This window comes from Escherichia sp. HH41S, assembly GCF_009820115.1.
In the GTDB taxonomy this organism is placed as follows: domain Bacteria; phylum Pseudomonadota; class Gammaproteobacteria; order Enterobacterales; family Enterobacteriaceae; genus Escherichia; species Escherichia coli_F.
Map to the genome: position 1 here is coordinate 1 of NZ_VNXE01000053.1, position 57,087 is coordinate 57,087.

The window sequence follows — 57,087 nt, forward strand, 5'->3', positions numbered from 1 at the left end:
GCCGTTGTTCCGTGTCAGTGGTGGCGCATTATAGGGAGTTATTCCGGCCTGACAAGAGGAAATTTAAAATAATTTTCTGACCGCGCATTTTTTATTCTTTATGCTTATTTCAGCGTCGGTTTGTCGGTTAAATGGGCGATTTCTCGGGCGAAATTCGCCACCTGCTGCCAATCGGTATAGACAACTTCTTTGTGCGTATCCGTTTCACCGCCTGACATCTTCATAATCAGCTTGATCATAAAGCGATCGTACCAGCGGTAACGTGGATAACGCAGCGCCCCGGCAATGACCGCGCAGCGATCGGGACGCCATTGTGAACTCATCAGAAACTTGCGCGCGTAGCTGTTGGTCTGTGGAGTACGCTTCTCCGGTTTACGCGCCACCAGGTTTACGGAGTAAAAGGCGCTCGGCATCGAATTCAGCCGCGTCGCATGCTTTTTGACAAATTCCTGGAACGCAGAGTGGTAGTGACCATAGCGAATAGAAGCACCAATGACCACACGGTCGTAGTTTTCCCACTGGGGTTCTTCAATGCGGTGCACATTGGCGACATCCGCCTGGATCCCCAGTTCTTTCAGTTCCGAAGCCAGGTAGGAGGCAATCTCGCGCGTTTGTCCGTCCCTTGTTGAGAAAAGAATTAATGTTTTCACGTATTACTCCATCATTCACGCCAGAAAGTCGGGGTAAAGAGCACCAGCAATGTAAAGACCTCGAGACGACCAAACAGCATGTTGGCAATCAGGATCCATTTAGCCACCGGGTTCATACTGGTAAAGTTATCAGCAACCACGCCAAGCCCTGGTCCCAGGTTATTCAATGTCGCAACAACCGAGGCAAAGGCAGAAAAGTCATCCACACCCGTGGCGATAATCGCCAGCATACTGACAATAAACACCAATGCATAGGCGGAGAAAAATCCCCAAACGGCTTCGAGGATACGTTCCGGCAGTGCGCGATTCCCCAGCTTAATGCTATACACGGCGTTCGGGTGCACCAGTCGTTTCAGCTCACGGTTCCCCTGCTTAAACAGCAGCAGAATGCGGATCACTTTCAGGCCACCGCCCGTAGACCCGGCGCAACCGCCAATAAATGCTGAACATAAAAGCAGTACCGGCAAAAAGAGCGGCCAGCGGGCAATGCTATCTGTCGTAAATCCGGCGGTCGTCGCCATCGACACCACCTGAAAAAACGCCTGGTTAATTGTCATCAGCGCCGAACTGTAGACATTATGAAACCACAGCACGAGGGTACAAATAACCACCAGCGTAAACTGTACGCCGATAAACATGCGAAATTCCGGATCGCGCCAATAAACCTTCAGACTACGCCCACTTAACAGCGAAAAGTGCAGACCGTAGTTACAGCCGGAGATCAGCAGGAAGATAGCAATGATAGTGTTAATAGTCGGGCTGTCGAAATAACCGATACTGGCATCATGTGTCGAGAAGCCGCCAATAGCGATAGTCGCAAAGCTATGGCCGATGGCATCAAAGGCATCCATTCCGGCAAACCACAACGCCAGCGCACAGGCGACGGTCAGCAAGACATAAATCAACCACAGGGTTTTCGCCGTTTCCGCAATTCGCGGGCGCATTTTGTTATCTTTCAGCGGGCCGGGCATTTCTGCGCGATAGAGCTGCATCCCACCCACGCCGAGGATAGGCAGTATCGCAACCGCCAACACGATGATCCCCATCCCGCCAAACCATTGCAGCATCTGGCGATAAAAGAGGATGGCGTGAGGGAGCGAATCCAGCCCCACCAGCGTAGTGGCTCCCGTGGTGGTCAGGCCAGAGAAAGATTCAAAAAACGCATCGGTAATCGTGAGGTTTGGGCTTTCCGAGAAGATAAAAGGGAGCGCACCGACGCTACCCAGCACGGTCCAGAACAGCACCACTATCAGAAACCCTTCACGGGATTTCAGTTCGCCCTTCTCTTTGCGGTTCGGCCACCACAGCATAGAGCCAATGGCGAGGGCGACAAAAAAGGTCTGGGTAAAAGCGCGGCCCGCTCCATCCCGGTAGATGAGTGCTACCAGCCCAGGGATAATCATGGTCCCTGAAAATAAGATGACCAGTAGTCCAACAATTCGGGTAATGGCGCGAAAATGCATCTCTGCCGCTTCCTTAGTTCTGCAAAATGAAGTGGGGATTATTCTTCAATCGCTAACAATTGCAATGAACCACGGCTAAAATCCGCCAGTTTTGCGGAAAATTCAGCCACTTTCGCCGCCGGAAGCGCCACCCGCAGCAGAACGAATGCCTGATAATCACTGTTGATAATTTTGCCGCCACACTGCCCCAGCAACGCTTCAATGCCGGTCAACTGACTATATTCACATTGCAAAGTATATTCGGTTAATGGCGTCTTGCGTTGGGTCGTTAGCTGGCGCAGCGCCTGATTCACGCCGCCGCCATACGCTTTCACTAACCCACCGGTGCCCAGCAATATGCCGCCGTAGTAGCGCACCACCACAGCGGTAATTTCCCCGACGCCGCTGCCCATTAGTTGGGCGAGCATCGGTTTACCTGCCGTTCCCGCCGGCTCCCCGTCGTCAGAGAAACCCAGCTGTTGAGAATCATCCGGCGCACCCGCCACCCACGCCACGCAATGGTGGCGGGCATCGGGGTGTTCTGCCCGCACCGATTCAACAAACGCTTTTGCCGCCTCAACGCCATCGGTATGCGCCAACAGCGTAATGAAGCGGCTCTTTTTGATCTCTTCAACGACCGTGACCGGTGCCGCAGGAATTAACCAGCTTTCCATCACGCCAGTTTCAGATCCCGGGTCATGTTTTCCACGTTGTTTTCGTGGATCACCACGTTGTCTTCGATACGAATGCCGCCGAACGGTTTCAGTGCTTCAATTTTCTGCCAGTTGAAGTGTTTGCTGAACTGCCCTTCACGCCACGGTGCCAGAAGCGATTCGATGAAGTAGATACCCGGTTCGATGGTTAAGACCATGCCCGGCTGGAGAATACGGGTGCAGCGCAGGTACGGATATTTTGCCGGTGCCGCGAGGTGCGTACCGCTATCATCCTGCATAAAACCGGCCACGTCATGCACCTGCAGGCCCAGCGTATGGCCGATACCGTGCGGCATAAACGGTCCGGTAAGATCATTTTCGACCATCGCCTCTTCACTCATATCGGTGATGATTTGATGTTTACGCAGCAGTTTGGCGATACGCTGATGGAACTGGATGTGGTAATCCACATAGCTGACGCCTGCTTTCATGGTAGCGATCAGCGCCAGTTGTTCATCATTTACGTCTTTCACCAGCTGTGCGTAGTCGTTGTCGCTTTTTGCCGACCAGGTACGGGTCAAGTCAGCCGCATAGCCGTTATATTCTGCCCCGGCATCCAGCAGGAAGCTGCGCATCTCTTCCGGAGCCTGATGGTCCAGTTTGGTGTAATGCAGTACCGCAGCGTGTTCGTTGAGCGCCACAATGTTGCTGTAAGGCACGTCGGTATCACGATGACCGGTCGCGGTCAGATAGGCAATGTTGATATCGAACTCGCTCATGCCAGAACGGAACGCTTCTTCTGCCGCGCGATGACCGTTGACCGCCATTTTCTGCGCTTCACGCATACAGGCCAGTTCGTACTCGGTTTTGAAGGAGCGATAGTAATGCAGGTAGTCGATCACCCCTTTCGGGTTGATATTGCTGGCCTCAATGCCCAGTTGCAGCGCTCGTTCCGGCACCGGGCCGATATACCCGATATTGCCGCGCGCAGCAGGCAACAGACTACCAATACCATCGGCTTTCGGCAGCGCGATCACTTCTACATCTTCAGTCCAGAAGGAGGTCGGCAGTGGTTCGACGTTGTGCCAGTAATCAACCGGCAGATAAAACCACAGTTTCGGCTTGTTCACGCCATCTACCAGCAGCCAGCAGTTTGGCACCTGAGTTACCGGCACCCACGCTTTGAATTGCGGGTTCACTTTAAACGGATAGGGATGATCGTCGAGAAAAACGTTGAACAGTTCGCCGGAGTGAATAAGTAACGCATCCAGCTTGAAGCGCGCCAGCGCATCGCGAGTCCGTTCCTGTAAGGTAGCTATATGATTTTTATAGAGCGAGGCCAGTGATTCCATTTTATACCCTTCTGTTTTTTGACCTTAAGTCTCCGCATCTTAGCACAACGTTAATACAGAGCGTGATTTCTGCCGAGCGTGATCAGATTGGCATTTCTTTAATCTTTTATTTGCATATTTTTAACACAAAATACACACTTCGTTTCATCTGGTACGACCAGATCACCTTGCGGATTCAGGAGACTGACATGCTTTACAAAGGCGACACCCTGTACCTTGACTGGCTGGAAGATGGCATTGCCGAACTGGTATTTGATGCCCCAGGTTCAGTTAATAAACTCGACACTGCGACCGTCGCCAGCCTCGGCGAGGCCATCGGCGTGCTGGAACAGCAATCAGATTTAAAAGGGCTGCTGCTGCGTTCGAATAAAGCAGCCTTTATCGTCGGTGCTGATATCACCGAATTCTTGTCCCTGTTCCTCGTTCCTGAAGAACAGTTAAGCCAGTGGCTGCATTTTGCCAATAGCGTGTTTAATCGCCTGGAAGATCTGCCGGTGCCGACCATTGCTGCCGTCAACGGCTATGCGCTGGGCGGTGGCTGCGAATGTGTGCTGGCGACCGATTATCGTCTGGCGACGCCAGATCTGCGCATCGGTCTGCCGGAAACCAAACTGGGCATTATGCCGGGCTTTGGCGGTTCTGTACGTATGCCACGTATGCTCGGTGCTGATAGTGCGCTGGAAATCATTGCCGCCGGTAAAGATGTCGGCGCGGATCAGGCGCTGAAAATCGGTCTGGTGGATGGCGTAGTCAAAGCAGAAAAACTGGTTGAAGGCGCGAAGGCGATTTTACGTCAGGCCATTAACGGCGACCTCGACTGGAAAGCGAAACGTCAGCCGAAGCTGGAACCGCTAAAACTGAGCAAGATTGAAGCCACCATGAGCTTCACCATCGCTAAAGGAATGGTCGCACAAACAGCAGGGAAACATTACCCCGCACCCATCACCGCAGTAAAAACCATTGAAGCGGCTGCCCGTTTTGGTCGTGAAGAAGCATTAAATCTGGAAAACAAAAGTTTTGTCCCGCTGGCGCATACCAACGAAGCTCGCGCACTGGTCGGCATTTTCCTTAACGATCAATATGTAAAAGGTAAAGCGAAGAAACTCACCAAAGATGTTGAAACCCCGAAACAGGCCGCTGTGCTGGGCGCAGGCATTATGGGCGGCGGCATCGCTTACCAGTCTGCGTGGAAAGGCGTTCCGGTTGTCATGAAAGATATCAATGACAAGTCGTTAACCCTCGGTATGACTGAAGCCGCAAAATTGCTGAACAAGCAGCTTGAGCGCGGCAAGATCGACGGTCTGAAACTGGCTGGCGTGATCTCCACGATTCATCCAACGCTCGACTACGCCGGGTTTGATCGCGTGGACGTTGTGGTAGAAGCGGTTGTCGAAAACCCGAAAGTGAAAAAAGCCGTGCTGGCAGAAACCGAGCAGAAAGTACGCCCGGATACCGTGCTGGCTTCCAATACTTCAACCATTCCTATCAGCGAACTGGCCAACGCGCTGGAACGCCCGGAAAACTTCTGCGGGATGCATTTCTTTAACCCAGTGCACCGGATGCCGTTGGTGGAAATTATTCGCGGTGAGAAAAGCTCCGACGAAACCATCGCGAAAGTTGTCGCATGGGCGAGCAAGATGGGTAAAACGCCGATTGTGGTTAACGACTGCCCCGGCTTCTTTGTTAACCGCGTGCTGTTCCCCTACTTCGCCGGATTCAGCCAGTTACTGCGCGACGGCGCGGATTTCCGCAAGATCGACAAAGTGATGGAAAAACAGTTTGGCTGGCCGATGGGTCCGGCATACCTGCTGGATGTCGTGGGCATTGATACCGCGCATCACGCCCAGGCAGTGATGGCAGCAGGTTTCCCGCAGCGGATGCAGAAAGATTATCGCGATGCCATCGACGCACTGTTTGATGCCAACCGTTTTGGTCAGAAGAACGGCCTTGGTTTCTGGCGTTATAAAGAAGACAGCAAAGGTAAGCCGAAGAAAGAAGAAGATGCCGCCGTTGACGACCTGCTGGCAGAAGTCAGCCAGCCGAAGCGCGATTTCAGCGAAGAAGAGATTATCGCCCGCATGATGATCCCGATGGTCAACGAAGTGGTGCGTTGTCTGGAGGAAGGCATTATCGCCACTCCGGCAGAAGCCGATATGGCACTGGTCTACGGCCTGGGCTTCCCTCCGTTCCACGGCGGCGCGTTCCGCTGGCTGGACACCCTCGGCAGCGCGAAATACCTCGATATGGCACAGCAATATCAGCACCTCGGCCCGCTGTATGAAGTGCCAGAAGGTCTGCGTAATAAAGCGCGTCATAACGAACCGTACTATCCCCCGGTTGAGCCAGCCCGTCCGGTTGGCGACCTGAAAACGGCTTAAGGAGTCACAATGGAACAGGTTGTCATTGTCGATGCAATTCGTACCCCGATGGGCCGTTCGAAGGGCGGTGCTTTTCGTAACGTGCGTGCGGAAGATCTCTCCGCTCATTTAATGCGTAGCCTGCTGGCGCGTAACCCGGCGCTGGAAGCAGCGGCCCTCGATGATATTTACTGGGGTTGTGTGCAGCAGACGCTGGAGCAGGGTTTTAATATCGCTCGTAACGCGGCGCTGTTGGCAGAAGTGCCGCATTCTGTCCCGGCGATCACCGTCAATCGCTTGTGCGGTTCATCCATGCAGGCACTGCATGACGCAGCACGGATGATTATGACTGGCGATGCACAGGCATGTCTGGTCGGTGGCGTGGAGCATATGGGCCATGTGCCGATGAGTCACGGCGTCGATTTTCACCCCGGCCTGAGCCGCAATGTCGCCAAAGCGGCGGGCATGATGGGCTTAACGGCAGAAATGCTGGCGCGTATGCACGGTATCAGCCGTGAAATGCAGGATGCCTTTGCCGCGCGATCACACGCCCGCGCCTGGGCCGCCACGCAGTCGGGCGCATTTAAAAATGAAATCATCCCGACCGGTGGTCACGATGCCGACGGCGTCCTGAAGCAGTTTAATTACGACGAGGTGATTCGGCCGGAAACCACCGTGGAAGCCCTCGCCACGCTGCGTCCGGCGTTCGATCCAGTCAGCGGCACGGTAACGGCGGGTACGTCTTCCGCTCTCTCCGATGGCGCTGCAGCCATGCTGGTGATGAGTGAAAGCCGCGCCCGAGAATTAGGTCTTAAGCCACGCGCCCGCGTGCGTTCGATGGCGGTCGTTGGTTGTGACCCGTCGATTATGGGTTACGGCCCGGTTCCAGCCTCGAAGCTGGCGCTGAAAAAAGCGGGGCTTTCTGCCAGCGATATCGGCGTGTTTGAAATGAATGAAGCTTTTGCCGCGCAGATCCTGCCATGTATTAAAGATCTGGGGCTAATGGAGCAGATTGACGAGAAGATCAACCTCAACGGTGGCGCGATCGCGCTAGGTCATCCGCTGGGTTGTTCCGGTGCGCGTATCAGCACCACGCTGCTGAATCTAATGGAGCGCAAAGACGTCCAGTTTGGTCTGGCGACGATGTGCATTGGTCTGGGTCAGGGTATTGCAACGGTGTTTGAGCGGGTTTAACCACTTGCCGGATGCGGCGTGAATGCCTTATCCGGTCTACCGACCCGGCACTAATGTAGGCCTGATAAGACGCGCCAGCGTCGCATCAGGCATCGATTGCCGGATGCGGCGTAAACGCCTTATCCGGCCTACCGACCCGGCACCAATGTAGGCCTGATAAGACGCACCAGCGCGTGCATTGATTGCCGGATGCGACATAGATCTAAATGCCACTGTATAAAGTTTTAGTTGCCGTTCTTCCCGCCTGTCAGGGGCGGGTTTTTTATATCTCAGATAAACGCAAACGCATCGCCAAACAGGCGGTCTTCCCGCGCATTACGCTCACTGCAAAACAGGTCACGGGCGATTTTCGCCATCTCAAAACGCCCGGCAATGTAGATATCATGCTCTGCCAGCGTGCCGTGATCCTGCAATACCGCCGTTAACACGGTGCCAGTACGCCCACGCCAACCCGCTTCCGGTTGTTCAACCACCGGCACCACTTGCAGACCAGGATGCTTCAGCGAAAGCGCCTCAAGCTCGCAGAGATCATAAAGATGCTGCTCTTCACGCCCCCCCCAGTAAATGGTGATATCACGGTTTGGGTTACGCGCCAGCGCCGTCAGCAAGATTGAGCGCGCATAAGAGAAGCCTGTACCGCCCGCAATCAAAATCATCGGACGCTCTTCATCATCGCGCAGCCACGCTTCTCCGTGGGGAATATCGACCACGATTTGATGATCTTTGAGAATACGGTCCATAACGGCTTTCGCGTAAAGGTTAATTTCAGAAGCGCCAATATGCAGCTCGATGAAACCTTTTTCATCCGGCGTCGAGGCCATTGAAAACGGACGTTTGTCGCGCTCATCCATCACTACCATCAAATACTGACCAGCACGAAAAGAAAAGGCCGCGTCTGGCACGATGCGGACACGATATACGGTATCCGTGATAGCTTCTACCGAGGTCACTTTACAGCTTAAGGTTGTCATGCGCTTTCTCTGTCGGATCGATAAATAGGGCAAAACAAACGCGCATCAGGCGCTTTTACCGTTGTTAAAAATAGCCAGTTCATCCCAGATGGCGTCAATATGCGCGACAACATCTGGATCTTTTTTGATGGGACGTCCCCATTCACGCTGGGTTTCCCCCGGCCATTTATTCGTGGCATCCAGCCCCATTTTTGAACCTAGCCCGGAGACAGGCGAGGCAAAATCCAGATAATCAATAGGCGTATTTTCTACCAGAACAGTATCCCGCGCCGGGTCCATACGGGTGGTAATCGCCCAAATCACATCGTTCCAGTCGCGTGCGTTGACGTCATCATCGCAAACGATCACAAATTTAGTGTACATAAACTGGCGTAAGAACGACCAGACGCCCATCATGACGCGCTTCGCGTGTCCGGCGTACTGTTTTTTGATCGTCACTACCGCCAGGCGATAAGAGCAGCCTTCCGGCGGCAGGTAAAAATCGACAATTTCCGGGAACTGTTTTTGCAGAATCGGCACAAACACTTCGTTCAGTGCGACACCCAGCACCGCAGGTTCATCCGGCGGACGCCCGGTATAGGTGGAATGATAAATCGCATCTTCACGCTGGGTAATATGCGTCACAGTAAATACCGGGAAACTATCGACTTCGTTATAGTAACCGGTGTGGTCGCCATACGGCCCTTCCGGCGCAGTTTCGCCTTGTTCGATATACCCTTCCAGCACAATCTCCGCACTGGCGGGCACTTCAAGGTCATTGGAAATACACTTCACCACTTCGGTCTTGGTGCCGCGCAGCAATCCGGCAAACGCATACTCCGAAAGCGTATCCGGAACGGGAGTAACTGCACCGAGAATCGTGGCGGGATCAGCACCCAGCGCCACAGAAACCGGGAAACGTTCGCCCGGATGCGCCGCACACCACTCCTGATAATCCAGCGCGCCGCCGCGATGCGACAGCCAGCGCATAATCAGTTTGTTTTTACCAATTAGCTGCTGGCGATAAATACCCAGATTCTGCCGTTCTTTATTCGGGCCGCGCGTTACGGTCAGCCCCCAGGTAATCAGCGGCGCGGCATCTTCCGGCCAGCAGGTCATAATGGGAATGCGGTTAAGATCGACGTCATCGCCAGAGACGATTTTTTGTTGGCAGGGCGCACCACGCAGTCGCTTTGTCGGCATGTTCAATACTTGTTTAAACTGCGGCAGTTTATCAAACAGGTCGCGGAAACCTTTTGGCGGCTCCGGCTCTTTCAGAAACGCCAATAATTTACCAACTTCACGCAGCGCCGAAACATCTTCCTGCCCCATGCCCATCGCCACGCGCTTTGGCGTACCGAACAGGTTGCACAGCACCGGCATTGAGTAGCCTTTAGGGTTTTCGAACAACAACGCAGGCCCACCGGCACGCAAAGTGCGGTCAGCAATTTCAGTGATTTCCAGATGCGGATCCACCGGGAGCGTGATACGTTTTAGCTCACCCTGCTGTTCAAGCAGCGTCAGGAAGTCGCGTAAATCGTTATATTTCATGGCATCCATTGTAGCCTCTTAATCTGCGCCCATTATACGGCGTTCATCTTTGCGATGCTGTAAATTTGTTAAATTAGCGTGAACTCTGACGGTATAACGCAAACCGGGGAATATAATTAACTTAGCGTAAAGCTTTTGCTATCCTTGCGCCCCGATTAAACGGATAAGAGTCATTATGCAATCCTGGTATTTACTGTACTGCAAGCGCGGGCAACTTCAACGTGCCCAGGAACACCTCGAAAGACAGGCTGTGAATTGCCTGGCACCGATGATCACCCTGGAAAAAATCGTGCGTGGCAAACGTACTGCAGTCAGTGAACCATTGTTCCCCAACTACCTGTTTGTGGAATTTGATCCAGAAGTCATTCATACCACGACTATCAACGCGACCCGCGGTGTTAGCCACTTCGTGCGCTTTGGCGCGTCGCCAGCGATAGTCCCATCAGCGGTGATTCATCAGCTGTCGGTGTATAAACCGAAAGACATTGTTGATCCGGCAACCCCTTATCCGGGTGATAAGGTAATTATTACCGAAGGCGCATTCGAAGGTTTCCAGGCCATTTTCACCGAACCCGACGGCGAGGCACGTTCCATGCTATTGCTTAATCTTATTAATAAAGAGATCAAGCACAGCGTGAAGAACACCGAGTTCCGCAAACTCTAAAACGCAACCCCAAACAGTGTTTTGACATTGGCATCCGTGGTGGCAGCCAGCCATGCGGCATCTTCCCCACGCCAGTGCGCAATACGTTGCAAAATATGGGGCAGATAGGCTGGCTCGTTGCGCCGGGATGATGGCTTCGGCGTGAGATCTCGCGGGAGCAGATACGGCGCATCAGTTTCGATCAGCAATTTCTCCGCCGGAATCAACGGCAAGATTTCCCGCAGTTCTAGTCCACGTCGTTCATCGCAAACCCAACCGGTAATGCCGATATAAATTCCACGCGCCGCGCACGCCTGCATCTCTTCACGTGTACCGGTAAAGCAATGAAGAACTGCACCAGGCAGTTTATCCAGCCACGGCTCCAGCAAGGTTATAAACCGATCGTGGGCATCGCGACAGTGCATAAATACTGGCATGTTTAATTCTGCAGCAATGCGTAGCTGAGCAACAAAAGCACGTTCCTGCTCTTCTGGTGTAGAAAAGTTGCGGTTAAAGTCGAGGCCACACTCACCAATCGCCACCACTTCTGGCTGCGAGGCCAGTTCAATGATCGCTTCTTCGGTCGCTGCTTGCCACTGGCTGCTGTCATGAGGATGCACGCCCGCCGTTGACCAACAGGATGAATACTGACGCGCCAGTTTTTGTGCCTGCTGGCTTTCGTGCAGGTTAGTGCCAGTGATGAGCAGCCCATCAACTCCTGCGTCAAAAGCGCGTGCTACAACATCATCACGGTCTTTCGCAAATTGCGAACTGGTCAAATTAACGCCGATATCAAACATCCTGTACTCCATATGACAACCGCCCTGACGGGCGGTTGAATTTATTCTTCAGTTTTTTCGCTTTCTGCTTCAGCGTCGTTTTCCTCTTCCCGGTTTCGACCCTTACCAACGTAAAAGCGTGAGAAGAAGACACCAATTTCAAACAAGCAGTACATCGGGATCGCCAGCAGCGTTTGCGAGAAGACATCCGGCGGCGTCAGCAACATCCCGACGACGAATGCGCCAACCAGCACATACGGACGTTTTTTGCGTAAGTCTTCTGGCGAGGTAATCCCCATCCAGCACAGCAACACAATTGCCACCGGCACTTCAAAGGAGACACCAAACGCCATAAACAGCGCCATAACGAAGCTTAAATAGCTGGCGATGTCGGTGGATACCTGTACCCCTTCCGGCGCGGTATTGGCAAGGAAGCCAAATGCCAGCGGAAAGACCACAAAGTAGGCGAACGCCATGCCGATATAAAACAACAGAGAGCTGGAAACCAGCAGCGGCACCACCAGGCGACGTTCGTGCTTATACAATGCTGGGGCGATAAACGCCCACACCTGATAGAGAATCACCGGCGCTGACAGAATCAGCGACACCATAAAGGTCAGCTTGATCGGCGTAAAGAACGGTGAGGCCACGTCGGTGGCGATCATCGTTGAACCTTGCGGCAACTGCTTGATCAATGGCGCGGATACCAGGTGATAGATGTCATTGGCGAAATAGACCAGACACAGGAATATCACGATCACCGCGATAATGCAGTTCAGCAGACGCTTACGCAGCTCAATCAGATGCGTGATAAGCGGTTGAGTATCTTCTACAGACATGTTTACGGTTTATCACTCGACGAAGGGGAAGGTGCAGCGGTTTTCGGTTCAGCGTCCGCAGCAGGTTTTACCACCGGCTCTGGCGTGGTTTCTGGCTTCTGTTCCGGCGAACTGGCCTGCGTTTGTGCAGCGGCAGGCGTTACGCCTTCATGCGCAGCTTCATTATCTTTCACCACCGGGTTATGGATGGTGTGCGCTTCATCGCTCGCCTTTTCAGGATCGTTTGCAACGTAGGAACGCTTCATCGACTCCGCGGCCTGGCGTAGTTCATCCATCGACGCTTTCAGTTCGGGCGTCAGGTTAGTGAGGCTCGCCTTTTCAACCTTTTTCAGGCTGTCCTGAAACTCCTGGAGTTTTAACTCCTGGGTCAGTTCGTTCTGCACCGTTGTCGCCAGTGAACGCAACGCGCGAATCCAGCCAGCTACCGTTTTTACCGCCACAGGCAGTCGTTGCGGCCCCAGAACGACGAGGCCGATGATGAACACCAATAGCAGTTCGCTAAAACCGATATCAAACACGGATTACACCTGCTCTTTATCGTGGCGCTTCGCGTCTTCTGTTTTAGCCTGTTCCTGATTCGTATCCGCCTGCTTATCGGCGATAGTTTTCGCAGTAAAATCAGCATCCTGACTGGTTTTATCCTGCTTTGGTTCATCATCGCTCATTGCTTTTTTAAAGCCTTTGATCGACGCACCAAGATCGGAACCGATGGAGCCGAGCTTTTTGGTGCCAAAAAGCAGTACAACGATGACGGCAATAATCAATAACTGCCAAATACTGATACCACCCATACATGTTCCTCTGTGGTAGATGATGATTAAACAAGGCCGCATTATACGTTACACGGGCCGCCTTGAGCGATGAAAAAATCAGCGTGTTTTGCGCCAACCGACAAACCAGGCGATCAGACCACCTGCCATTAACCAGCCGGGCATCAACCCCCATTCAGGGCGGCTGACCAACAAGAATGTGCCGCTTAATACTAACGTAGCGCCAATTCCGAGAAAATAACGCGATTGTCCCTGACGTACATGATTTGACTGAAGCTCGCGGGCAATCTTATCAACACTGTGCTGTAAATACTTGCCCTGGCGCAAACTGTCGTAAACCAGTTCAGGGAGTTCTGGCATTTTTTCGACCCAGAACGGCGCTTTTTCTTTAAATGCTCTCACCAGCGCAGGAATACCGACCTGATCTTTAATCCACGACTCCAGGAAAGGCTTCGCCGTTTTCCATAAATCGAGCTGCGGATAAAGCTGGCGACCTACCCCTTCGACGTAGAGCAGGGTTTTCTGGAGTAACACCAGTTGCGGCTGCACTTCCATATTGAAGCGACGCGCCGTATTAAACAGATTTAACAGTACATGTCCAAACGAAATTTCGGCCAGCGGTTTCTCAAAGATAGGTTCACAGACCGTACGAATGGCAAATTCGAACTCTTCAACGTTGGTATCTGGCGGCACCCAGCCTGAATCGACGTGTAGCTCTGCCACTTTGCGATAATCGCGATTAAAGAAGGCGATAAAGTTTTCCGCCAGATAGCGTTTATCTTCTTTGTTTAGCGAGCCAACAATCCCGCAATCAATGCCGATATATTTCGGGTTTTCTGGGTGTTCATAGCTTACAAAGATGTTGCCAGGGTGCATATCGGCATGGAAAAAGCTGTCACGAAAGACCTGAGTGAAGAACACCTGCACGCCGCGTTCTGCCAGCAATTTCATGTTAGTGCCGTTTTTCTCCAGCGCTGCGACATCTGAAACCGGAATGCCGTAAATGCGCTCCATCACCATCATCCCTTCACTACAATAGTCAGGGTAAACTTCCGGGATGTAGAGCATTGGGCTGTCTTCAAAATTGCGCCGAAGCTGAATGGCGTTGGCAGATTCCCGCAGCAAATTCAGTTCATCAATCAATGTCTTTTCGTACTCGCGCACCACTTCGGTTGGGCGCAGACGGCGACCATCCGGCAGCAAACGCGGCACCCAGCGAGCCAGACGGTAGATAAGTTTCAGATCCGCTTTAATCACCGGCAAAATATCCGGGCGGATAACTTTAATCACCACCTCTTTGCCATTCGATTTCAATCGTGCGGTATGAACCTGAGCAATAGAAGCCGACGCCAGCGGCTTGATTTCAAAATCGTCAAACCACGCTTCTACCGGCAAACCGCCCATTGCAGCTTCAATCTGTTGCTTCGCAAGCTTGCCATCAAACGGAGCAACTTTGTCCTGCAATAACGCCAGCTGATCGGCAATATGCGGAGGAAAAAGGTCGCGGCGGGTAGACAGCATCTGCCCGAACTTGATCCACACTGGCCCCAGTTCTTGCAGAGCCAGTCGTAGTCGCTCACCTAAAGGTTTGTCTTTATGCCGATTTGGCATCCAGAATAATGAGTATCGCCATAGTCGTAACGGCAGGGTGATACGCATTTTAGGGATCAGTTCATCAAGTCCGTAGCTTAAAAAAGTGCGAATGATGAAATATAGGCGCCGTACTTCACCTGGCGTCATTTAGCCTCCAGTTTTTCCAGCCGTTTGGTCAGGGAATCCACGGCACGTTCAACGGCTGCCGTTTCTTCCGCAAACCAGGCTACTTCAAGTGGACCTGGCGCCATACGCCACTCTTCGGTAATGGCTTCCGCCACGTAACGTTGCTGGCGTTTAATGCCGTGATGCAAGAACTTCGCGCCTCCGCGCAAGGCTTTGCTGATACCTTCAGCGGCGATATCACCAGTATAAGGCGCCAGCAATTCTGCTGGGTCAAACTCGGCCAGATCTGCCAGTGCAACGAAGTTCTGCACCACCTGAATATCGCCCTGTACTTCCAGCTCACCGCTGCGAATTAACGCGGCAAGCTGCTGGCGATCGCGAAGTTTCGGCAACACGCTGGCGTAGGCGATAACGGTACAGTCAGCATCGCCCGCCCATTCACCCAGCACATCAACCTGGCGTTCGCTGAACACCAGAATCAATGACGTCGAAAAGCCTTTTACCTCCACGCGCAAAACTTTACCCAGCAGACGCGAGCGGGCCGTTTTCAGCGCGGGTGAACGATACAGGAAGGTGTTGAGCAGACTTTCAATTCCTGCCGTCACTAAAGGTTTAAAAGGCATTTCCGGTCTCCTGTCAGAACTTATAACCACGATGCAGCGCCACAACCCCTGCCGTCAGGTTGTAATAGTCGACACTTTCGAATCCAGCATCCTGCATCATAGCTTTCAGGGTGTCCTGATCGGGATGCATGCGGATAGATTCAGCAAGATAACGGTAGCTGTCAGCGTCGTTCGCGACCAGTGAGCCAATACGCGGCAGCACATGGAAGGAGTAAGCGTCATAGGCCTTACTTAACGGCTCGATAATCGGCTTCGAGAACTCAAGCACCAGCAGTCGGCCGCCAGGTTTCAGAACGCGATACATTGAACGCAGAGCTTTATCTTTGTCAGTGACGTTACGCAGACCAAACGAAATGGTGATGCAATCAAAGGTGTTATCCGGGAACGGCAGCGCCTCAGCGTTCGCCTGAACATACTCAACGTTGCCAATCACACCAATATTACGCAGCTTCTCGCGGCCCATTTTGAGCATGGATTCATTGATATCAGCAAGGACCACTTTGCCAGTTTCACCCACCAGGCGGGAGAATTTCGCTGTCAGGTCGCCAGTACCGCCTGCCAGATCCAGCACGGTCTGCCCGCGGCGTACGCCACTGCAATCAATCGTGAAGCGTTTCCACAAACGATGTATGCCAAAAGACATCAAATCATTCATGACATCGTATTTCGATGCCACGGAATGGAAAACGTGGGCGACCATATCCGCTTTTTGTTCCTTCGCGACGGTCTGAAAACCAAAGTGCGTCGTTTCTTGTGACTTATCCACCATCTCAATGCCTGCTCATCAAAAAATTGTTCCAGAAGTGTAACAGATTGGGCGTCGATGCCCTAGATTTCTACCCGGCTTAACTACCCCCAATGGGCTAGCGCGACTGCTGATTATATTCATCATCGCGTTGATAAGCTTCATCATTCGGCTGCTCCGGTACCGACCGCAGTCGATACTCTTCATCCTGGCTCACCGCTTGTTCAGCCAAATCCGGATTAATCTCGCGTTTAATTTCTACTCCTAAACCGCGAAACGCTTCTGCTTGCGCCAGCACATTTCCGCGACCTGAAGAGAGTTTTTTCATTGCCTGACGATAGTTGTCCTGTGCTTTGTCCAGACTTTGACCAATCGCGGACATATCATCGACAAACAAGCGCATTTTGTCGTACAACTTGCTGGCGCGATCGGCTATTTTCTGGGCGTTACGACTTTGATGCTCATAGCGCCAGAGGTTGGCGATAGTGCGCAGCGCCACCAGCAGCGTGGTCGGGCTAACCAGCATGATATTGTTTTTCAACGCTTCGGTGATCAGCTCCGGCTGGCGGTCAAGCGCCAGTAAAAAAGCGGGTTCAACGGGAATAAACATCAGCACGTAATCCAGGGTTCGCAGCCCCGGCAGCTGTTGATAATCTTTGCGTCCCAGCAAACGGATATGGTTACGCACCGACGCGATATGTTCCTGTAGCGCGCTTTCGCGGGTGTAGTCGTCTTCTGCGTTGAAATAGCGTTCATAGGCGACCAGCGTCATTTTTGCGTCGATCACCACATCTTTGCCCTGCGGCAGCCGCACGATGACATCCGGCTGCATCCGCGAGCGGGCGTCATTTTCGATGCTGACCTGGGTTTCATATTCATACCCTTCACGCAGACCGGAAGCCTCCAGCACACGCGTCAATACTACCTCGCCCCAGTTGCCCTGGGTTTTATTGTCGCCTTTCAGCGCACGCGTCAGGTTGATCGCTTCCTGGGCCATTTGCGCGTTGAGCTGCTGGAGATTGCGTATTTCGTGAGTCAGGGTATGGCGTTCTTGTGCTTCTTTACCGAAACTGTCCTGAACCTGACGACGAAAACCGTCCAGTTGTTCACGTAGTGGCGACAACAGGCTGTTCAGACTCTGACGGTTTTGCTCATCAACCCGGCGATTGCTGTGCTCGAAAATACGGTTGGCGAGGTTTTCAAACTGCTCACTGAGGCGCTGTTCGCTGTTGATCATTTGGCGAATTTTATCGTCAGCATGTTGCTGTACGGCCTCCATTCGCGTGGTAACCTCACGCAGATCCGCCTCCAGCGATGTGTTAATGCTTTGCAGACTGCGCACTTCATTATTGAGTAACTCGCACTCAGCACGCCAATGTTCGCTTTGGGTAATTTGTTGTTTTGCCGCACTTAACTCCGCGACCATCTCTTCACGTTCAGCGAATTGCTCGGCTTTTTGCTGCGCATGCTGATAACTGGCAATCAGCCAGCCAATCGCCACGCTCACCAACGCAATAACTGCGTAAACCATGATTGAGATATCCACAACGCCTCCAGCCTCATTACTTACCCGCACAAAATAGAATTGTGCTGTACAAACGTCCAGTTTGAAAGAAGTTTCCTGCGAGGCGCTACGCAAAACGATCCTTAATTTTCATTATTTTATCCCACAATATGAGACGTAGTTTATATTGTGGGATATATCACCTTTTCCCCACGTCATTATGTGGAACACTTCAGCAATATCATCAGGAGAAACGTATGGCAGATACCTCTTCAACCACCGCTGGCGCACAAACGTTATTACGCGGGCTGGCGGTTCTTAATGCTGTTTATAACGGCTGCCATGACCTGAAAAGTATCGGCGAGTTCACCGGCACGACCCGGAGCACAACCCATCGTTTAGTCACCGTTCTGGTGGAACAACGCTACCTGCGCCATGTCCCAACGCAGGGCTACCAACTGGGTGCCAAACTGATCGAATTCGGTGCCAGAGCACTGGAAAGCACCTCGCTGTACGAAGTTGCCCAGCCCGTTTTGCAACGCCTTGCCCGTTACACCCTGGACACCGTGCATCTGGGGATCGTTGAAGGCGACGAAGTGCTGTATCTGGAGAAGATCAACAGCCAGCGCGGGCTGGAAATGCGCTCACGCCCAGGCCATCGCATGCCACTGGCAATCACCGGCATCGGCAAGGCATTGATCCTCAACCGAACAGAAGAAGAGTGGCGCACGCTGTTTAAGACCTGTGGTGATGAAACAAAACTGGGCACATTTATTCAGAACATGCGTCGTTATGCCGCCAGTGGTTTTGCTTTTGATCTGGAAGAGAACGAGCCGACTATCCGTTGCGTTGCAGCGCCGGTTTACAACGCCCGGGATGAAATTGTGGCGGCTATTTCTGTCGCCAGTACCACTACGTATATGTCACTGGCGCGTCTGGAAGAACTGGCACCTTACGTCAAATCCTGTGCAGAAGAGATATCCGCTGAACTGGGCTGGGGTAAGCACGTCCACAAAAATAAATAAACCATGACTAAAGGAAACGGCTAATGTCGGGAAACACCTCATTTATTGCCCTGGACTGGGGAACGTCATCGCTTCGGGCATGGCGTTTTGGCGACTCACCCAATCCACAAGAAAAACGTGAATTCCCGTGGGGGATCATGAAATTACCCTCCCAGGCAGCAACACGTGAGGACGCTTTCCACGATACGTTTTTACGTGTCTGCGGCGACTGGCTGGCACAATCCCCATGCCCGGTTCTGGCTTGCGGCATGATCGGCAGTGCGCAAGGGTGGCAACCCGCAGCTTATTTACCTTGCCCGGTCACTCTCGAGGGTCTGGCAAAGCAGTTGACGCCTGTTATCTACCAGCAGCAGACAATGCTGCACATCATTCCCGGCGTGATTAAAGAAGGTGAAATGCCCGAAGTGATGCGTGGCGAAGAGACACAAATCTTCGGTGCTATCTCGATGGAACCGGCCCTGCAAAACGCGATCCGCCAGGGTATGCCTGTGCTGATTGGCTTACCTGGCACACATGCGAAATGGGCGGTAGTTGAAAACAACACCATTACCGATTTCCGAACCTTTATGACAGGCGAGTTATTTGATGTTTTATCCCGCCATTCGATTCTCGGTGCCACCATGCGTTCGGGAGATGAACCGCACTGGGATGCCTTCACCCATGGGCTGAAATCAGCACAAGAGCATCATCAGACCGGATTATTATCGACGCTGTTTTCGACCCGTTCGCGCCTGCTGACCAGTAATCTTACGCCGTCCTCGCAGGGGGATTACCTTTCAGGATTACTGATAGGCCATGAATTATGCGGTCTGGCATCCAGTTTGCTACGTGATTTACCCGCCACAACACCGATCGCCTTAATCGGTAGCGCCACTCTGAACAGCCGCTATTCACAAGCATTCAGCCACGTTTTTCCCGACAGACAGCTACACGCCATTCCTAATGCCACTGAACAGGGGTTATGGCGAATCGCCCACGCTGCCGGGCTACTCTCCACCAACGCCAGGGAATGTACTCATGCCATTTAATACGCTTTTGCAAAAAACCGGGTTAGTCGCCATTTTACGCGGCGTGAAACCGGATGAGATTGTCGCCATCGGTGAAAAGCTGTATGCCGCTGGATTTCGCCTGATTGAGATTCCCATGAACTCGCCGGAGCCGTTGCAAAGTATCAGTTTACTGCGCGACGCCCTGCCTAAGGACTGCCTGGTCGGAGCCGGAACTGTGCTTTCGGTGGAGCAAGTCGTCGCGGTTAAAGAGGCTGGAGGCCAGATTATCGTAATGCCGCATTGCGATACTGCGGTGATCCGTCGTGCCCGTGCGCTGGGTATGTATTGTGCGCCTGGCGTCGCTACGCCCACCGAAGCTTTTGCTGCCATTGAACATGGCGCCAATGCCATCAAGCTGTTCCCGGCTGAACAAATTACGCCTGAAGTCACCAAAGCCTGGCGTGCGGTTATTCCACAATCCGTTCCGATGTTACCGGTTGGCGGTATCACTCCAGACACAATGGCGCGTTATCTGAGCCACGGCGCAAACGGCTTTGGCCTCGGTTCTGCGCTATATCGCCCCGGCATGACGCCAGAGCAAGTCTATGAAAATGCAGTACTGTTTATGAACGCATGGAACAATTTAAATAGCAAATAACTGATAAATAAGGATATAAAAGCAATGATAAAACATCTTACCTTACCGAAAAAAATGGCTGCAATGGTACTTCTTGCCGGCGCTGCCCTCAGCACTGCGCCTGTGCAGGCGGCCTCCTGGCCAACCAAACAGATCGAGTTAGTCGTACCCTACGCGGCCGGAGGCGGTACGGATCTGGTTGCCCGTGCCTTTGCTGATGCCGCCAAAAACCTTTTGCCCGTCAGCATCGGGGTTATCAATAAACCTGGCGGTGGCGGCGCTATCGGCCTGAGTGAAATCGCCGCTGCCCGCCCTAACGGTTACAAAATGGGTTTAGGCACGGTTGAACTGACCACCCTTCCCAGTCTCGGAATGGTGCGTTTTAAAACCAGCGACTTTAAACCCATTGCCCGTCTGAATGCGGATCCTGCGGCTATCACCGTCCGTGCCGATGCACCGTGGAATAGCTATGAAGAATTTATGACTTACGCCAAAGCGAATCCCGGAAAAGTACGCATTGGTAACTCAGGCACCGGAGCAATCTGGCATCTGGCGGCAGCTGCACTGGAAGACAAAACGGGCGCGAAGTTTTCTCATGTCCCGTATGACGGCGCAGCCCCTGCCATTACAGGCCTGTTAGGCGGGCATATTGAAGCGGTTTCCGTAAGCCCAGGTGAAGTTATCAATCATGTGAAAGGCGGCAAGCTGAAGACACTGGTAGTGATGGCGGATGAACGTATGAAAACCATGCCTGACGTCCCGACGTTAAAAGAGAAAGGCGTTGATCTCTCCATCGGCACCTGGCGCGGCCTGATTGTGTCGCAAAAAACGCCGCAGGATGTGGTGGATGTTCTGGCAAAGGCAGCAAAAGAGACGGCTGAAGAGCCTGCATTCCAGGATGCACTGCAAAAGTTGAATCTCAACTATGCATGGCTTGATGGTGCCAGCTTCCAGACCCAAATCAACGAACAGGAAAAGTACTTTGACGAGTTACTAACTCGGCTGGGCTTGAAAAAATAATCCCGAGGTACGGTCGATGAACACAAAACAGTCTGTTGCTCAACTCGCCGTACCGCACCGCAAGCGCTTTTCATCCACTGTGGTGGTGGCGCTGTTACTTTGTGTGGTTGCTGGCGCGGTGATAATTAATGCCGCTGATTTTCCAGCAACTGCCATTGAAACGGATCCCGGTGCAAGTGCCTTCCCTACTTTCTATGCCTGCGCTCTGATTGTGCTCGCTGTCTTACTGGTGATACGCGATCTTTTGCTGGCAAAACCAGTCCCTTGCGCCAACGAACAGGAAAAACCGGCATTAAGGAAAACGGCAACAGGAATTGCGGCAACCGCGTTTTATATTGTGGCGATGAGCTACTGCGGTTATCTCATTACTACTCCTGTTTTCCTCATCGTCATTATGACGTTGATGGGCTACAGGCGATGGGCACTCACACCGGGTATTGCGCTGCTGTTAACGGCAATCCTCTGGTTGCTGTTTGTCGAAGCGTTACAGGTGCCATTGCCTGTCGGCACATTTTTCGAATAACAGGGGCCTGCAATGTTTGAAAGTGAACTTTTAACTCAGGGGTTTTCGACATTACTCAGTAATCCTCAGGCGCTGCTGTTTGCCACGTTTGGAGTGATGCTGGGTATTATGATTGGCGCTCTGCCTGGCCTGACAGCGACCATGGGTGTGGCGATTTTGCTGCCTTTCACCTACGGCATGGAGCCTGTTTCTGGCTTGTTGATGATTTGCGGTGTCTTTTTTGGTGGTGTGTATGGTGGTTCTATCACCGCAATTTTGCTCAAAATTCCCGGTACGCCTGCCGCCGCTGCCACCGCCATTGACGGATATGAGCTGACGAAGCAGGGAAAAGCCGGGCTGGCGTTAAGTGCCGCCACGTTCTCTTCTTTTAGCGGTGGAACGCTCAGCATTATCGTATTGATGTTTCTCTCTCCGGTACTTGCCAGTTGGGCGTTGAAATTTAGTGCCTCGGAGTCCTTCGCCCTGGCAACCTTCGGACTGAGCATTATTGCCAGTATTTCCGGTGAGTCGCTGATTAAAGGGCTGATCACCGGGATTGGCGGATTAATGATCGCAACGATAGGCCTCGATCCGATGGGCGGTTTTCCACGCTTTACGGGCGGGTTTGTGGAACTGATGAATGTGCCATTTATCCCGGTGATGATTGGTCTGTTTGCTGCTTCAGAAGCATTCCGCTCTATGGAGCAAAACCAGCAAATTCGTCAGGGGGCGAAGGTGGCTATCGGCAGTCTGTTACTGCCCTGGCAAACACTACGCCGCATCGCATTAACCATTTTGCGCTCATCAGGATTAGGGGTTTTTATCGGCATGATCCCCGGTGCGGGGGCAGATATTGCAGCTTTTGTTGCCTATAACGAAACTCGTCGTTTCAGTAAGACACCAGAAAACTTTGGTAAGGGTGAGATTAAAGCGGTGGCCTCCTGTGAAGCAGGCGCAAATGGCTGCACAGGTGGCGCGTTGTTACCTATGCTGACGCTGGGGATTCCAGGCGATGCGGTAACTGCCATCATGCTGGGCGCGTTAACGTTACAGGGAATGCAACCAGGCCCGCTGATGTTTACCGACCACGGCGATATGGTTTATACGTTATTTGTCGGCATGATCTTCTGTTACTTCATGCTGCTAGTTCTTGGACTGCTCTCTTTGAAAGTCATCGGTAACGTGGTGAAGATCCCCGGCAATATTCTCACACCGATGATCCTCGCACTTTGTGTGGTCGGGACTTATGCGCTGAACAACAGCCTGTTTGATGTTGGCATTATGCTGATTGCAGGCGTGGTGGGCTATTTCATGCAGAAAGGAGGATATCCGGCATCACCCGTAGTGCTGGCATTGATTATGGGCCCGATGGCAGAAAGTAATTTTCGCCGTGCGCTGTCGCTTTCAGGGGGTTCACTGGACTTTCTGTATACCCGACCGATAACCCTGGCATTGCTGACACTGGCAGCCTTTACGCTACTGACGCCAATAATACGCAAAATTATGCGCTTACGGCGTCAGTAATTGATATCGCTCCCCGACGTTGGGGAGTATGAGACTGATGACAAACGCTAAATTGCCTGATGCGCTGCGCTTATCAGGCCTACCACAGAAATGCAATATATTGAATTTGCATGCTTTTGTAGGCCGGATAAGGCGATCACGCCGCATCCGGTATGAACAAAGGACACGTTAACAACAATCGGAATGCTCCCCTAAGCCAGGGAGCGTTTTTTATTTCAGCAGACGACGCGCCGCTTCCACCACGATTTTCACCGCATGGCTTTCGGTTTGTTTCATCGTCTCAGCATTCGGGATCTCTTGCTGGGTACGATTGACGATAACGCCCGCCACCATACCCGCACGCAGGCCCTGGCTTGCACACATGGTCAGCAGGGTTGCAGATTCCATTTCATAGTTCATTACGCCCATCGCCTGCCACTCTTCCATAGAACCTTTAAAGTGACGGACTACACGACCAGAGTAAGTATCGTAACGTTCCTGACCTGGGTAGAAGGTATCAGAAGAAGCCGTCACACCAACGTGAGTGGTGGCACCAATTGACTTCGCCGCTTCAACCAGCGCGGTCGTACATTCGAAATCAGCCACAGCCGGGAACTCCAGCGGAGCGAAGTGCAGGCTCGCGCCATCCAGACGAACAGACGCCGTGGTAACCAGGACATCACCCACATTAATATGCGGCTGGATAGCGCCCGTTGTACCGATACGCAGGAAGGTGCGAATGCCCAGCTGTGCCAGCTCTTCAACTGCAATAGAGGTAGACGGGCCGCCGATACCGGTAGAGCAGACGATAACAGGTTTACCATCCAGCTCTGCACGCCAGGTGGTGAATTCGCGGTGAGATGCCAGCTTAACCGGCTTATCCATCAGCGCGGCGATCTTTTCCACACGATCCGGGTCGCCAGGGACGATGGCAAGCGTAGCCCCTTGTAAATCGTTTTTAGTGAGGCCGAGATGAAAAACATCAGACTTGGACATATACAACTCCTCTGTGAATCGGTTTAGTCAGAAGAAGCAAAAAGACACTTTACCGAAGGGTTTAACATTTTTTCGTGACACTCATCACCTTGATGTAAATGCGTTGCATAAATTTACCCACCAAAAGTGATGTGAATCACATAAATCACTCTTCATTCTGCATGACTGCATAAAAGATGAGCCGATTCAGGCAATGTGATTTGTTGCATGCTGACTATAGTTAACATTGCGCAACATTTTTATAAGGGTACGGAGAATACCATGGCAACAACACAACAATCTGGATTTGCACCTGCTGCATCACCTCTCGCTTCGACCATCGTTCAGACCCCGGATGACGCGATTGTAGCAGGCATCACCTCTATCCCTTCACAAGGGGATAACATGCCTGCTTACCATGCCAGACCAAAGCAGAGCGATGGCCTACTACCAGTGGTCATTGTAGTGCAGGAAATTTTTGGCGTGCATGAACATATCCGCGATATTTGTCGCCGTCTGGCACTGGAGGGGTATCTGGCTATCGCACCTGAACTTTACTTCCGCGAAGGCGATCCGAATGATTTTGCCGATATCCCTACGCTGCTTAGCGGTCTGGTAGCAAAAGTGCCTGACTCGCAGGTGCTGGCCGATCTCGATCATGTCGCCAGTTGGGCGTCACGCAACGGCGGCGATGTTCATCGCTTAATGATCACCGGATTTTGCTGGGGTGGGCGCATCACCTGGCTGTATGCTGCGCATAATCCACAACTGAAAGCAGCGGTGGCATGGTACGGCAAATTAACCGGCGATAAGACGCTGAATTCACCGAAACAACCTGTTGATATCGCAACCGATCTTAACGCGCCGGTTCTCGGCTTATATGGTGGTCAGGATAACAGCATTCCGCAGGAGAGCGTTGAAACCATGCGCCAGGCGCTGCGGGCTGCTAATGCGAAAGCAGAGATTATCGTCTACCCGGATGCCGGGCATGCATTCAACGCCGATTATCGCCCGAGCTATCATGCTGAGTCGGCGAAAGATGGCTGGCAGCGAATGCTGGAGTGGTTTAAGCAGTATGGTGTTAAAAAGTAACGCCATAGCCGCTAAATCTGATGATTAAGCTCACACAATTTCAACGATTTTTTTAATCTCAAAACCATACAGCATCAAAAAATTTGTTGCTGTATGCCACTCTTTGACTCCCTTCACATTCGTCATCACACCACCTGTTGAATGCAAAAATTTCGTTGCTGTGCGGCAAACTTTTTTCCTGTTTTATGCCGCTTTTCTCCTGAATACTCGCTCTCAGAACAACTGGATCGTTTAAACATCAGACAGGAGATTTACCATGACGCAATCCATTTTTCAGGCTCAACCCTTTGAATTACCTTTTGATCCGCGCACAACTGCACTGGTCATGATCGACATGCAGCGTGACTTTGTCGAAGCAGGGGGCTTCGGTGAGGCACTGGGCAATGATGTTTCACTGGTACGCACGGCTATCGCACCATGTACAGAGGTGCTGGCAGCCGCACGTCAAAAAGGAATTATGGTTATTCATACTCGTGAAGGCCATCGTGCAGACTTAAGCGACTGCCCGCCAGCCAAACTGACGCGCGGCGGAAAAACCTTTATTGGTGAACCAGGACCGATGGGACGCATTCTGGTCAGAGGTGAAGCGGGTCATGACATCATTCCTGAACTGTACCCAGTGACAGGCGAACCGGTGATTGATAAGCCCGGTAAAGGCGCTTTTTATCAAACCGACTTACATCTGATTTTGCAAAACCACGGTATCAAGACGCTGATAGTTTGTGGTGTAACAACCGAAGTTTGCGTAACCACCACCGTGCGCGAAGCAAATGACCGTGGCTATGAATGCATTATCCCGGAAGATTGTGTCGGCTCCTATTTCCCGGAATTCCAGAAATATGCCCTCGAGATGATCAAAGCACAAGGTGCCATTTTCGGTTGGGTGAGTGATTCCAAAGCCATTATTGCAGGTCTGGAAGGCTAACGCCGATGGTACAGGTGACGCTTTGCGCATCATCGTTGGGATATCTTTTCCCGCAAAATGAAACGCAAGATTTACGTCTGCATAGTGCTTTTAAACATGCGGTAAATCTGTATTCAGAAGCGGGAACATTCATCACTCTGTTGTGTGCGCAAACGTATCTGAATCTCCCTGATGCCGCCAGAGTCAACCTGCCTGAGAATTGGGACTGGCGAAGAGAGATTGCCCATTCAGATCCCATTCAGTTAACCCCAGGCTTGTTACAAACACCTCGCTTTTGCGTGGTGCTTCATAACACAACACTTTGGCAACCGCCATTTGTGGGGGGAATGCTGACACTTGAGGCATTCCCTTTGGTTTTCCAGCACTACCCAACGATGGCATCGCAACGGCTTTTATTTTGTCTGGAGCATAACGTTCAAAGCACATTGCACCTGCCGGATAGTCTCACGCACCAGGGATTAGCGATTATGGAACATCCAGATGCACTGGAACGCCAGGTGCCACAACTGATCGGCTTTGGTAAAGGCTTAACGCCCGATGGAGATGACTATTTGTTGGGCTATCTGGCAGCGCTCTGGTTATGGCAACTCCCTGCAACACTTGCCGATCATCAATACCGGTTGCAGCAGGCAATTGATCAACATGCGCACAACACCACGGATATCAGTCGTCATTATCTGGAGCGTGCGCTTCAGGGGCATTTTTCAGAACCGATTTGCCAGTTACTCGCACAACTGGTTGGGGGCGCATCGGAAATGACAATCGCATCCTGTGCAGAACAGGTCATGCAATTTGGCGCAACGTCAGGAGTAGATTGCCTTGCAGGAATGCTGCATGGCTTTCGAACCCTGAACACCATGAATTGATTTCAACCTTTTCTCCCGTAGCCCATTTATGGCGCTACACGGGGATGCTTTGCCCGAATTTTGCTATCGGGCGGAATAAAACAGGCGTAACAGCATGAAAGTTAAATATAAAGTTTTCAGCAATCTTTATCAGGACTCGGTTTCTCTGATGCAGATTTCCGCGCAAATCAGTAAGTTGCCCGGTATTCAACAGGCCTCGGTCGTCATGGGAACACCCAATAATCTCGAACAATTGCGCGATGCGGGTCTGGGTAACGAAATCAACGCCAGTCCCAATGATTTAGTGATTGCAGTCATGGGTGAAGAAGATATTTGCAATGAAGCACTGATACTGGCCCAGCAACGTCTGACCAGCAAACCTGATGATGAAACGGATAGTGGCATTAAAACACCGGAAAATGTCAGCCTGGAAATGGCACTGGAAGCCGAACCCGAAGCCAACCTGGCACTCATTTCTGTACCGGGAGACTACGCCGCCGCCGAAGCAATTAAAGCGTTAAACCTCGGAATGAACGTGATGATGTTCAGCGATAACGTCAGTATCGGGCAGGAAAAATCCATCAAAACACTTGCCCGAGAACGTCAGCGCATCGTAATGGGACCTGACTGTGGAACCGCCATTGTTAACGGCATTCCGTTAGGCTTCGCTAATGTGGTGAAACGCGGAGCAATTGGTGTTATTGGCGCGTCAGGCACCGGGCTACAGGAAGTGACTTGCCGAATCGACCAGCTCGGAGCGGGTATTTCTCAGGCGTTGGGAACAGGCGGGCATGATCTCAGTGAAGAGATTGGTGGAATATCGATGCTCTTCGCTTTAGATGCGCTGGCGCAAGACGATGAAACTCGCGTGATTGTGCTTATTTCAAAACCGCCTTCACCGATCGTTGCCCGGGCTATTCTGGAGCGCGCCGAGGCTTGTGGAAAACCCGTGGTGGTGAATTTCCTCGGTGCGAATCCGCATGATCTGGCACGTCCCAATATCACCGCTGCCGCCACACTTGCCAGCGCCGCAAATATCGCCGTGGCAGTACTGAATGATCAGCCACTTCCGACTGTCGAGACCGAGATTTCCTGCGACGATCTCACAATGTTACAAAACGCCTGCCAGCGTCTGCCAGCCCATCGCCAGGCGATACGCGGTGTTTTCGCCGGAGGAACCTTCTGTTACGAAGCGCAACTTATCTGCCAGCAAAAGGGATTCAGCGCCGCCTCCAATACGCCAGTTGCGGGTAATCGTACTCTGGCAAATATCTGGCAAAGCGAAGGTCACACGCTGATCGATATGGGCGACGATGATTTCACCCGTGGCAAACCGCATCCAATGATCGACCCGACTCTGCGCAATCAACGTCTGCTCAACGAACTCAACGACTCACACACTGCCGTCGTGTTATTCGACCTGGTACTTGGTTATGGCGCTTCCGCTACGCCTGCCAGCGAATTACTGGACCAACTTTCACACATCGACATGAATAACGCACCGTTGCTGATTGCGCACGTTTGCGGAACGGAAGCTGATCCGCAAATACGCAGTCAGCAGATAAGCGCACTACAAAATGCGGGCATCATCATTGCCAGCAGCAATGCACAGGCGGCGCTATGGGCCAGCGCCGTTGCGCAGACTCAGTTGCAGAAAAAGGGGCTAAACGCATGAATACCTTATTTAATCAGCCTTTGAAGGTCGTGAACGCGGGACTACACAGTTTTGCTGACAATATTCAACATGCCGGGGGAAGCGCAATTGCACTCAACTGGCAGCCACCAGCACAAGGCGATATTGACGCTGGATTGGATCTGGCATCGTTGCTACGTCATCCACTAGTAGAAAATGCCAATCAAATCGCCATGACATGTTATCTCGAAGCACAACCCGTGCTGGTGGATGTCATGCTCGCTAAAGAGGCCATTCCAGCAATGGCTGAACAAAAACGTATTTTGCACTCTGGCCCGCCGATTGCCTGGGAAGAGATGTGTGGTCCGGTAAAAGGGGCGATTATTGGTGCCATGCTGTACGAAGGTTGGGCCACCAGCCAGCAAGACGCTGAAAACCAGATAAACACAGGCGAAATCGACCTTGCCCCTTGTCATCATTATCACGCGGTTGGACCAATGGCAGGCATCATCAGCCCGTCGATGCCGTTATGGGTGGTAGAAAACAAAACCAACGGCCACCGTACTTTTAGCAATTTCAATGAAGGTCTGGGTAAGGTTCTCCGTTTTGGTGCCAATAACGATGAAGTTCTCAATCGTCTGGCCTGGATGCGCGATGAACTGGCACCGGCAATGAAAGCAGCAATCGCACAACACGGCGAGCTGGAACTCAAGCCATTAATGGCGCAGGCGCTGCATATGGGGGATGAAGTTCATAACCGCAATGCTGCCGCTACCGGTTTGCTGATTAAGCGCCTGCTCCCGGCATTGCTGGCCTGCTCTCTTCCACAGGAACATATCCAGCGCGTCGTGGCATTTATCACCAGTAACGATCACTTCTTCCTCAATCTGTCGATGGCTGCCTGTAAAGCGATGATGGATGCCGCCGCCAATGTACCGTTCAGTTCAATGGTTACGGTGATGGCGCGTAACGGGGTGAATTTTGGTATTCGGCTTTCCGGTACTGGCGATCGCTGGTTCCAGGCTCCTGCCAATGCAGTTGAAGGTCTGTTCTTCCCCGGATTTGGCGTCGACGATGCCGCTGCTGACCTGGGTGATAGCGCAATTACCGAAACCGCAGGTGTGGGTGGCTTCGCGATGGCGTCATCTCCAGCGATCGTCAAATTTGTGGGAGGCACCCCTGCCGATGCCACCAATAACAGCCGTAGGATGCAAGCAATCACCCTCGGTGGTAACCCCGCATTTACACTTCCTGCCCTCAATTTTGCCCCCACCGCAGCAGGGATTGATGCGCGTAAAGTGACCGATCGCGGCATTTTACCGGTCATCAATACGGGTATCGCCCACAAACAAGCGGGGGTCGGGCAAATTGGTGCCGGGATCACCACTGCGCCGATGGCCTGTTTTGTCGCCGCTGTACGTGCACTGTCTGAGATCGTCGCAAAGGAGAACCATCATGGTTAAGCCACTGGCTGTTGTCGCAGTTGGCGGCAATGCGCTCATTCAGGACGAGCAACGCAATAGTATTCCCGATCAATATGTTGCAGTGATGGAAAGCGTGCAGCATATCGTTGATATGGTTGAAGCCGGATGGGACCTGGTGCTTACCCACGGTAATGGCCCGCAGGTGGGCTTTATTCTGCGCCGCTCTGAACTCGCCAGTAACGAAGTTTCTCCGGTTCCACTTGATTACGCCGTGGGTGATACACAAGGTGCAATTGGCTACATGTTCCAGAAAGCGCTGCATAACGAATTGGCTCGCCGTGGCATAAACAAACCGGTAATTGCGCTGGTGACACAAACGCGAGTCTGCCCACATGACGATGCTTTCACCAGCCCCAGTAAACCGATTGGCGCGTTTCTCGATGAAGCAACGGCCCTACAACGCCAACAGCAACTCGGCTGGACGCTGATGGAGGACGCCGGGCGTGGTTGGCGGCGTACAGTTCCCTCTCCTGCGCCACTGGAAATTATTGAGCACGACACCATCGCTCACCTGGTGCGCCAAGGATATCTGGTTATTGCCTGCGGCGGTGGCGGTATTCCGGTGGTGCGAGACGGACAACAACTGAAAGGTGTGGAAGCCGTGATCGATAAAGATCTGGCCTCCGCGCTGCTCGCCAGTCAGTTAGGTGCAGATCTGCTGGTGATCCCCACCGGTGTAGAAAAAGTGGCGATTAACTTTGGTACACCACAACAACAGTGGCTCGACGCTATCAGCGTTGCCGAAGCGCAAACGCTGTTACGGGAAGGTCAGTTTGGTGTCGGCAGTATGCAGCCCAAAGTGGAAGCCATTGTTGATTTCATCAATGCCAGCCAACAACAAGGCAAACAGGCCAGCGGCCTGATTACTTCACCGCAAACCATAAAAGCAGCCCTTTCGCATCAGAGCGGCACATGGATAACCCTTTAATTCTCTGGAGAACTCAATGACTACAACACTTTTAGCCGTTAACGGAACGCTGATGCGTGGCCTGGAACTCAACCCAAATATGCAAAAAGCGGGCGGCATTTTTGTCCGTGAAGACCGAACTGACGCCCATTACAGGTTGTGGAGTATTAACGATCGTCATCCGGGAATGATTCGCGTGAATGAAGGTGGAACACACGTCGACGTAGAAATTTGGCAATTACCACTGGCCAGTTTTGCCGCTCTGTTAATGAGCGAACCCGCTGGGCTGGCAATTGGCAAAATCAAACTTGCCGATGGTAGCGAAGTGCTGGGCGTACTGGCAGAAAACTGGCTGACCGAAGGCCAACGGGAAATTACAGAACTGGGTAGCTGGCGCAAATACACCGGGCATTTTCATACTGTGTAACGCGCATTTTTAAAGGGAACATACTATGCGTAAAAAAGAAGAGAATCTGAATACAGCATCAGGATTGCGTATTGCCATGATTTTACTGGGTATTGCCGTCACACCTGTGCTGTTGTCATCCTCAAGCCTCGGCAATCAACTTTCCAGCGGCAGTTTAATTAGCGTCGTATTGTTAGGCGGCGTCATTCTGACCTTACTTTCAGCCATCACCATTAGCGTGGGAGAAAAAGCCCGCCTGCCAACGTATGGCATTGTGAAATATTCGTTTGGCGAAAAAGGGGCCATCGCCATTAACATTTTGATGGCGATAAGTCTGTTCGGCTGGATTGCCGTTACCGCCAATATGTTTGGTCATTCGGTACATGACTTACTGGCTCAACATGGACTGGAAGTTCCACTAGCACTGTTAGTGGCTGCTGGCTGTGTCATTTTTGTCGCCTCTACAGCATTTGGTTTTGCCGTTCTGGGAAAAATTGCCCAGGTTGCCGTGCCGGTTATCGCGCTGGTGCTGTGTTACATCCTCTATGTGGCAACCCATACCGAAGTGGCAGCACCAGCGGTGATTGTGGAGATGAATACGGGTGTCGCTGTTTCCACCGTTGTTGGCACCATTATTGTGCTGGTTGCCACACTGCCTGATTTCGGTAGTTTTGTGCATAACCGCAAACATGCGCTGATTGCCGCAGGCGTGACGTTTCTGGTTGCCTACCCTCTGCTCTACTGGGCGGGTGCAACGCCGAGCGCCATTAGTGGTCAGGGATCTTTACTGGGTGCGATGGCGGTATTCGGTGCGGTTCTGCCTGCGGCGCTGTTGTTGATTTTCGCCTGCGTCACCGGTAACGCGGGCAATATGTTCCAGGGCACGCTGGTGGTTTCCACACTGCTTACCCGCTTTCCCAAATGGCAGATTACCGTGGCGCTGGGTATCCTTTCCGCCATCGTAGGCAGTATGGATATTATGGCGTGGTTTATTCCGTTTCTGCTGTTCCTGGGTATCGCCACGCCACCCGTTGCCGGAATTTATATCGCTGACTTTTTCCTTTATCGCCGTAATGGCTATCAAGAGTCAGTGTTAGCCCAGGAGTCACAGATTAAAGTGCTGACATTCGCAGCATGGATCATAGGCGCAGCGGTTGGCTTTATGACCGTAAAAGGCTTATTCACCCTGACGACGATCCCTTCAGTAGACTCGATTCTGGTGGCATGTATCGCGTATGCGATTCTCAGTCGGGCAAGTCAACACCGCTAATTCCTGGGTATACTCAGGCAATGATTACGGCTGAATCTGGAGAGATTCAGCCACTTTACCACTGACCAGGGAGCCTTATGTTCATCTCAGACGAAACGCTTCGTGTTATTCATCTGGTCGCCAGACACCAGAGCATTACCACCGCAGCCGAGCAGTTAAATAAAGTCCCTTCCGCCATCAGTTACACCATCAAGAAAGCGGAAGAGAGCCTGGGCGTTGAACTGTTCATTCGTAAGGGACGCTATATTGAATTATCGCCAGCGGGAAGTTACTTCATCGAACATAGCAAAACTATTCTTGGCGACCTGGAAGCATTAAAGCGCAACACAGTGCTGATTCACGATGGTATTGAACGTGAACTGACAATTGCGGTGAACAATATTATTCCTGGTGATTTGCTGGTGGCATTTATTCGAGATTTTGAACGGCAATTCACATCAACAACACTGACGGTAGATCTTGAGGTATACAACGGCTGCTGGGATGCGCTGTACAGTAAGCGTGCTGATCTGGTCTACGGTGCTCCTCATGCAGTGCCAAGCAGTGAAGGCATCATTAGCGAACCGGTCGGACAAATGGAATGGGATTTTGTCGTCAGCCCACTCCACCCACTGGCAGCGAAGCGGCATCCATTAGAAAACAGTGAATTGCGTCATTATCCAGCGGTTTGTATCCGCGATACCTCCGTTAACTTCCCCCCGATGCAAGCCTGGCTGTTGGAAGGACAAAAACCGATTTTTGTTCCTGACTTCGCTACGGCAATCGCCTTAATAGAACAAAACGTCGGTATTGGTTATATTCCACATCATCTGGCATTGCCGTTATTGAACAGCGGTAAATTGCTTAAAAAGCCAATGCGCGAACATAAACACGCCACCAAGTTATTTCTTGCCGCTCGTTCCGATGGTATGGGCAAAGCCTGTCAGTGGTGCATAGAATATTTAAGAAATCCGCAATTAATTTTCTGCTCCTGAAAAGTCCCTTAATACCTGACACACATAACAAAATAGCTTCCAGTGTGGTGGCGTCATAACCACAATGGGCTTTTGATTGTAATACCCGAACTGCATGGATTGCTGATGACTACCGGGTTTCTGGCCCACCTTCCTGCAGATCTCCTGTTATCTGATGATTATCCCGTGAGCTATTAATGAAACTCGTTAGTTTTACCCACAATAACGCCCATCGTTATGGGATCCTCCAGGATAGCGGCGTGACGGATTTAACGCTGCATTTTCCACAATACCCAACCTTACGGTCATTTCTGGAAGTACTGGAAAATATTCCTCCTTCGACCCTGACCACACTGGAAATCAACTATCCGCTGGACGACATCACCTTTTTACCGCTGATACCCGATCCGCAAAAAATTCTTTGTGTTGGGATGAACTATCAGGAGAAGCGTCTGGAGTTTGATGAAGAAGATCCGGCACCGACGTTGTTTGTGCGTTTCCCTGATTCGCAATGTGGACATATGGGAAACATCATCAAACCCGCAGCCAGTCAGGAATTTGACTATGAAGGTGAGCTGGCACTGGTGATTGGAAAAGGTGGGCGCAATATTTCAGCAGACAATGCACTGCAACATATTGCGGGATATAGCTGCTATATGGATGGCTCTGCCCGTGACTGGCAACACGCCTGGTTTACCGCCGGGAAAAACTGGCCCTCAACCGGGGGATTCGGTCCGTGGTTGGTAACGCGTGACGAAATTAAAGATCCCAATACGCTTTGTATCAAAACGCGTCTTAATGGCGTGGAAGTTCAAAACGAAAACACGCTCAATATGATACACAGCGTTCCAGAGCTGATTGCCTATATCAGCACCTTTTGCCAGTTAGTCCCCGGCGACGTGATTTTAACGGGTTCTCCTGGCGGGGTTGGGAAGAAACGCACGCCACCGTTATTTTTAAAAGATGGCGATACCATTGAAGTGGAAATCGAATAGATCGGTTGTTTATATAACCGGATTATTGATGAGATTCCTGAAAATATCGCCGTTTGATCAATCACGGAGGCTTTCGCCTCCGTTCTTATTATCATCCCCGACGCAAATTCTGCGCCGCCTGCACCATGTTCGCCAGTGCCGCGCGGGTTTCTGGCCAGCCGCGCGTTTTCAGACCACAGTCCGGGTTGACCCACAGACGCTCTGCCGGAATGCGTTTTGCCGCTTTCTTCAGCAGGGACTCAATCCATTCCACGCTCGGTACGTTTGGCGAGTGAATGTCATAGACGCCAGGACCGATTTCATTCGGATAATCAAACTCTTCAAACGACTCCAGCAACTCCATGTCGGAACGCGAGGTTTCGATTGTGATGACGTCAGCATCCAGCGCCGCAATCGAATCCATGATGTCGTTGAACTCGCAGTAACACATGTGAGTGTGGATTTGCGTGTCATCTTTCGCTACGGCAGCGTTGATACGGAAAGCCTCCACGCCCCACTGAAGATAGGCATCCCAGTCGCTGCGACGCAGCGGTAAACCTTCGCGTAGCGCCGGTTCATCAATCTGGATGATGCCAATTCCAGCCGCTTCCAGATCGGCCACTTCATCACGCAGCGCCAGCGCAATTTGTTTGGCGATGGTTTCACGGCTGACATCTTCACGCGGGAACGACCAGCAGAGAATGGTCACCGGACCAGTCAGCATCCCTTTCACCGGTTTGTCGGTCAGCGATTGCGCATACTTCGCCCACTCCACAGTAATCGGTGCCGGGCGGCTAACGTCACCAATGACAATCGGTGGCTTCACGCAGCGGGAACCGTAGCTCTGTACCCAACCGTTTTGCGTAAAGACAAATCCGTCGAGGTGCTCGCCAAAGTATTCCACCATGTCATTACGCTCGGCCTCACCATGTACCAGCACATCCAGACCTAAACGTTCCTGCTCGACAATGGCCTGCTTGATATGTTCCGCAATGCCCGTGCGGTAGTTGTTGGCGTCGAGATTACCCTTTTTGAAATCCAGACGCAGGGTACGGATTTCTGTGGTTTGCGGGAAAGAGCCAATCGTGGTGGTCGGCCACGCGGGCAGTTTAAAACGCGCACGCTGGGCTTCAGCACGCACTTCATAGACATTCGCACGCTGACTGTCCTGGGCGGTGATCGCCGCCAGACGCTTTTCTACTGCCGGATTATGTACACGAGTAGAGTGACGACGCGCCTGAATCGGAGCGCTCCACTCTGCCAGAGCTGCCGTGTCACCACTGTTCAACGCATCGCGCAGCAGCGCCAGTTCATGGCATTTTTGCAGGGCGAAGGCAAACCAGCTTTTCACTTCCGCATCAAGACGCGTTTCCACACTCAGGTCGATAGGGCTGTGCAGCAATGAGCAGGAAGATGCCACCCACAAATCACGTTTGCCGACAATGTCCTTAATTTGCGCATATTTCTCGGTAAGATCGGCGCGCCAGACGTTACGACCATTGATAAGACCCGCAGACAGCAGCCAGTCAGAAGGCAGACGCTTGTGCAGTTCAGCAACGTCATCTTTACCATGTACGAGATCGACATGCAGCCCCTGAACAGGCAGCGCAGTAATGGTGTCGAGGTTTGGCGTTACGCCTTCAAAATAGGTGGTCAGCAGCAGTTTCACCTGGCCCTGGAGCGCGTCGTAAGCGGGTTTATAGGCGTCCAGCCACGCCTGCGGCAGTTCCAGCACCAGAGCCGGTTCGTCGATCTGTACCCACTCAATGCCACGTTTTGCCAGTTCTGCCAACACTTGCTGATAAACCGGCAGAATGTCGTTTAGCAGGCTCAGGCGATCAAACTGTTCACCTTTCACTTTACCCAGCCACAGGTAGGTAACCGGTCCCAGCAGCACGGGCTTGACCTTGTGGCCCAGCGCCAGCGCCTCGTCCACTTCCTCCAGCAGCTGCGTACAGGTCAGTTTGAACTGTTGGCCTTTAACGAACTCCGGCACCATGTAGTGATAGTTGGTGTTAAACCATTTGGTCATTTCCGCTGCCGCCGCAGGTTCGCCAGTCGGCGCACGTCCACGACCAATACGAAACAGGGTGTCGATATCTACCGAACCATCTTTGTTCTGATGACGTGGCGGAACGTTACCCAGCAGCAGACTGGTGGTCAGTACATGATCGTACCAGGCAAAATCGCCCACCGGCAGCAGGTCGATACCCGCTTGCTTTTGTTGATCCCAGTGACGGGCACGCAGTTCACGCCCTACCGCCAGCAGTTCTTCACGCGTGGAGTTCCCCGCCCAATAACTCTCTTGCGCTTTTTTCAGCTCGCGACGCAGGCCAACGCGAGGGAAACCGAGGGTGTGATTAAGAATTGTCATTATATGCCCCTTATGGAATTTTTAGTATTTAGCCGTCCAGATGTTTACACATCCATAATTGGCGGTTACTGTATATTCCTCAAGCGCAAATTATTCATGCCGAAGTGAAGGACTTTCATGATCGAAGTAAAACACCTGAAAACGCTACAAGCGTTGCGGAACTGCGGCTCACTCGCAGCCGCTGCGGCGACGTTGCATCAAACGCAATCCGCCCTGTCTCACCAGTTTAGCGATCTGGAACAACGCCTTGGCTTCCGGCTATTTGTGCGTAAAAGCCAGCCGCTTCGCTTTACACCGCAGGGAGAAATCCTGTTGCAACTGGCGAATCAGGTGCTGCCGCAAATCAGCCAGGCACTGCAAGCCTGCAATGAACCGCAGCAGACGCGCCTGCGCATTGCCATTGAGTGCCATAGCTGTATTCAGTGGCTGACGCCCGCGTTAGAAAATTTCCATAAGAACTGGCCGCAGGTGGAGATGGATTTTAAATCGGGCGTGACGTTTGACCCGCAGCCCGCGTTGCAGCAGGGTGAGCTGGATCTGGTGATGACCTCCGATATTTTGCCGCGCAGTGGCCTGCATTATTCGCCGATGTTCGATTATGAAGTGCGTCTGGTGTTGGCACCTGACCATCCACTGGCGACAAAAACGCGAATCACGCCGGAAGATCTCGCCAGCGAGACGCTATTAATTTATCCGGTGCAGCGTAGTCGACTGGATGTCTGGCGGCATTTTCTTCAGCCCGCAGGCGTTAGCCCGTCACTGAAAAGCGTCGATAACACCTTGTTGTTGATTCAGATGGTTGCTGCGCGGATGGGCATCGCTGCGCTACCGCACTGGGTGGTGGAGAGTTTTGAACGCCAGGGTCTGGTGGTCACCAAAACCCTGGGCGAAGGCTTGTGGAGCCGACTGTACGCCGCCGTGCGCGATGGCGAGCAGCGTCAGCCGATTACAGAAGCGTTTATTCGCTCAGCGCGCAATCACGCCTGCGATCATCTGCCGTTTGTGAAGAGCGCGGAGCGACCCACTTACGATGCACCCACAGTGAGGCCAGGATCACCAGCGCGCCTGTAATAAACGTTGGCCAGTGCGGCTGTTGGTGCCAGATAGCCAGGTTAACCAACAGCCCTGCCGGAACGTGCATATTATTCATAATGCCCAGCGTTCCGGCGTCCACCTGAGTCGCGCCGTAGTTCCACATAAAGTAGCCAATACCGGAAGCCACCACGCCAAGAAACACCAGAATGCCCCATTGCAGCGTGGTTTGCGGCATTTTCTGCGCATTTCCCAGCAAGAACCATGCAATCACCGCCACCAGGAACGCGCCAAGATAGAACCACGCAAAGGCGTTATGCTGTGGCATCGGACGAGTTTCCATCAGGCGTTTGTAACCCACCATGCCGATGGCAAAAGTGATATTGGAGAGTTGCACCAGCAGCAGGCCAGTCCAGAAGTGGTCGGTGACCTGATCATAGCGAATAATCCCGGCACCAATCACCGCCAACAAGGCGCTAAAAGCATAACCCCAGCGCAGACGGCGCTGACTCATGATGTCATAAATCAGCGTGATGTAGAGCGGCGTCAGTACGGTGAACAGCAACAGTTCGGAGACCGTCAGGTAGAGATAGGCGCGAAAACTCAGCATATACATCACGCCAAGCTGCATCGCGCCCACCAGCATATACAGACCGACCGTTTTCAGGCTATTGCCACGGGTACGCAGAAACGGCAGAAACACGAGTGCCGCCAGGCCAACGCGCACCAGCACTGCAAAATAGCTATCGACGTGCCCCGCAAGGTACTCGCCATAAAAGCTAAAGGAGAAGGCCCACAGAATCGTGGTGATGATAAGTAGCGCCACAATGGAAAACTCTTTGATTAACGAGTATCCATTGTAGCGAAGTATCAGGTTGACAACTGACTAAATAAAGAACGATTACGATAAATAGAGTTTACGCAGATAATGCGGCACCGCGTCTTCGGCGTTAGTACCAATCACTTCCAGCTCTGGATGCAGATCTTTCAGACGCTGGTGCGCACTGCCCATAATGCAGCCTTTACCTGCCATCGACAGCATTTCGGCGTCGTTCATCCCGTCACCAAAGGCAATACAATCTTTCAGACTATAGCCCAGTTTCTTCGCTACCGCTTCCAGGGCATGGCCTTTTGAAACGCCACCCGCCATCACTTCCAGACAAGTTAGGGTAGAGAAGCTGACGTTGACGCGATCGCCCCAACGAGCGTTGATTGCCTGCTCCAGCGGCAGCAGTTGCTCATGGGAATCGCAGGTGAAGAACACTTTGCTGACGCCTTCCGGCTCCAGTAATCCTGGCTCATACAGCGCATATTTCAACACCGCTTCTTTAAAAAAGCGCATCTCTTCCGGGCGGTGGCGATTCATAAACCATTCGTCGTCGCGATAAACGTTAGTAATGATGTCCGGGTTGTCGTTGACCACGCCAAACAGGTCGCTGGCAATGTCGCGATCCAGGTTATGAGAAAAAATCAGATTGCCATCCAGATCGTGAACGCGCGCGCCATTGGAGGTAATCATGTAAGACTTAATCTCCAGATTATCGCGAATTTGCCCTACATCAACGTGGTGGCGACCGGTCGCAAACACAAAGTTAATGCCGCGCGCGGTGAGCAGCTTCAGAGTTTCTTTGGCGTAAGGGGATAACGTATGGTCGGGAGAAAGTAACGTGCCATCTAAATCAGACGCAACAACCTGGTACATAAGAAATTTAAACCTCTGTAGAGCGGTTTCCGCTGGGTGAGTTATGCCTGTTGAAAAAATCAACAATGGCGTGGAGCGCGACTGAGCGCATTGCGTCCTTTTCAAAAAGGATCTCATGGTACGCACCTTTAATTACCAGCGGTCGTCCCCCTTCGACAGGATGGCCCGCAGCGGTGCGGAGTTCACAAAAACGGTCGTGCATGCGGTTATCCACCACGCGTTCCTCTTCAGCCTGCAAGAGAAGCGTTGGCGTGGCGTCATCACCCGCACCGGCTAACACCTGTTCGCCAGCCAGAATACTTTCGCGTACCCAATGGTAGGTCGGCCCACCGACGCGAATCGTTGGGTCATCAGCATAGAAGCGTAAGTTACGTCGATATCGCTGTCTGCTGTGGGTCAGTACGTTGATAGCAAACGGCAACGCGCGCCAGCGCCCGGTGCCTATTGCATAGCCATCACGGAAACGTGGATGCGCTTCGGCCCAGTTAAGGATCTGCCGCGCCATAAATGACGGCATACGAATCACGATCCCAAACATTGGCGCAGTTAGCGCAATGGCGTCACATACACCTGGATGGCGTTGCAGAAATAACGTGGAGATCGCACCGCCCATCGAATGTGCCAGTATATAGCGCTTACGCCACGGACCGGGCTGGACCTCCTGTTGCCAGAATGCCGCCAGATCATCAACATAATCATTAAAGCGATTAACATGCCCAAGATGCGGATCGGCTAACAGGCGACCGGAACGTCCCTGCCCGCGATGGTCGATGATTAAGACATCAAACCCCAAATGGAACAGGTCGTAGGCCAGTTCCGCATATTTTACGTAGCTCTCAATACGCCCCGGGCAGATGACTATCACCCGGTCATGGTGCTGTGCGCGAAAACGGACAAAGCGCACCGGAATGTCATCTACACCAGTAAACTCTGCTTCATCACGCTGACGCCAGAAATCAGTCAGCGGTCCCATGGTAAAAGCAGCAAACGCGTTTTCTCTTGTTTCCCAGTCTTTTTGCTGCTGAAACATCGGGTAATCTGCCTCTTAAACCACGTAAAATCGTTTTTTTAAGCGTGCCTGACACAACGCTTCGACAGTAGCGTATTGTGGCACAAAAATAGACACACCGGGAGTTCATCATGACCTTAGAATGGTGGTTTGCCTACCTGCTGACATCGATCATTTTAAGCCTGTCGCCAGGCTCTGGTGCAATCAACACCATGACCACCTCGCTCAACCACGGTTATCGTGGTGCGATGGCGTCTATTGCTGGGCTTCAGACCGGACTGGCGATTCATATTGTGCTGGTTGGTGTGGGGTTGGGTACGCTATTCTCCCGCTCAGTGATTGCGTTTGAAGTGTTGAAGTGGGCAGGAGCAGCTTATTTGATTTGGCTGGGTATCCAGCAGTGGCGTGCTGCTGGCGCAATTGATCTTAAATCGCTGGCCTCAACCCAATCACGCCGACATTTGTTCCAGCGCGCAGTTTTTGTGAATCTCACCAATCCCAAAAGTATTGTGTTTCTGGCGGCGTTATTTCCGCAATTCATCATGCCGCAACAGCCACAACTGATGCAGTATATCGTGCTCGGCGTCACCACTATTGTGGTCGATATTATTGTGATGATCGGTTACGCCACCCTCGCCCAACGGATCGCATTATGGATAAAAGGGCCAAAACAGATGAAGGCATTGAATAAGATTTTTGGCTCGCTGTTTATGCTGGTAGGAGCGTTGTTGGCATCGGCGAGGCATGCGTGAAAAATAATGTCGGATGCGGCGTAAACGCCTTATCCGACTTACTCTGATGAAGCGTTTGGCATCAACGAGAAATAATCAAATGAATGCCAAATCCGGCAAATAACGCCCCGGCAAAACCATCAATCCACTTCGCCAGACGTTGATAACCACGGCGCATTTGCGGTAGAGCAAACAGGCTGGCAACCACCGTAAACCACGCCAGCGTTTCGACAATAATCAACGCGAAAATGCCCCAGCGCTCAGTGGTGCCGACGTTCTCACCAACAAACAATGAGAATACCGAACCAAAGTAGATAATCGCTTTCGGATTGGCGAGATTAGTCAGTAATCCTTTGAGGAAACTACGCCCGCTTTTCGCCAGCTCGACCTGTGGCGCAGGCGCAGAAACAGTCTCTTTTTTCAGCGCGCCACGCAGCATCTGGTAACCCATCCAGCAAAGATACAGGCCACCGCCCACCATAATCAGCGTATGCAGCCAGGCCATTTTTTCGATAATCAAATGCAGGCCAAGCAACGCGATTCCCGCCCAAACCATTACGCCGCAGGTAATGCCCAGCACGCCCATCATCGCCTCTTTACGCGAACGACTGACAGCGGTCTGAGAAACAAAGAAGAAATCGGGACCGGGGCTCATAAGCGCCACGATATGAACCATGGCGACGGTGAGGAATAACATCAACATACAATTGACTCGCGGGGAAATCGTTTACGGAGTCTTCATCCTGGCACTTTTTTATGCTGCTGACTACTCTTCGTCATCGCCATCGACATGCGCACGAATCAGCGCCATAAACGGTTTGCCAAAGCGTTCCAGCTTGCGCATCCCAACGCCGTTAACACTGAGCATTTCGCTGGCAGTGATTGGCATCTGTTCCGCCATCTCAATCAAGGTCGCGTCGTTAAACACCACATACGGCGGGACATTACTTTCATCAGCAATGGATTTACGCAGTTTGCGTAATTTGGCGAACAGTTTGCGATCGTAATTGCCACCGAACGATTTCTGCATCGCTTTCGGTTTGAGCGCCACAATACGCGGCACGGCAAGTTGTAAAGAGGATTCGCCGCGCAACACAGGCCGTGCGGCTTCTGTCAGTTGTAATGCCGAATGCTGGGCGATATTTTGCGTCACAAGGCCGAGATGAATCAGCTGGCGGATCACGCTGACCCAATGTTCATGGCTTTTATCACGGCCCATGCCATAGACTTTCAGTTTGTCATGACCATAGTCGCGGATACGCTGATTATTAGCACCGCGAATCACTTCCACCACATAACCCATACCAAAACGCTGATTCACCCGACCAATGGTGGAAAGGGCAATCTGTGCATCGGTTGAACCATCGTACTGTTTCGGCGGATCGAGGCAGATATCGCAGTTCCCGCACGGCTCCTGCCGCCCTTCGCCAAAATAGTTCAGCAGCACCAGACGACGGCAAGTTTGTGCTTCGGCAAACGCGCCCATCGCATTGAGTTTATGACGTTCGATATCCTGCAACTGCCCCTGCGGCTTCTCTTCCAGACAACGGCGCAGCCACGCCATATCAGCCGGATCGTAAAACAGCATCGCTTCCGCGGGCAGGCCATCACGCCCGGCGCGACCGGTTTCCTGATAATAGGATTCGATATTGCGTGGAATATCAAAGTGAACCACGAAGCGGACGTTAGGCTTGTTGATGCCCATGCCGAACGCTACCGTCGCCACCACAATTTGCAGGTCATCACGCTGGAATTTTTCCTGCACGTCCGCACGGACATCGTTTTCAAGCCCGGCGTGATAAGCCGCTGCGCTGATACCCTTGCTTTGCAGACGCGCGGCGGTGTCTTCTACTTTCGCACGACTATTACAGTAAATAATCCCCGACTTACCGCGTTGTTCCTGCACGTAGCGCATCAACTGATCGAGCGGTTTGAATTTCTCCATCAGCATGTAGCGAATGTTCGGGCGATCAAAACTGCTGATTTGAATCAGCGGATCGTTCAGCCCCAGCAGGCGCACGATATCCTGCCGCGTGGTGTCGTCGGCGGTGGCGGTTAGCGCCATAAACGGCAGAGTAGGAAAACGCTGACGCAGCTGACCGAGCGCGGCGTATTCCGGGCGGAAATCGTGGCCCCATTGGGAGATACAGTGCGCTTCATCAACGGCTAATAACACTGGATTCCAGTGCGCCAGATGCTCAAGGAAGTTATCCAGCATCAGGCGTTCCGGCGCGATATACAGCAGGCGGATTTGCCCGGTGCAGCAGCCTGTCATTACTTCAAGCTGCTGCTCGCGGGTTTGCGTCGAGTTAAGGCACGCCGCCGCCACGCCGTTGGCCTGTAGCTGATCCACCTGATCTTTCATCAACGAAATCAGTGGTGAAACAACCACGGTAAGACCGTTTAGCAGTAAGGCAGGAATTTGATAGCAAAGGGATTTTCCGCCACCAGTGGGCATGACGACCAGGCAATCGCGACCGGAAAGTACGGTGTCGATAATCTCTTCCTGGCCGGGGCGAAACTGTTGGTAGCCAAAGGTTTCTTGTAAAACCTGTTTAGCTCCGGACTCCAGATTCAACACTTCCGCCTGCGCCACATTAACCCCGATTGCCTGAAATAAAAACAGGCGCTATTTTCAGCGCCTGCGCGAGAAACTGCAATGCTTTTAGTCTCTGAGAGGGTAATCCTGGATGCTGGATTCCAGTTTTGCCTTTCAATCAACTCACATTAGAACAAGTCGTTCAGCATAACCCCCACACCCACACGGGTCTGGTTAAAGTTATAGTCGATGAGCGATTCGCCATAACCGCTGTAAACCTGGGTATAAAGGCGCACATGCCTGGTGATCGGGTAACTTAAGCCTAACTCCGCGCCGCCGTAACCGGTGTTCCAGTTGTACTGTCCTTTCGCACTCAGCACCGCATCACCCAGGTGATAGCCGATTTTAAGCTGGTAGTAACCCATATATTTGGTGATATCTGGGTTATCGTCAGTATTCCCCACCACATACCACGGCTTCACCTCTACCAGCCAGTTACCGTTTTCTGCCATCAGACGGGTATAAAGGCGGTTCCAGCTGCGGGAAGTCGGGTCTGAACGCCCGTTAGAGTCGTGGTTATAACCCATCTCCACATCGCGCAGCGTCCAGCCAGCAAAGCGGTAATCTGTGGCAAAACCAAGGAACAATTGCGGTTCGTAGTTGGTTTCACGAAACGGTGAAGACTCTTCGCTATTGGACAGTTGCCACCAGGATTTTTGCGTGTAAGAAGCTCCCAACACCGAATTTGGCCCCAATATTCCGCGCCACAGCGGAAATGCCAGGCTCAACTGGAATTTCACTTCATCCTTACGCGCGTTTTCCGCCCAGTCATAACTGGCGATCGCTTCTTTGTTCAGATCGCTGGTTTGGGTGTAGATGAGGTAGTTGGTGTCATAAGGATAGAGCGTGAAAGGATTGTCATGCTCCTGCAGCATATTCGCAATAATACTGCCACGCACCGCAGGCGCGTCATGCACCTCTTTTACCGTTGCCTCTTGCGCATACACTGCCATTGGCAACATAAACACCGGCAACAACCAGCCCTGCAGAGTCCGCATCGGTCGTGTTCTCCGTAACGAATTATTGATTAGATGAATATTTTTCTGCGGGCTATTTTACATACTTAACTCCTTTGCCGTTAGTTATCCCTTCCTAAAGTAGAAACCAACAAAAAAGAAGCATAAAATCAACATTTCATTAACCAATGAAGTGTAAGGATGATATGTCTGCCGTACTGACCGCTGAACAAGCCCTGAAATTAGTGGGTGAGATGTTTGTTTATCACATGCCATTTAACCGTGCGTTAGGGATGGAACTGGAGCGTTACGAAAAAGAGTTCGCACAGCTGGCCTTTAAAAATCAGCCAATGATGGTGGGTAACTGGGCGCAAAGCATTTTGCACGGCGGGGTCATTGCGTCGGCGCTGGATGTCGCCGCAGGTCTGGTGTGCGTGGGAAGTACCTTAACCCGCCACGAAACCATCAGTGAAGATGAACTACGCCAGCGGCTATCGCGAATGGGGACCATTGATCTTCGCGTCGATTATCTGCGCCCAGGCAGGGGTGAGCGTTTTACTGCTACCAGTAGTCTGTTGCGTGCGGGCAATAAAGTCGCCGTCGCCCGCGTTGAATTACACAATGAAGAACAGCTTTATATAGCCAGTGCCACCGCCACCTATATGGTAGGTTGATAACGTAAAAGCAGGTAAACTGCTTTTACCCATAAAAAATGAGTTTTGCCAATGGACACCAAACAAACGCGGCAGGGCGTATTACTCGCTCTTGCCGCTTATTTTATTTGGGGTATTGCGCCAGCGTACTTCAAGCTGATTTACTACGTGCCCGCCGATGAGATCCTGACGCATCGCGTGATCTGGTCGTTTTTCTTTATGGTGGTGCTGATGAGCATTTGCCGCCAGTGGTCCTATTTAAAAACGCTGATTCAGACACCACAGAAAATTTTTATGCTGGCAGTCTCTGCCGTGCTGATTGGTGGCAACTGGCTACTGTTTATCTGGGCGGTGAACAATCACCATATGCTGGAAGCGAGCCTTGGTTACTTTATTAACCCGCTGGTGAACATTGTGCTGGGGATGATTTTCCTCGGCGAGCGATTCCGCCGGATGCAATGGCTGGCGGTGATTCTGGCGATATGTGGTGTATTGGTCCAGCTCTGGACTTTTGGTTCGCTGCCAATCATCGCGCTGGGGCTGGCGTTTAGTTTTGCCTTCTACGGCCTGGTACGCAAGAAAATTGCCGTTGAAGCGCAAACCGGAATGTTAATCGAAACTATGTGGCTGCTGCCCGTCGCGGCGATTTATCTGTTTGCTATTGCCGACAGCTCAACCAGCCATATGGGGCAAAATCCGATGTCGCTGAATTTACTGCTGATCGCCGCCGGTATTGTCACCACCGTTCCACTGTTGTGTTTTACTGCGGCTGCGACACGCTTACGACTCTCAACATTAGGCTTTTTCCAGTACATTGGCCCGACGCTGATGTTCCTGCTGGCTGTGACGTTTTATGGTGAAAAACCGGGTGCCGATAAGATGGTGACCTTCGCCTTTATTTGGGTGGCGCTGGCAATTTTTGTGATGGATGCGATTTATACGCAGCGTAGAACGTCCAAATAAAAAATAAATATATTCTGAAAAAATATGCCTGCTCTTGCATGAGAGTGGGCATATTGTCATGCTGACAGGAGACTCACACAAGGATGTAAAATTTATGTTGCGTATATTTATCCCAACATCTAACGGTAAGATTTCCAGACGTCGTTATATATTTTCATTTATTTTAATAAATTTCATTTTTGCCTTTCTTATTATCTTTTTTAACGATGGGGACGCAGGTTTTCTTGTTATTGTCTCTACCATCGCACTCCATTATCTCGTCATCAACATGAATTGCCAACGACTCCGTGATAGTGGTTTCATATATCTAAAAACTTATGTTTTTGGTACATTAGCAGTATATATCATCTCTATCATCACAATGATAGCCGAACATTTTGATTGTTCAGGCAATGGTTCGATGATTTTTTTGATTTGTTATTTTTCTACTTTCAGTATGCTAATGCTTGCACCTACTGATTCATCAAAACAATAGTTATGGAGTATTTATGAGTAAGGAATATATGAACGATGGTTCATTAAGTGAAAAATGGAAATATCGCTTTAGTTTTTATGATCAACATGGCTTTCCTGGATTCTGGGGGGCAACACCAGAATATAAAGCAGCATTTAAAGCATTAAAAGTAAGACAACGATTAACTATTCAAATTAATTTCATTGCTTTCTTCTGTTCCTGGATCTATCTATTTGTTCTGGGTTTATGGAAAAAAGCAATTATAGTTCTATTACTTTGCATTCTATCTCTATTTGTTGGTGCACTAATTGGCGTTAACATTTTGGGAATTGCCGTAGCAGCCTATGTTGCTGTTAACACGAACAAATGGTTTTATGAGAAAGAGGTAAAAGGGTTAAATACCTGGAGCCTTTGAATAACTGGTGGCTTAGCCGGGCTAAACCACCACTCTCGTTTTTTACAACCAGTTCTTCCGTTTAAAGTACAGATACGGTGCCAGGCCCGCGAGGATCATAAAGATAATCGCGCCTGGGTAGCCGAAGCTCCACTTCAGTTCCGGCATAAACTCAAAGTTCATCCCGTAGCTGGAAGCGACCAGCGTCGGTGGCAGGAACACCACGGATACCACCGAGAAGATTTTGATGATGCGGTTCTGCTCGATGTTGATAAAGCCCATCGCCGCCTGCATCAGGAAGTTCACCTTCTGGAACAGGGATTCGTTATGCGGCAGCAGGGATTCGATATCTCGCAGGATTTCACGCGCCTGTTCCAGTTGTCCACCCGGTAAACGCGCTTTACGCACCAGGAAATTGAGCGCACGCTGGGTATCCATAAGACACAGGCGAACTTTCCAGCCGATATCTTCCAGCTCCGCCAGTGTGGAGAGTGCTTCGTCGTACTCATCGCCCTGATGCCCTTCCATAATTACCCGGCTCAACTGCTCCAGGTCGCTATAGATATTTTCAATTTCATCTGCCAGCTGTTCGATTTTGGTTTCGAACAGATCCAACAGCAGCTCGTAGGCGTTACCGTCCACCATTGACTGGCTACGGGCACGCATACGATACAGACGAAAAGCGGGCAGTTCACGCTCACGCAGAGTAAACAGACGACCATCACGGATGGTAAATGCCACAGTGGAGTTACCGGCGTGATCTTCCGCATCTTCAAAAAAGAAGAAGGAGTGAATATGCAGGCCGTCATCGTCTTCAAAGAAACGTGCCGATGCTTCGATGTCTTCCAGTTCCGGGCGGGTTGCCAGGCTCTGGCCAAGTTCAGATTGTACGCGCAGTCGCTCGTCGTCGTCCGGTTCGACAAGATCAATCCATACTGCATTTACAAGGGGTTGTGACTCTTCGACTTCCAGCCGGGTCAGTCGGTTATTTTCCAGTTGAAATGCGCTCAGCATGACCGGGACTCCCAATGCTTAAAATATCGGACAGTTCGGTGGGCACACAGAAACAAATTGGGTTTCAGACCATTAAACAGCCTGACTCAGCGCGACGGGAAAAATTGAGGTCGCTGACAACCGCTAAGGCTATCAGCAAAAAGGGATAGCCTTAGGAGTTGATCCTGGATGACAGGATAATGAGCCAGTATCTACTGGGTGTGTCCAAGGCGAATGTCCTCTTAGAGTGATCGTGCGCGCATGTTACGCCAGCAAAATTTTGCCGTCAACACGCAACAGAACACCACAGAACAATAGTTGAACTTCGCGCTTTTTGGTACTCGTCAAGGTCGCTAACAGGATAAAAAAATCCCACATCCAGGACCTATAATGGCGCATCGGCTACTCATTGGTAAAGGAATGATCACCTTGAATCTCAAACGGATTTTTCTCGCCCTCACCTTACTTCCCTTGTTTGCTGTTGCCGCTGATGATTGCGCACTATCAGATCCGACACTGACCGTACAGGCGTATACCGTTAATCCTCAAACAGAGCGGGTGAAAATGTACTGGCAAAAAGCCAATGGCGAAGCGTGGGAAACGTTACATGCGCTGCTGACGGATATTAATAGCCAGGGTCAGGTGCAAATGGCGATGAACGGCAGCATATATGATGAAAGCTATGCGCCGCTCGGTTTGTACATCGAAAACGGTCAGCAGAAGGTGGCGTTAAATCTCGCTTCAGGTGAAGGGCATTTCTTTATCCGTCCTGGCGGTGTGTTTTATGTCGCGGGAGATAAAGTCGGCATCGTTCGTCTGGATGCCTTTAAAACCAGTAAAGAGATTCAGTTCGCGGTGCAGTCAGGGCCAATGTTGATGGAAAACGGCGTCATTAATCCGCGTATTCATCCCAACGTCGCCTCACGCAAAATTCGTAACGGTGTTGGGATTAATAAACAAGGGAACGCCGTGTTTTTGTTGAGCCAGCAGGTGACAAATTTTTATGATTTTGCCTGTTATGCCAAAACGAAACTGAACGTTGAGCAACTGCTTTATCTTGATGGCACGATTTCACATATGTATGTGAAAGGCGGGGCAATCCCGTGGCAACGCTATCCTTTTGTTACCATGATTTCCGTCGAGCAGAAAAGTTAAAACAACCGTTTTGTGTCACTGAATATGGTGCAGATGCCGGATGCGGCGTAAACGCCTTACCCGGCCTATATGACATTGCAATTTATTGAATCTACATGATTTTGTAGGCCGGATAAGGTGCGCAGCACCGCATCCGGCAACGTTATACCGTCTCCAGCCGGGCGTAAGCCGCCACCAGCCATTTAATACCCTGGCCCTGGAATGCCACCTGCAAACGACTATGTTCGCCGCTGCCTTCCATATTGACGATAGTCCCTTCACCAAACTTGGCGTGCCGTACGCGCTGGCCGAGTTTGTAACCGCTGTCGTTCTCAACCATCGGCGTACCCATCCGCTGATGGCTGACAGGACGGCTTACCGTAGCGCGCAGGCGCACCTCTTCCACACACTCTTCCGGCAACTCGCCAATAAAACGCGACGGGCGATGGTAAACCTCTTTGCCATACAGACGCCGGGTTTCCGCGTAGGTCAGCGTCAGTTTCTGCATCGCGCGGGTTACGCCAACGTAGGCCAGACGGCGTTCTTCTTCCAGACGTCCGCCTTCATCCAGCGACATCTGGCTTGGGAACATGCCCTCTTCCATACCGACGATAAACACCTGCGGGAATTCCAGACCTTTCGCCGAGTGTAGCGTCATCAGCTGTACCGCATCCTGCCAGGTATCCGCCTGCCCTTCACCTGCTTCCAGTGCCGCATGGGAGAGGAACGCCTGCAGCGGCATTAAATCTTCGTCTTCTTCGTTGTAGCTGAACTGGCGCGTTGCCGTCACCAGTTCCTCTAAGTTTTCGATACGCGTCTGGCCTTTTTCGCCCTTCTCCTGCTCGTACATGGTGCGCAGGCCGGAGTCTTTAATTACCCGATCAGTCTGTACATGCAGCGGCATATCGGCAGTTTCTTGCGCTAAGGCGTCGATCAGTTCCATAAACCGTTGCAAAGCGCTGGCAGCACGTCCGGCGAGGGCTTTTTCCTGCAACAGTTCACGACATGCCTGCCAGAGTGTTAACTGGCGATCGCGCGATGTCTGACGTACCACGTCCAGCGTCCGGTCACCAATACCCCGCGTTGGCGTATTGACCACACGCTCAAAGGCCGCGTCGTCGTTACGGTTGGCAATCAGGCGCAGATACGAGAGCGCATCTTTGATTTCCTGGCGTTCGAAGAAGCGCATCCCGCCATAAATACGGTACGGCATACTGGCTTGTAATAACGCCTCTTCCAGTACACGCGACTGGGCGTTGCTGCGGTAGAGAATGGCGCACTCGGCGAGCGCCCCGCCGTTATCCTGCCAGGTCTTGATACGGTTAACCACAAAACGCGCTTCGTCGAGTTCGTTAAAAGCGCAATAGAGGGAAATCGGCTCACCGTCCGCGCCATCGGTCCACAACTTTTTACCCAAACGCCCGTTGTTGTTTTCAATCAGGGCGTTCGCCGCGCTCAGGATATTGCTGGTAGAGCGGTAGTTTTGCTCCAGACGAATGGTTTCGGCACCGGGGAAATCATTGAGGAAACGCTGAATATTCTCTACCTGCGCCCCACGCCAGCCGTAGATTGACTGGTCGTCATCGCCAACGATCATCACTTTGCCAGTATCGCCCGCCAGCAGGCGGATCCACGCATACTGAATGTTGTTGGTATCCTGGAATTCGTCCACCAGGATATTGGTAAAACGTTCGCGGTAGTGTTGCAGGATATGCGGCTTGTTAAGCCACAGTTCGTGGGCGCGTAGCAGTAGTTCAGCGAAGTCTACCAGGCCCGCGCGGTCGCACGCTTCCTGATACGCCTGGTACACCTTCTGCCAGGTCTGCTCCACCGGATTACCGTAGCTTTGAATATGATGCGGACGCAGCCCTTCATCTTTCTGGCTGTTGATGTACCACATTGCCTGGCGCGGCGGCCACTGCTTCTCGTCGAGGTTCATGGCTTTGATCAGACGCTTAAGCAGGCGCAGCTGGTCTTCGCTGTCGAGGATCTGGAAATCCTGCGGCAGGTTGGCGTCCATATGGTGCGCACGCAGCAGACGGTGTGCCAGCCCGTGGAAAGTGCCGACCCACATACCGCCCTGGCTGGTACCCATCAGTTGCCCGATACGATGGCGCATTTCCGCCGCCGCTTTGTTGGTAAATGTCACCGCCATAATCGAGTACGGCGAGCAGTTTTCCACGCTCATCAGCCAGGCGATACGATGCACCAGTACGCGCGTCTTACCACTGCCCGCGCCCGCCAGCACCAGAAGGTTGCTGCGTGGCGCGGCCACCGCTTCGCGCTGTTTGTCATTAAGGCTGTCGAGCAGGTAAGAAACGTCCATTGGCACCGCCGCGTAAAAATAGGTTGGGCGGAGAAGCGCAACGCCCTCCGCCAAAAAGCTGGGTATATATACAGATTTGCTGATTATATCAGCGAGGTCAGAGATGCCAACCGGGAAATTTCCAGATGCGGGAGTAAACGGCTGTCCCAGGTTTGCATCAGATCGCCATTTTCCGGTCTGATCCAACAGGCCTGCATTCCGCTGCGAATTGCCCCACCCACGTCAGTGGTGAGATCGTCCCCGACATGTAAGATCTCGCTGATCGGCACGTTGAGTTTTTCCGCCGCCAGGAAGTACATATCGCTGAACGGTTTTGAGCGCCCGTGCGGGCCAGCACGCAGCACAAACTCAAAATAATCCCCCAAACCAAACAGCTCCGGCTGGGCGTTACCGTTGGTGATCGCCACCAGCGGCCATTTCTTCGCCAGCTGTTTTAAGGTGTCGTGCGTTTGCTGCGGAACGTCGATCCGGCTACGCCATTTGGCAAAGTTGATCATTGCCGCGTGTGCGCCTGCACTGGCTTCTTCTGCGCTCAGCCCGGCGTCGAGCATCGCTTGTTCTATTGAGCGAAAACGCCAGCGCGTCACATCATGATAAATCTCGGGTTCCGCTTCCCGTACCGCCTGACGCAGACGTTGCAGATCTTCATTCTGGAAGCTGCGCAGCGCCGGATGGTAATTTTGCACAAAGGTAAGCGCCTCCTGCTCAGTGCGCAAAATCACCGGACGGTTATCGTAAAGGGTATCATCCAGGTCAAAGGTGAGCGCCGAGATGCGCCCCAAAGGCCGGTAAAAACGCATTATTTCCCCCGTTTGGCGCGTGGATGCGCCGCATCGTACACCGAGGCAAGGTGTTGAAAATCAAGATGAGTATAGATTTGCGTGGTAGAAAGGTTGGCATGACCCAGCAGCTCCTGTACACCACGAAGATCACCGCTCGACTCCAGCATATGCGTAGCGAACGAGTGACGTAATTTATGCGGGTGAACGTGATTATTCAGCCCTTGTTTTATGCCCCATTCGGCAAAACGTTTCTGCACATTACGCGCGGAGATGCGCTTGCCCAGTTTCGACAGGAAAAGCGCATCGTCTTCGCTTCCAAACAGGTCACGCAAATCAAGCCAGTGCTCAATCCACGCCACGGCGTTGCGACCAATCGGCAGGCGGCGCTCTTTGCTGCCTTTCCCTATCACCCACACTTCACCGGACTCCAGGTCGAGGTGTTTGATATCGAGCCCCACCAGTTCGGAAAGACGTAGACCCGCGCCGTACATCACTTCCAGCATTGCCCGATCGCGCACGGCGAGGGGATCGTTGATATCAATATCCAGCAGCCGATTTATATCATCGACGTCGATATTTTTCGGCAGATGACGCGGCGCTTTCGGTGCCGAAACACCTTTCGCCGGGTTGGCTTTAAGTTCGTTCTGGCTGACCAACCAGTCAAAAAAGCTACGTAGCGCAGAGAGGCGTAATGCGAGGCTTGCCGCGCCCAGCCCTTTACGGCGACTGCGTACAGCAAAATTACGCACCATCGCCGCATCACATTGCTGCCAGCTTTGCAGGCCGTTTTCGCTGGCAAAATTGATGATCGCCTCAAGTTGGCGCTGGTAGTTAAGCAGGGTTATCGGGCTAAGCTGACGCTCCACGCTCAGATAACGTAGGTAGCGTTCTACATCGGTGTGTAAATCGGTCATACGCGTTCAATCCAACGCTCCAGAAGCTCCGGCAACATCAGCGCAATTTCATGAAGTAACTGCGTTCCCTGCCCTTGTTGATAGTGACTGGCATCGCGGCTGGTGAACAGCACGACACCCAAATCAGCATCGCTTCCCAGCATCGACATCGCCACCGATCCCACCGCTTTCGCTTCCGGTAGCACCACCAGCAGCTCCGGACCGTTAAGCGGCCCAAGATAGTGCTGTTCCTGCCCCAGACGCTGAATACGCAGCGGTTCGAAAGACTGACGGCTTAATGCGAGATGAGTGTGGTTCGACGGCGCACCTAAGCGCCAGCGATCCGGAAACAGGCGCAGACTCGCACCTGCCAGGCCGAGATCGCGCGCCCAGCGGTGAAAACGCATCAGCATATCGTCGAGACTGCTGGCGGCGGTGAGACTACGCTGCAGGTAAAGTAAGCGATAGAACAAGCCTTCGTTGGCGATAGCCTGTTCCATCAACAGCGCCATGTTCTCTTCCAGAACATGAATATGATGACGTGCGCGGGCCATGTGCCACTCGACCAACGAAACGGTGCCGCGTACCGGATGCGGCACACGTATCGCTTCTACTGCGCGCGCATTGCGGATAAAAAACTCAGGATTTTTAATCAGATAATCGACAACCGCCCGGTCATCTAGCTCCGTGAGTGTTTCCTGTAGTTCTTCCCCTGGTTGCTTCATAGATGAATAAATCCGTCGTAGACATGTACCGCCGGGCCAGTCATATATAACGGGTGACCCGGACCTTTCCAGGCGATATCAAGACGACCGCCGGGGAGTTCCACGCGTACTTCTTCGGCCAGCAAACCTTGCTGAATCCCTACCGCCACCGCCGCACACGCACCGCTGCCGCAGGCCTGGGTTTCTCCTGCCCCACGCTCATAAACGCGTAAACGAATATGCTCGCGCTTAACCACTTGCATAAAACCGATATTGGCGCGCTCCGGAAAACGTTCGTGGCTTTCCAGAACAGGACCAAGCGTTTCTACCGCTGCAGTATCGACATCATCAACCTGAATCACGCAGTGCGGATTTCCCATCGACACCACGCCGCATAAGATTGTCTGCTCGGCGGCGCGCATAATATAGGTCTTTTCCGCTTTGTTAGCGCGAAATGGCACGGCAGAAGGTTCGAAGTTGGGTTCGCCCATATTTACGCGCACCAGATCGTCATCGGTGACGGTCAGAACCATCCGCCCGTTGGCAGTACTGACGCGGATATCGCGCTTATTGGTCAGCCCTTTCAGACGCACAAAACGGGCAAAGCAGCGTGCGCCGTTGCCGCACTGCGCCACTTCACTGCCATCAGCATTGAAAATGCGATAGTGAAAATCCAGTTCCGGATCATACGGTGGCTCAACCACCAGCAGTTGGTCAAACCCTATCCCCAGGTGCCGATCCGCCAGGCGACGAATCAGTTCTGGTGAAAAAAAGACATTCTGCGTTACCGCGTCGACGACCATAAAATCGTTGCCAAGGCCATGCATTTTCGAGAACTGCATCATTTACTCCAATCACGCGGGTACAGAAACTGACTTTTAGTAATTCACCTGGGATGGGCCATCGCCAGTGGCGCGGTCGTTTTTATCCGGCACCGTGGATTGCGTTTGCGTCTCTACCGGTTTGGTCGGTGGCGGTGCGTTTTTATCTGCAGGCGGGAAATAGAGCGGACCTTTCAGACCGCAGCCCGTCAGGCTGAAGAGAGTAAGTAATACAGTGAGTGCCTTAAACACGTTTTTCATTATGGATTGCCTGTAAAGTTCATCGCTTTCTGCTTTCTATCATCGCAGGAGAAGACGTAAAAGCAAGCGTTTAGCGACTCTTTATGAAGTCTGAAAAATGAGGAATTGCTGCGAGTATAACGCTTACACGTGGGGATTTATGTTTTGCTGATAGTTTCGTGATCGGCACCTCGCGCCAGGATGGCTTTATGCACTATCGCAATGTGGTTTGTTTGTTGTCTTTTTTAGTTCCGTCAGCGTGGGGATGCTCGCTCGGTGAACCTGATCATAATATTTACCAGAAACAGGGAAAAGGCGTGGTATACCTGCGCCCTAATGAAGAGACAAATCTTTCGTTACCGGAAGTAAATTACCAGCGACTGCGTCGTTTACCTGATTTATTCATTGTTCCTGACACCCAGGACGATGGGGAAAAAGAACCGCCGTTAAACGACCTTACCACCGATTATATTGATCAGGGCGCATGGGCCTGGTATCCAAATTATGCTTACTTTAGCGATGGCCGTTTTGTTATTTATGCGGGCAAGATTGTACAAAATCCATCTGGTTATCCACCGGTCGATGTAGCCTCGTTCCATTCATGGGGCGATTTTGCCGTCGATAAAAACAGCATTTATTACAAAGGCCAACGGACAGATGAAAATGGCGGCAAGCAACGCGTCGATGAAAAAACGCTGCGCAAAGTAGGATTAGGTAGCCGTTGGATGCCTGATCGGCTGGGATTGGTGCTACGTGACGCGCATTTTCTTTATATCGATGGGCACCGTTTTGATAACCCAGAGAGTTTTTCCGTGATCGCGCAAAAATCCTGGGGTCAACAAGGGAAATTCGCTTCAACGTTTTTTCCCTGCATTGCCTACCCCTTTGGCCCGTGGGATATGCTTACCCGCACACGAACAAAGTTGCTGATCAATGGAGAGCAACTGGATGCCGATCCGGACAATTTTTCTGTCGTTCGCTGGATGCCCGGCACCCTGTTTAGCTGGCGTGATAAACACGGCGAGCATCGTAAAGTCATTGATCAGGTTCGTTTGGCAAGGAATGAAGATATATCCCGGCAATGTGACAACTTTACGCTGTTAGAAAAAAAGGTGTTCTGGCGCAAGGGGCCAGATTGTGAGCAGGAAGAATTACCCAGTCTCGACCCGGAGCAGTTTCACCCGATCAGTGACATCGTGGCGCAGTATCAGGACAAGTTGTATGCAATCAGTAAGACCCCCTTCGGTGAAAATCAGTTGGAGATAATCACCCTGGATAACCCGAATCTGATCATCAATAAACGTTTTAATGCCGGAAGGCATCATGGCTATTTAATCACCCGATCAACAAATTGGGACGGACATGAGAAAGACGGTTTACAGGTGTTTGAATCCGTTGGCCCACTGATACTGCTGG

General features: G+C 52.0%; 57 protein-coding genes (1 of these 57 only partly in view). 27 read left to right on the forward strand and 30 right to left on the reverse strand.

Translation table 11 applies throughout. The features are described from left to right. Positions 1-104: 104 nt before the first annotated feature. The 4 genes from hemG to pepQ are packed head-to-tail and all read right to left on the reverse strand — an operon-like array spanning position 105 to position 4,097. Positions 105-650: a menaquinone-dependent protoporphyrinogen IX dehydrogenase gene (gene hemG / locus FQZ95_RS08840; RefSeq protein ID WP_160530099.1), complete on the reverse strand. Its 546-nt coding sequence runs from the start codon at positions 648-650 to the stop codon at positions 105-107. An 11-nt stretch (positions 651-661) separates the two neighbouring features. Beyond that, the gene (gene trkH / locus FQZ95_RS08845; protein WP_000545677.1) at positions 662-2,113 is read right to left on the reverse strand and encodes a Trk system potassium transporter TrkH; all 1,452 of its coding nucleotides are present in this window, start codon (positions 2,111-2,113) and stop codon (positions 662-664) included. Between the two features lie 38 nt (positions 2,114-2,151). After that, positions 2,152-2,766: an IMPACT family protein gene (locus FQZ95_RS08850; protein ID WP_001353706.1), complete on the reverse strand. Its 615-nt coding sequence runs from the start codon at positions 2,764-2,766 to the stop codon at positions 2,152-2,154. Beyond that, positions 2,766-4,097 carry a Xaa-Pro dipeptidase gene (gene pepQ, locus FQZ95_RS08855; RefSeq protein ID WP_160530100.1) on the reverse strand — a complete coding sequence of 444 codons (1,332 nt, stop codon included), beginning with the start codon at positions 4,095-4,097 and terminating at the stop codon, positions 2,766-2,768. Before pepQ ends, FQZ95_RS08850 begins: the two co-directional genes overlap by 1 nt. Before the next feature lie 188 nt (positions 4,098-4,285). Here pepQ and fadB point away from each other — a divergent pair, with 188 nt between their 5' ends. Further along, entirely contained in the window at positions 4,286-6,475 is a 2,190-nt protein-coding gene (gene fadB / locus FQZ95_RS08860) for a fatty acid oxidation complex subunit alpha FadB (RefSeq protein WP_000965930.1), read from the forward strand. Between the two features lie 9 nt (positions 6,476-6,484). Further along, positions 6,485-7,648, forward strand: coding sequence for an acetyl-CoA C-acyltransferase FadA (gene fadA / locus FQZ95_RS08865; protein ID WP_160530101.1), 1,164 nt, complete (start codon positions 6,485-6,487; stop codon positions 7,646-7,648). A 269-nt stretch (positions 7,649-7,917) separates the two neighbouring features. On the opposite strand, the gene fre is transcribed toward fadA, so the two are convergent. After that, positions 7,918-8,619 carry an NAD(P)H-flavin reductase gene (gene fre, locus FQZ95_RS08870; protein WP_000209826.1) on the reverse strand — a complete coding sequence of 234 codons (702 nt, stop codon included), beginning with the start codon at positions 8,617-8,619 and terminating at the stop codon, positions 7,918-7,920. A gap of 45 nt (positions 8,620-8,664) precedes the next feature. Then, complete coding sequence (gene ubiD, locus FQZ95_RS08875) at positions 8,665-10,158, reverse strand: 4-hydroxy-3-polyprenylbenzoate decarboxylase (protein ID WP_000339813.1); 1,494 nt, start codon at positions 10,156-10,158, stop codon at positions 8,665-8,667. A 166-nt stretch (positions 10,159-10,324) separates the two neighbouring features. Between ubiD and rfaH the strand changes: the two genes are divergently transcribed. Beyond that, positions 10,325-10,813, forward strand: a complete 489-nt coding sequence (rfaH, locus tag FQZ95_RS08880; RefSeq protein ID WP_001192396.1) for a transcription/translation regulatory transformer protein RfaH — start codon at positions 10,325-10,327, stop codon at positions 10,811-10,813. On the opposite strand, the gene tatD is transcribed toward rfaH, so the two are convergent. From tatD to rmuC, 8 genes are all read right to left on the reverse strand, one after another. Beyond that, complete coding sequence (gene tatD / locus FQZ95_RS08885) at positions 10,810-11,592, reverse strand: 3'-5' ssDNA/RNA exonuclease TatD (protein WP_160530102.1); 783 nt, start codon at positions 11,590-11,592, stop codon at positions 10,810-10,812. The genes rfaH and tatD overlap by 4 nt on opposite strands. Before the next feature lie 41 nt (positions 11,593-11,633). Continuing rightward, a complete protein-coding gene (tatC, locus tag FQZ95_RS08890; RefSeq protein WP_000109943.1) occupies positions 11,634-12,410 on the reverse strand; it encodes a Sec-independent protein translocase subunit TatC in 777 nt (258 codons plus the stop codon). A 2-nt stretch (positions 12,411-12,412) separates the two neighbouring features. Continuing rightward, positions 12,413-12,928 carry a Sec-independent protein translocase protein TatB gene (gene tatB, locus FQZ95_RS08895; protein WP_000459594.1) on the reverse strand — a complete coding sequence of 172 codons (516 nt, stop codon included), beginning with the start codon at positions 12,926-12,928 and terminating at the stop codon, positions 12,413-12,415. Between the two features lie 3 nt (positions 12,929-12,931). Beyond that, positions 12,932-13,201 (reverse strand): Sec-independent protein translocase subunit TatA, encoded by a 270-nt coding sequence (gene tatA, locus FQZ95_RS08900; protein ID WP_001295260.1) that lies wholly within the window; start codon positions 13,199-13,201, stop codon positions 12,932-12,934. A gap of 78 nt (positions 13,202-13,279) precedes the next feature. Beyond that, positions 13,280-14,920 (reverse strand): ubiquinone biosynthesis regulatory protein kinase UbiB, encoded by a 1,641-nt coding sequence (ubiB, locus tag FQZ95_RS08905; RefSeq protein WP_000187543.1) that lies wholly within the window; start codon positions 14,918-14,920, stop codon positions 13,280-13,282. Next, a complete protein-coding gene (ubiJ, locus tag FQZ95_RS08910; protein ID WP_002431887.1) occupies positions 14,917-15,522 on the reverse strand; it encodes a ubiquinone biosynthesis protein UbiJ in 606 nt (201 codons plus the stop codon). The genes ubiB and ubiJ overlap by 4 nt, the downstream gene beginning before the upstream one ends. A gap of 13 nt (positions 15,523-15,535) precedes the next feature. Next, positions 15,536-16,291 carry a bifunctional demethylmenaquinone methyltransferase/2-methoxy-6-polyprenyl-1,4-benzoquinol methylase UbiE gene (gene ubiE / locus FQZ95_RS08915; RefSeq protein WP_000227958.1) on the reverse strand — a complete coding sequence of 252 codons (756 nt, stop codon included), beginning with the start codon at positions 16,289-16,291 and terminating at the stop codon, positions 15,536-15,538. A gap of 94 nt (positions 16,292-16,385) precedes the next feature. Next, a complete protein-coding gene (gene rmuC, locus FQZ95_RS08920; RefSeq protein ID WP_032185577.1) occupies positions 16,386-17,813 on the reverse strand; it encodes a DNA recombination protein RmuC in 1,428 nt (475 codons plus the stop codon). A 215-nt stretch (positions 17,814-18,028) separates the two neighbouring features. Here rmuC and FQZ95_RS08925 point away from each other — a divergent pair, with 215 nt between their 5' ends. Genes FQZ95_RS08925 through FQZ95_RS08950 form a run of 6 tightly spaced genes read left to right on the forward strand, consistent with a single transcriptional unit; the run spans position 18,029 to position 23,468 of the window. Further along, the gene (locus FQZ95_RS08925) at positions 18,029-18,796 is read left to right on the forward strand and encodes an IclR family transcriptional regulator (RefSeq protein ID WP_160530103.1); all 768 of its coding nucleotides are present in this window, start codon (positions 18,029-18,031) and stop codon (positions 18,794-18,796) included. Positions 18,797-18,819: 23 nt separating this feature from the next. Continuing rightward, entirely contained in the window at positions 18,820-19,824 is a 1,005-nt protein-coding gene (locus FQZ95_RS08930) for a 2-dehydro-3-deoxygalactonokinase (protein ID WP_160530104.1), read from the forward strand. Next, on the forward strand, positions 19,814-20,443 hold the full coding sequence (locus tag FQZ95_RS08935; RefSeq protein WP_001116474.1) for a 2-dehydro-3-deoxy-6-phosphogalactonate aldolase: 630 nt from the start codon (positions 19,814-19,816) through the stop codon (positions 20,441-20,443). The genes FQZ95_RS08930 and FQZ95_RS08935 overlap by 11 nt, the downstream gene beginning before the upstream one ends. A 24-nt stretch (positions 20,444-20,467) precedes the next feature. Continuing rightward, positions 20,468-21,442: a Bug family tripartite tricarboxylate transporter substrate binding protein gene (locus FQZ95_RS08940; protein WP_160530105.1), complete on the forward strand. Its 975-nt coding sequence runs from the start codon at positions 20,468-20,470 to the stop codon at positions 21,440-21,442. A gap of 16 nt (positions 21,443-21,458) precedes the next feature. Beyond that, the gene (locus FQZ95_RS08945) at positions 21,459-21,965 is read left to right on the forward strand and encodes a tripartite tricarboxylate transporter TctB family protein (RefSeq protein WP_160530106.1); all 507 of its coding nucleotides are present in this window, start codon (positions 21,459-21,461) and stop codon (positions 21,963-21,965) included. Positions 21,966-21,977: 12 nt separating this feature from the next. After that, entirely contained in the window at positions 21,978-23,468 is a 1,491-nt protein-coding gene (locus FQZ95_RS08950) for a tripartite tricarboxylate transporter permease (RefSeq protein WP_160530107.1), read from the forward strand. 210 nt (positions 23,469-23,678) lie between these two features. On the opposite strand, the gene udp is transcribed toward FQZ95_RS08950, so the two are convergent. Then, positions 23,679-24,443: a uridine phosphorylase gene (gene udp, locus FQZ95_RS08955; protein ID WP_000045178.1), complete on the reverse strand. Its 765-nt coding sequence runs from the start codon at positions 24,441-24,443 to the stop codon at positions 23,679-23,681. A 261-nt stretch (positions 24,444-24,704) separates the two neighbouring features. Between udp and FQZ95_RS08960 the strand changes: the two genes are divergently transcribed. From FQZ95_RS08960 to FQZ95_RS09005, 10 genes are all read left to right on the forward strand, one after another. Continuing rightward, positions 24,705-25,514: a dienelactone hydrolase family protein gene (locus FQZ95_RS08960; protein ID WP_105277614.1), complete on the forward strand. Its 810-nt coding sequence runs from the start codon at positions 24,705-24,707 to the stop codon at positions 25,512-25,514. Positions 25,515-25,770: 256 nt separating this feature from the next. After that, positions 25,771-26,439 (forward strand): cysteine hydrolase family protein, encoded by a 669-nt coding sequence (locus tag FQZ95_RS08965; RefSeq protein WP_046082265.1) that lies wholly within the window; start codon positions 25,771-25,773, stop codon positions 26,437-26,439. A 5-nt stretch (positions 26,440-26,444) separates the two neighbouring features. Further along, positions 26,445-27,305, forward strand: a complete 861-nt coding sequence (locus FQZ95_RS08970; protein ID WP_046082708.1) for a DUF2877 domain-containing protein — start codon at positions 26,445-26,447, stop codon at positions 27,303-27,305. A 94-nt stretch (positions 27,306-27,399) separates the two neighbouring features. Beyond that, positions 27,400-28,959 carry an acyl-CoA synthetase FdrA gene (fdrA, locus tag FQZ95_RS08975; protein WP_160530108.1) on the forward strand — a complete coding sequence of 520 codons (1,560 nt, stop codon included), beginning with the start codon at positions 27,400-27,402 and terminating at the stop codon, positions 28,957-28,959. After that, on the forward strand, positions 28,956-30,380 hold the full coding sequence (locus tag FQZ95_RS08980; protein ID WP_160530109.1) for a DUF1116 domain-containing protein: 1,425 nt from the start codon (positions 28,956-28,958) through the stop codon (positions 30,378-30,380). The genes fdrA and FQZ95_RS08980 overlap by 4 nt, the downstream gene beginning before the upstream one ends. After that, on the forward strand, positions 30,373-31,329 hold the full coding sequence (gene arcC, locus FQZ95_RS08985; protein ID WP_046082706.1) for a carbamate kinase: 957 nt from the start codon (positions 30,373-30,375) through the stop codon (positions 31,327-31,329). The genes FQZ95_RS08980 and arcC overlap by 8 nt, the downstream gene beginning before the upstream one ends. A gap of 16 nt (positions 31,330-31,345) precedes the next feature. After that, positions 31,346-31,735, forward strand: coding sequence for an allophanate hydrolase-related protein (locus FQZ95_RS08990; protein ID WP_000214035.1), 390 nt, complete (start codon positions 31,346-31,348; stop codon positions 31,733-31,735). A 25-nt stretch (positions 31,736-31,760) separates the two neighbouring features. Further along, complete coding sequence (locus FQZ95_RS08995) at positions 31,761-32,984, forward strand: cytosine permease (protein ID WP_160530110.1); 1,224 nt, start codon at positions 31,761-31,763, stop codon at positions 32,982-32,984. A 77-nt stretch (positions 32,985-33,061) separates the two neighbouring features. After that, positions 33,062-33,958: a LysR substrate-binding domain-containing protein gene (locus tag FQZ95_RS09000; protein ID WP_000470717.1), complete on the forward strand. Its 897-nt coding sequence runs from the start codon at positions 33,062-33,064 to the stop codon at positions 33,956-33,958. 176 nt (positions 33,959-34,134) lie between these two features. Next, positions 34,135-34,932 (forward strand): fumarylacetoacetate hydrolase family protein, encoded by a 798-nt coding sequence (locus FQZ95_RS09005; RefSeq protein ID WP_105271950.1) that lies wholly within the window; start codon positions 34,135-34,137, stop codon positions 34,930-34,932. A gap of 91 nt (positions 34,933-35,023) precedes the next feature. Here the strand turns inward: FQZ95_RS09005 and metE are convergent, their stop codons facing one another. Then, complete coding sequence (gene metE / locus FQZ95_RS09010; RefSeq protein WP_160530111.1) at positions 35,024-37,285, reverse strand: 5-methyltetrahydropteroyltriglutamate--homocysteine S-methyltransferase; 2,262 nt, start codon at positions 37,283-37,285, stop codon at positions 35,024-35,026. Positions 37,286-37,402: 117 nt separating this feature from the next. On the opposite strand from metE, the gene metR reads away from it, so the two are divergent. After that, positions 37,403-38,356, forward strand: a complete 954-nt coding sequence (gene metR, locus FQZ95_RS09015) for an HTH-type transcriptional regulator MetR (RefSeq protein WP_000573627.1) — start codon at positions 37,403-37,405, stop codon at positions 38,354-38,356. Here metR and bioP read toward each other — a convergent pair. The 3 genes from bioP to pldB all read right to left on the reverse strand — a co-directional run bounded on the left by bioP (position 38,244) and on the right by pldB (position 41,049). Beyond that, positions 38,244-39,143, reverse strand: coding sequence for a biotin transporter (gene bioP / locus FQZ95_RS09020; RefSeq protein ID WP_001196244.1), 900 nt, complete (start codon positions 39,141-39,143; stop codon positions 38,244-38,246). The genes metR and bioP overlap by 113 nt on opposite strands. A gap of 75 nt (positions 39,144-39,218) precedes the next feature. Next, the gene (gene yigL, locus FQZ95_RS09025; protein WP_160530112.1) at positions 39,219-40,019 is read right to left on the reverse strand and encodes a sugar/pyridoxal phosphate phosphatase YigL; all 801 of its coding nucleotides are present in this window, start codon (positions 40,017-40,019) and stop codon (positions 39,219-39,221) included. A gap of 7 nt (positions 40,020-40,026) precedes the next feature. Beyond that, entirely contained in the window at positions 40,027-41,049 is a 1,023-nt protein-coding gene (gene pldB, locus FQZ95_RS09030; protein ID WP_000487644.1) for a lysophospholipase L2, read from the reverse strand. A 110-nt stretch (positions 41,050-41,159) separates the two neighbouring features. Here pldB and rhtB point away from each other — a divergent pair, with 110 nt between their 5' ends. Continuing rightward, positions 41,160-41,780 carry a homoserine/homoserine lactone efflux protein gene (gene rhtB / locus FQZ95_RS09035; protein WP_000171696.1) on the forward strand — a complete coding sequence of 207 codons (621 nt, stop codon included), beginning with the start codon at positions 41,160-41,162 and terminating at the stop codon, positions 41,778-41,780. Between the two features lie 61 nt (positions 41,781-41,841). On the opposite strand, the gene rhtC is transcribed toward rhtB, so the two are convergent. From rhtC to pldA, 3 genes are all read right to left on the reverse strand, one after another. Further along, entirely contained in the window at positions 41,842-42,462 is a 621-nt protein-coding gene (gene rhtC, locus FQZ95_RS09040; protein WP_160530113.1) for a threonine export protein RhtC, read from the reverse strand. A gap of 63 nt (positions 42,463-42,525) precedes the next feature. Further along, positions 42,526-44,355, reverse strand: a complete 1,830-nt coding sequence (gene recQ, locus FQZ95_RS09045; RefSeq protein ID WP_160530114.1) for an ATP-dependent DNA helicase RecQ — start codon at positions 44,353-44,355, stop codon at positions 42,526-42,528. A 131-nt stretch (positions 44,356-44,486) separates the two neighbouring features. Further along, a complete protein-coding gene (gene pldA, locus FQZ95_RS09050; RefSeq protein WP_001259701.1) occupies positions 44,487-45,356 on the reverse strand; it encodes a phospholipase A in 870 nt (289 codons plus the stop codon). 164 nt (positions 45,357-45,520) lie between these two features. Between pldA and yigI the strand changes: the two genes are divergently transcribed. From yigI to FQZ95_RS09070, 4 genes are all read left to right on the forward strand, one after another. Further along, the gene (gene yigI, locus FQZ95_RS09055; protein ID WP_001277142.1) at positions 45,521-45,988 is read left to right on the forward strand and encodes an acyl-CoA thioesterase YigI; all 468 of its coding nucleotides are present in this window, start codon (positions 45,521-45,523) and stop codon (positions 45,986-45,988) included. Between the two features lie 51 nt (positions 45,989-46,039). Then, positions 46,040-46,930, forward strand: a complete 891-nt coding sequence (gene rarD / locus FQZ95_RS09060; protein ID WP_004025853.1) for an EamA family transporter RarD — start codon at positions 46,040-46,042, stop codon at positions 46,928-46,930. A 94-nt stretch (positions 46,931-47,024) separates the two neighbouring features. Beyond that, positions 47,025-47,405, forward strand: a complete 381-nt coding sequence (gene yigG / locus FQZ95_RS09065; protein ID WP_272917195.1) for a protein YigG — start codon at positions 47,025-47,027, stop codon at positions 47,403-47,405. Positions 47,406-47,418: 13 nt separating this feature from the next. Further along, positions 47,419-47,799, forward strand: a complete 381-nt coding sequence (locus tag FQZ95_RS09070) for a DUF2628 domain-containing protein (protein ID WP_000032590.1) — start codon at positions 47,419-47,421, stop codon at positions 47,797-47,799. Between the two features lie 42 nt (positions 47,800-47,841). Here the strand turns inward: FQZ95_RS09070 and corA are convergent, their stop codons facing one another. Continuing rightward, complete coding sequence (gene corA, locus FQZ95_RS09075; RefSeq protein WP_000947159.1) at positions 47,842-48,792, reverse strand: magnesium/cobalt transporter CorA; 951 nt, start codon at positions 48,790-48,792, stop codon at positions 47,842-47,844. 151 nt (positions 48,793-48,943) lie between these two features. Beyond that, entirely contained in the window at positions 48,944-49,000 is a 57-nt protein-coding gene (gene ysgD, locus FQZ95_RS26365; RefSeq protein ID WP_212723238.1) for a YsgD/CorL family protein, read from the reverse strand. Positions 49,001-49,161: 161 nt separating this feature from the next. Here ysgD and FQZ95_RS09080 point away from each other — a divergent pair, with 161 nt between their 5' ends. Further along, positions 49,162-49,926, forward strand: coding sequence for a phosphodiester glycosidase family protein (locus FQZ95_RS09080; protein WP_105277622.1), 765 nt, complete (start codon positions 49,162-49,164; stop codon positions 49,924-49,926). 142 nt (positions 49,927-50,068) lie between these two features. On the opposite strand, the gene uvrD is transcribed toward FQZ95_RS09080, so the two are convergent. The 6 genes from uvrD to lptM all read right to left on the reverse strand — a co-directional run bounded on the left by uvrD (position 50,069) and on the right by lptM (position 55,692). Continuing rightward, on the reverse strand, positions 50,069-52,231 hold the full coding sequence (uvrD, locus tag FQZ95_RS09085; RefSeq protein ID WP_000383407.1) for a DNA helicase II: 2,163 nt from the start codon (positions 52,229-52,231) through the stop codon (positions 50,069-50,071). Between the two features lie 83 nt (positions 52,232-52,314). Beyond that, on the reverse strand, positions 52,315-53,031 hold the full coding sequence (gene yigB, locus FQZ95_RS09090; protein WP_001213568.1) for a 5-amino-6-(5-phospho-D-ribitylamino)uracil phosphatase YigB: 717 nt from the start codon (positions 53,029-53,031) through the stop codon (positions 52,315-52,317). Then, the gene (xerC, locus tag FQZ95_RS09095) at positions 53,031-53,927 is read right to left on the reverse strand and encodes a tyrosine recombinase XerC (protein ID WP_160530116.1); all 897 of its coding nucleotides are present in this window, start codon (positions 53,925-53,927) and stop codon (positions 53,031-53,033) included. Before xerC ends, yigB begins: the two co-directional genes overlap by 1 nt. Further along, positions 53,924-54,631 carry a DUF484 domain-containing protein gene (locus FQZ95_RS09100; RefSeq protein WP_000812785.1) on the reverse strand — a complete coding sequence of 236 codons (708 nt, stop codon included), beginning with the start codon at positions 54,629-54,631 and terminating at the stop codon, positions 53,924-53,926. Before FQZ95_RS09100 ends, xerC begins: the two co-directional genes overlap by 4 nt. Next, positions 54,628-55,452 (reverse strand): diaminopimelate epimerase, encoded by an 825-nt coding sequence (dapF, locus tag FQZ95_RS09105; protein ID WP_001160648.1) that lies wholly within the window; start codon positions 55,450-55,452, stop codon positions 54,628-54,630. The genes FQZ95_RS09100 and dapF overlap by 4 nt, the downstream gene beginning before the upstream one ends. A gap of 36 nt (positions 55,453-55,488) precedes the next feature. After that, on the reverse strand, positions 55,489-55,692 hold the full coding sequence (lptM, locus tag FQZ95_RS09110; protein WP_000799889.1) for an LPS translocon maturation chaperone LptM: 204 nt from the start codon (positions 55,690-55,692) through the stop codon (positions 55,489-55,491). Positions 55,693-55,880: 188 nt separating this feature from the next. Between lptM and FQZ95_RS09115 the strand changes: the two genes are divergently transcribed. Further along, positions 55,881-57,087, forward strand: the 5' portion of a protein-coding gene (locus FQZ95_RS09115; protein WP_160530117.1) for a hypothetical protein. It continues 821 nt past the right edge of the window; only the first 1,207 of its 2,028 coding nucleotides appear in the window; the start codon lies at positions 55,881-55,883; its stop codon lies beyond the right edge, outside the window.

What these genes read in the sequence shown, in the direction of transcription:
- dapF (WP_001160648.1), bottom strand. Translation starts at nt 55,452, where the DNA reads ATGCAGTTCTCGAAAATGCATGGCCTTGGCAACGATTTTATGGTCGTC.
- FQZ95_RS08950 (WP_160530107.1), top strand. Translation starts at nt 21,978, where the DNA reads ATGTTTGAAAGTGAACTTTTAACTCAGGGGTTTTCGACATTACTCAGT.
- FQZ95_RS09005 (WP_105271950.1), top strand. Translation starts at nt 34,135, where the DNA reads ATGAAACTCGTTAGTTTTACCCACAATAACGCCCATCGTTATGGGATC.
- pepQ (WP_160530100.1), bottom strand. Translation starts at nt 4,097, where the DNA reads ATGGAATCACTGGCCTCGCTCTATAAAAATCATATAGCTACCTTACAG.
- xerC (WP_160530116.1), bottom strand. Translation starts at nt 53,927, where the DNA reads ATGACCGATTTACACACCGATGTAGAACGCTACCTACGTTATCTGAGC.
- pldA (WP_001259701.1), bottom strand. Translation starts at nt 45,356, where the DNA reads ATGCGGACTCTGCAGGGCTGGTTGTTGCCGGTGTTTATGTTGCCAATG.
- FQZ95_RS08980 (WP_160530109.1), top strand. Translation starts at nt 28,956, where the DNA reads ATGAATACCTTATTTAATCAGCCTTTGAAGGTCGTGAACGCGGGACTA.
- yigI (WP_001277142.1), top strand. Translation starts at nt 45,521, where the DNA reads ATGTCTGCCGTACTGACCGCTGAACAAGCCCTGAAATTAGTGGGTGAG.
- yigL (WP_160530112.1), bottom strand. Translation starts at nt 40,019, where the DNA reads ATGTACCAGGTTGTTGCGTCTGATTTAGATGGCACGTTACTTTCTCCC.
- yigB (WP_001213568.1), bottom strand. Translation starts at nt 53,031, where the DNA reads ATGCGTTTTTACCGGCCTTTGGGGCGCATCTCGGCGCTCACCTTTGAC.
- FQZ95_RS08990 (WP_000214035.1), top strand. Translation starts at nt 31,346, where the DNA reads ATGACTACAACACTTTTAGCCGTTAACGGAACGCTGATGCGTGGCCTG.
- trkH (WP_000545677.1), bottom strand. Translation starts at nt 2,113, where the DNA reads ATGCATTTTCGCGCCATTACCCGAATTGTTGGACTACTGGTCATCTTA.
- metE (WP_160530111.1), bottom strand. Translation starts at nt 37,285, where the DNA reads ATGACAATTCTTAATCACACCCTCGGTTTCCCTCGCGTTGGCCTGCGT.
- lptM (WP_000799889.1), bottom strand. Translation starts at nt 55,692, where the DNA reads ATGAAAAACGTGTTTAAGGCACTCACTGTATTACTTACTCTCTTCAGC.
- corA (WP_000947159.1), bottom strand. Translation starts at nt 48,792, where the DNA reads ATGCTGAGCGCATTTCAACTGGAAAATAACCGACTGACCCGGCTGGAA.
- FQZ95_RS08960 (WP_105277614.1), top strand. Translation starts at nt 24,705, where the DNA reads ATGGCAACAACACAACAATCTGGATTTGCACCTGCTGCATCACCTCTC.
- ubiB (WP_000187543.1), bottom strand. Translation starts at nt 14,920, where the DNA reads ATGACGCCAGGTGAAGTACGGCGCCTATATTTCATCATTCGCACTTTT.
- FQZ95_RS08850 (WP_001353706.1), bottom strand. Translation starts at nt 2,766, where the DNA reads ATGGAAAGCTGGTTAATTCCTGCGGCACCGGTCACGGTCGTTGAAGAG.
- tatA (WP_001295260.1), bottom strand. Translation starts at nt 13,201, where the DNA reads ATGGGTGGTATCAGTATTTGGCAGTTATTGATTATTGCCGTCATCGTT.
- FQZ95_RS08935 (WP_001116474.1), top strand. Translation starts at nt 19,814, where the DNA reads ATGCCATTTAATACGCTTTTGCAAAAAACCGGGTTAGTCGCCATTTTA.
- rhtC (WP_160530113.1), bottom strand. Translation starts at nt 42,462, where the DNA reads ATGTTGATGTTATTCCTCACCGTCGCCATGGTTCATATCGTGGCGCTT.
- FQZ95_RS08970 (WP_046082708.1), top strand. Translation starts at nt 26,445, where the DNA reads ATGGTACAGGTGACGCTTTGCGCATCATCGTTGGGATATCTTTTCCCG.
- fadB (WP_000965930.1), top strand. Translation starts at nt 4,286, where the DNA reads ATGCTTTACAAAGGCGACACCCTGTACCTTGACTGGCTGGAAGATGGC.
- FQZ95_RS08930 (WP_160530104.1), top strand. Translation starts at nt 18,820, where the DNA reads ATGTCGGGAAACACCTCATTTATTGCCCTGGACTGGGGAACGTCATCG.
- pldB (WP_000487644.1), bottom strand. Translation starts at nt 41,049, where the DNA reads ATGTTTCAGCAGCAAAAAGACTGGGAAACAAGAGAAAACGCGTTTGCT.
- ubiD (WP_000339813.1), bottom strand. Translation starts at nt 10,158, where the DNA reads ATGGATGCCATGAAATATAACGATTTACGCGACTTCCTGACGCTGCTT.
- rfaH (WP_001192396.1), top strand. Translation starts at nt 10,325, where the DNA reads ATGCAATCCTGGTATTTACTGTACTGCAAGCGCGGGCAACTTCAACGT.
- arcC (WP_046082706.1), top strand. Translation starts at nt 30,373, where the DNA reads ATGGTTAAGCCACTGGCTGTTGTCGCAGTTGGCGGCAATGCGCTCATT.
- FQZ95_RS08940 (WP_160530105.1), top strand. Translation starts at nt 20,468, where the DNA reads ATGATAAAACATCTTACCTTACCGAAAAAAATGGCTGCAATGGTACTT.
- FQZ95_RS09100 (WP_000812785.1), bottom strand. Translation starts at nt 54,631, where the DNA reads ATGAAGCAACCAGGGGAAGAACTACAGGAAACACTCACGGAGCTAGAT.
- FQZ95_RS08945 (WP_160530106.1), top strand. Translation starts at nt 21,459, where the DNA reads ATGAACACAAAACAGTCTGTTGCTCAACTCGCCGTACCGCACCGCAAG.
- FQZ95_RS09070 (WP_000032590.1), top strand. Translation starts at nt 47,419, where the DNA reads ATGAGTAAGGAATATATGAACGATGGTTCATTAAGTGAAAAATGGAAA.
- ubiE (WP_000227958.1), bottom strand. Translation starts at nt 16,291, where the DNA reads ATGGTGGATAAGTCACAAGAAACGACGCACTTTGGTTTTCAGACCGTC.
- fadA (WP_160530101.1), top strand. Translation starts at nt 6,485, where the DNA reads ATGGAACAGGTTGTCATTGTCGATGCAATTCGTACCCCGATGGGCCGT.
- fre (WP_000209826.1), bottom strand. Translation starts at nt 8,619, where the DNA reads ATGACAACCTTAAGCTGTAAAGTGACCTCGGTAGAAGCTATCACGGAT.
- fdrA (WP_160530108.1), top strand. Translation starts at nt 27,400, where the DNA reads ATGAAAGTTAAATATAAAGTTTTCAGCAATCTTTATCAGGACTCGGTT.
- FQZ95_RS09000 (WP_000470717.1), top strand. Translation starts at nt 33,062, where the DNA reads ATGTTCATCTCAGACGAAACGCTTCGTGTTATTCATCTGGTCGCCAGA.
- FQZ95_RS08965 (WP_046082265.1), top strand. Translation starts at nt 25,771, where the DNA reads ATGACGCAATCCATTTTTCAGGCTCAACCCTTTGAATTACCTTTTGAT.
- metR (WP_000573627.1), top strand. Translation starts at nt 37,403, where the DNA reads ATGATCGAAGTAAAACACCTGAAAACGCTACAAGCGTTGCGGAACTGC.
- ubiJ (WP_002431887.1), bottom strand. Translation starts at nt 15,522, where the DNA reads ATGCCTTTTAAACCTTTAGTGACGGCAGGAATTGAAAGTCTGCTCAAC.
- rarD (WP_004025853.1), top strand. Translation starts at nt 46,040, where the DNA reads ATGGACACCAAACAAACGCGGCAGGGCGTATTACTCGCTCTTGCCGCT.
- rhtB (WP_000171696.1), top strand. Translation starts at nt 41,160, where the DNA reads ATGACCTTAGAATGGTGGTTTGCCTACCTGCTGACATCGATCATTTTA.
- FQZ95_RS09080 (WP_105277622.1), top strand. Translation starts at nt 49,162, where the DNA reads ATGGCGCATCGGCTACTCATTGGTAAAGGAATGATCACCTTGAATCTC.
- FQZ95_RS08995 (WP_160530110.1), top strand. Translation starts at nt 31,761, where the DNA reads ATGCGTAAAAAAGAAGAGAATCTGAATACAGCATCAGGATTGCGTATT.
- tatD (WP_160530102.1), bottom strand. Translation starts at nt 11,592, where the DNA reads ATGTTTGATATCGGCGTTAATTTGACCAGTTCGCAATTTGCGAAAGAC.
- tatC (WP_000109943.1), bottom strand. Translation starts at nt 12,410, where the DNA reads ATGTCTGTAGAAGATACTCAACCGCTTATCACGCATCTGATTGAGCTG.
- uvrD (WP_000383407.1), bottom strand. Translation starts at nt 52,231, where the DNA reads ATGGACGTTTCTTACCTGCTCGACAGCCTTAATGACAAACAGCGCGAA.
- FQZ95_RS08925 (WP_160530103.1), top strand. Translation starts at nt 18,029, where the DNA reads ATGGCAGATACCTCTTCAACCACCGCTGGCGCACAAACGTTATTACGC.
- udp (WP_000045178.1), bottom strand. Translation starts at nt 24,443, where the DNA reads ATGTCCAAGTCTGATGTTTTTCATCTCGGCCTCACTAAAAACGATTTA.
- yigG (WP_272917195.1), top strand. Translation starts at nt 47,025, where the DNA reads ATGTTGCGTATATTTATCCCAACATCTAACGGTAAGATTTCCAGACGT.